This window comes from Streptomyces sp. ADMS (assembly GCF_033441795.1).
Lineage (GTDB): Bacteria > Actinomycetota > Actinomycetes > Streptomycetales > Streptomycetaceae > Streptomyces.
Map to the genome: position 1 here is coordinate 1 of NZ_JAVFVX010000032.1, position 56,290 is coordinate 56,290.

Annotated in this window: 54 protein-coding genes and 1 pseudogene (1 of these 55 cut by a window edge); 20 read left to right on the forward strand and 35 right to left on the reverse strand. The window is 70.8% G+C overall.

The window, feature by feature from the left end:
• The first annotated feature begins 111 nt into the window (after window positions 1-111).
• The 5 genes from RB628_RS16270 to RB628_RS16290 all read left to right on the forward strand — a co-directional run bounded on the left by RB628_RS16270 (window position 112) and on the right by RB628_RS16290 (window position 4,572).
• Window positions 112-699, forward strand: a complete 588-nt coding sequence (locus tag RB628_RS16270; RefSeq protein ID WP_318321147.1) for a pyridoxamine 5'-phosphate oxidase family protein — start codon at window positions 112-114, stop codon at window positions 697-699.
• Window positions 700-702: 3 nt separating this feature from the next.
• Window positions 703-1,407, forward strand: coding sequence for a L,D-transpeptidase family protein (locus RB628_RS16275; protein WP_318321148.1), 705 nt, complete (start codon window positions 703-705; stop codon window positions 1,405-1,407).
• Between the two features lie 139 nt (window positions 1,408-1,546).
• Window positions 1,547-2,929 (forward strand): ferredoxin reductase family protein, encoded by a 1,383-nt coding sequence (locus RB628_RS16280; protein WP_318321149.1) that lies wholly within the window; start codon window positions 1,547-1,549, stop codon window positions 2,927-2,929.
• 19 nt (window positions 2,930-2,948) lie between these two features.
• Window positions 2,949-3,791 carry an FMN-binding protein gene (locus tag RB628_RS16285; RefSeq protein WP_318321150.1) on the forward strand — a complete coding sequence of 281 codons (843 nt, stop codon included), beginning with the start codon at window positions 2,949-2,951 and terminating at the stop codon, window positions 3,789-3,791.
• Between the two features lie 43 nt (window positions 3,792-3,834).
• Window positions 3,835-4,572, forward strand: coding sequence for an FAD:protein FMN transferase (locus RB628_RS16290; RefSeq protein ID WP_318321151.1), 738 nt, complete (start codon window positions 3,835-3,837; stop codon window positions 4,570-4,572).
• Between the two features lie 60 nt (window positions 4,573-4,632).
• Here RB628_RS16290 and RB628_RS16295 read toward each other — a convergent pair whose 3' ends face one another.
• From RB628_RS16295 to argC, 6 genes are all read right to left on the reverse strand, one after another.
• The gene (locus RB628_RS16295) at window positions 4,633-5,169 is read right to left on the reverse strand and encodes an arginine repressor (protein WP_318321152.1); all 537 of its coding nucleotides are present in this window, start codon (window positions 5,167-5,169) and stop codon (window positions 4,633-4,635) included.
• Between the two features lie 21 nt (window positions 5,170-5,190).
• A complete protein-coding gene (locus RB628_RS16300; RefSeq protein WP_318321153.1) occupies window positions 5,191-6,408 on the reverse strand; it encodes an acetylornithine transaminase in 1,218 nt (405 codons plus the stop codon).
• Window positions 6,405-7,343 (reverse strand): acetylglutamate kinase, encoded by a 939-nt coding sequence (gene argB / locus RB628_RS16305; RefSeq protein WP_318321154.1) that lies wholly within the window; start codon window positions 7,341-7,343, stop codon window positions 6,405-6,407. Before argB ends, RB628_RS16300 begins: the two co-directional genes overlap by 4 nt.
• 162 nt (window positions 7,344-7,505) lie before the next feature.
• Entirely contained in the window at window positions 7,506-8,684 is a 1,179-nt protein-coding gene (gene argJ, locus RB628_RS16310) for a bifunctional glutamate N-acetyltransferase/amino-acid acetyltransferase ArgJ (RefSeq protein WP_318321155.1), read from the reverse strand.
• Window positions 8,681-8,833 carry a hypothetical protein gene (locus RB628_RS16315; RefSeq protein ID WP_318321156.1) on the reverse strand — a complete coding sequence of 51 codons (153 nt, stop codon included), beginning with the start codon at window positions 8,831-8,833 and terminating at the stop codon, window positions 8,681-8,683. The genes argJ and RB628_RS16315 overlap by 4 nt, the downstream gene beginning before the upstream one ends.
• The gene (gene argC / locus RB628_RS16320; RefSeq protein WP_318321157.1) at window positions 8,830-9,858 is read right to left on the reverse strand and encodes an N-acetyl-gamma-glutamyl-phosphate reductase; all 1,029 of its coding nucleotides are present in this window, start codon (window positions 9,856-9,858) and stop codon (window positions 8,830-8,832) included. Before argC ends, RB628_RS16315 begins: the two co-directional genes overlap by 4 nt.
• A 67-nt stretch (window positions 9,859-9,925) precedes the next feature.
• Between argC and RB628_RS42625 the strand changes: the two genes are divergently transcribed.
• Both RB628_RS42625 and RB628_RS42630 read left to right on the forward strand, forming a co-directional pair.
• Window positions 9,926-10,450, forward strand: coding sequence for a hypothetical protein (locus RB628_RS42625; protein WP_412180667.1), 525 nt, complete (start codon window positions 9,926-9,928; stop codon window positions 10,448-10,450).
• Entirely contained in the window at window positions 10,447-10,746 is a 300-nt protein-coding gene (locus RB628_RS42630) for a hypothetical protein (protein WP_412180668.1), read from the forward strand. Before RB628_RS42625 ends, RB628_RS42630 begins: the two co-directional genes overlap by 4 nt.
• A gap of 88 nt (window positions 10,747-10,834) precedes the next feature.
• Here RB628_RS42630 and RB628_RS16330 read toward each other — a convergent pair whose 3' ends face one another.
• Window positions 10,835-13,309 carry an alpha-L-arabinofuranosidase C-terminal domain-containing protein gene (locus RB628_RS16330; protein WP_318321159.1) on the reverse strand — a complete coding sequence of 825 codons (2,475 nt, stop codon included), beginning with the start codon at window positions 13,307-13,309 and terminating at the stop codon, window positions 10,835-10,837.
• 134 nt (window positions 13,310-13,443) lie between these two features.
• Between RB628_RS16330 and RB628_RS16335 the strand changes: the two genes are divergently transcribed.
• Window positions 13,444-13,899 carry a DUF6314 family protein gene (locus tag RB628_RS16335; protein WP_318321160.1) on the forward strand — a complete coding sequence of 152 codons (456 nt, stop codon included), beginning with the start codon at window positions 13,444-13,446 and terminating at the stop codon, window positions 13,897-13,899.
• Here the strand turns inward: RB628_RS16335 and RB628_RS16340 are convergent.
• From RB628_RS16340 to RB628_RS16350, 3 genes are all read right to left on the reverse strand, one after another.
• The gene (locus RB628_RS16340; protein WP_318321161.1) at window positions 13,869-14,474 is read right to left on the reverse strand and encodes a histidine phosphatase family protein; all 606 of its coding nucleotides are present in this window, start codon (window positions 14,472-14,474) and stop codon (window positions 13,869-13,871) included. The genes RB628_RS16335 and RB628_RS16340 overlap by 31 nt on opposite strands.
• Window positions 14,475-14,592: 118 nt before the next feature.
• Window positions 14,593-14,748: a hypothetical protein gene (locus RB628_RS16345; protein ID WP_318321162.1), complete on the reverse strand. Its 156-nt coding sequence runs from the start codon at window positions 14,746-14,748 to the stop codon at window positions 14,593-14,595.
• 139 nt (window positions 14,749-14,887) lie between these two features.
• Window positions 14,888-16,321: a PLP-dependent aminotransferase family protein gene (locus RB628_RS16350; RefSeq protein ID WP_318321163.1), complete on the reverse strand. Its 1,434-nt coding sequence runs from the start codon at window positions 16,319-16,321 to the stop codon at window positions 14,888-14,890.
• Between RB628_RS16350 and RB628_RS16355 the strand changes: the two genes are divergently transcribed.
• Complete coding sequence (locus tag RB628_RS16355; RefSeq protein WP_318321164.1) at window positions 16,320-17,279, forward strand: DMT family transporter; 960 nt, start codon at window positions 16,320-16,322, stop codon at window positions 17,277-17,279. The genes RB628_RS16350 and RB628_RS16355 overlap by 2 nt on opposite strands.
• Before the next feature lie 21 nt (window positions 17,280-17,300).
• Window positions 17,301-17,495, forward strand: a complete 195-nt coding sequence (locus RB628_RS16360) for a DUF1918 domain-containing protein (RefSeq protein WP_318321165.1) — start codon at window positions 17,301-17,303, stop codon at window positions 17,493-17,495.
• Window positions 17,496-17,633: 138 nt separating this feature from the next.
• Here RB628_RS16360 and RB628_RS16365 read toward each other — a convergent pair whose 3' ends face one another.
• The gene (locus RB628_RS16365) at window positions 17,634-18,881 is read right to left on the reverse strand and encodes a glycoside hydrolase family 10 protein (RefSeq protein WP_318321206.1); all 1,248 of its coding nucleotides are present in this window, start codon (window positions 18,879-18,881) and stop codon (window positions 17,634-17,636) included.
• 240 nt (window positions 18,882-19,121) lie between these two features.
• Here RB628_RS16365 and RB628_RS16370 point away from each other — a divergent pair, with 240 nt between their 5' ends.
• Window positions 19,122-19,982, forward strand: a complete 861-nt coding sequence (locus RB628_RS16370) for a 3-hydroxybutyryl-CoA dehydrogenase (protein ID WP_318321166.1) — start codon at window positions 19,122-19,124, stop codon at window positions 19,980-19,982.
• Between the two features lie 191 nt (window positions 19,983-20,173).
• Window positions 20,174-20,431, forward strand: coding sequence for a hypothetical protein (locus RB628_RS16375; protein ID WP_318321167.1), 258 nt, complete (start codon window positions 20,174-20,176; stop codon window positions 20,429-20,431).
• A 7-nt stretch (window positions 20,432-20,438) separates the two neighbouring features.
• On the opposite strand, the gene RB628_RS16380 is transcribed toward RB628_RS16375, so the two are convergent.
• The 10 genes from RB628_RS16380 to infC all read right to left on the reverse strand — a co-directional run bounded on the left by RB628_RS16380 (window position 20,439) and on the right by infC (window position 31,829).
• Window positions 20,439-20,978 carry an NUDIX hydrolase gene (locus RB628_RS16380; protein WP_318321168.1) on the reverse strand — a complete coding sequence of 180 codons (540 nt, stop codon included), beginning with the start codon at window positions 20,976-20,978 and terminating at the stop codon, window positions 20,439-20,441.
• 131 nt (window positions 20,979-21,109) lie between these two features.
• Entirely contained in the window at window positions 21,110-22,459 is a 1,350-nt protein-coding gene (locus tag RB628_RS16385) for a transcriptional regulator (protein WP_318321169.1), read from the reverse strand.
• Window positions 22,460-22,778: 319 nt separating this feature from the next.
• Window positions 22,779-23,912, reverse strand: coding sequence for a PP2C family protein-serine/threonine phosphatase (locus RB628_RS16390; RefSeq protein ID WP_412180669.1), 1,134 nt, complete (start codon window positions 23,910-23,912; stop codon window positions 22,779-22,781).
• 237 nt (window positions 23,913-24,149) lie between these two features.
• Window positions 24,150-26,654 carry a phenylalanine--tRNA ligase subunit beta gene (pheT, locus tag RB628_RS16395; protein WP_318321171.1) on the reverse strand — a complete coding sequence of 835 codons (2,505 nt, stop codon included), beginning with the start codon at window positions 26,652-26,654 and terminating at the stop codon, window positions 24,150-24,152.
• Window positions 26,654-27,781, reverse strand: a complete 1,128-nt coding sequence (gene pheS / locus RB628_RS16400) for a phenylalanine--tRNA ligase subunit alpha (RefSeq protein WP_318321172.1) — start codon at window positions 27,779-27,781, stop codon at window positions 26,654-26,656. Before pheS ends, pheT begins: the two co-directional genes overlap by 1 nt.
• A 146-nt stretch (window positions 27,782-27,927) precedes the next feature.
• Window positions 27,928-29,109 (reverse strand): ATP-binding protein, encoded by a 1,182-nt coding sequence (locus RB628_RS16405; RefSeq protein WP_318321173.1) that lies wholly within the window; start codon window positions 29,107-29,109, stop codon window positions 27,928-27,930.
• Between the two features lie 54 nt (window positions 29,110-29,163).
• On the reverse strand, window positions 29,164-30,009 hold the full coding sequence (locus RB628_RS16410; protein WP_318321174.1) for an RNA methyltransferase: 846 nt from the start codon (window positions 30,007-30,009) through the stop codon (window positions 29,164-29,166).
• Window positions 30,010-30,326: 317 nt separating this feature from the next.
• Window positions 30,327-30,710, reverse strand: coding sequence for a 50S ribosomal protein L20 (rplT, locus tag RB628_RS16415; RefSeq protein ID WP_019065472.1), 384 nt, complete (start codon window positions 30,708-30,710; stop codon window positions 30,327-30,329).
• Between the two features lie 102 nt (window positions 30,711-30,812).
• Window positions 30,813-31,007 (reverse strand): 50S ribosomal protein L35, encoded by a 195-nt coding sequence (gene rpmI, locus RB628_RS16420; RefSeq protein ID WP_003947156.1) that lies wholly within the window; start codon window positions 31,005-31,007, stop codon window positions 30,813-30,815.
• A gap of 105 nt (window positions 31,008-31,112) precedes the next feature.
• A complete protein-coding gene (infC, locus tag RB628_RS16425; protein ID WP_318321207.1) occupies window positions 31,113-31,829 on the reverse strand; it encodes a translation initiation factor IF-3 in 717 nt (238 codons plus the stop codon).
• Window positions 31,830-32,197: 368 nt separating this feature from the next.
• Here infC and RB628_RS16430 point away from each other — a divergent pair, with 368 nt between their 5' ends.
• Complete coding sequence (locus RB628_RS16430) at window positions 32,198-32,566, forward strand: DUF1844 domain-containing protein (RefSeq protein WP_318321175.1); 369 nt, start codon at window positions 32,198-32,200, stop codon at window positions 32,564-32,566.
• On the opposite strand, the gene RB628_RS16435 is transcribed toward RB628_RS16430, so the two are convergent.
• Window positions 32,563-33,306 carry an SseB family protein gene (locus tag RB628_RS16435; protein WP_318321176.1) on the reverse strand — a complete coding sequence of 248 codons (744 nt, stop codon included), beginning with the start codon at window positions 33,304-33,306 and terminating at the stop codon, window positions 32,563-32,565. The two genes, RB628_RS16430 and RB628_RS16435, sit on opposite strands and share 4 nt — an antisense overlap.
• A gap of 149 nt (window positions 33,307-33,455) precedes the next feature.
• On the opposite strand from RB628_RS16435, the gene RB628_RS16440 reads away from it, so the two are divergent.
• Entirely contained in the window at window positions 33,456-34,475 is a 1,020-nt protein-coding gene (locus tag RB628_RS16440; RefSeq protein WP_318321177.1) for a serine hydrolase, read from the forward strand.
• A 24-nt stretch (window positions 34,476-34,499) separates the two neighbouring features.
• Here the strand turns inward: RB628_RS16440 and mycP are convergent, their stop codons facing one another.
• Both mycP and RB628_RS16450 read right to left on the reverse strand, forming a co-directional pair.
• On the reverse strand, window positions 34,500-35,705 hold the full coding sequence (gene mycP / locus RB628_RS16445; RefSeq protein WP_318321178.1) for a type VII secretion-associated serine protease mycosin: 1,206 nt from the start codon (window positions 35,703-35,705) through the stop codon (window positions 34,500-34,502).
• Complete coding sequence (locus tag RB628_RS16450) at window positions 35,702-36,580, reverse strand: hypothetical protein (protein WP_318321179.1); 879 nt, start codon at window positions 36,578-36,580, stop codon at window positions 35,702-35,704. Before RB628_RS16450 ends, mycP begins: the two co-directional genes overlap by 4 nt.
• 1,630 nt (window positions 36,581-38,210) lie before the next feature.
• On the opposite strand from RB628_RS16450, the gene RB628_RS16455 reads away from it, so the two are divergent.
• On the forward strand, window positions 38,211-39,413 hold the full coding sequence (locus RB628_RS16455) for an amino acid deaminase/aldolase (RefSeq protein ID WP_318321180.1): 1,203 nt from the start codon (window positions 38,211-38,213) through the stop codon (window positions 39,411-39,413).
• Between the two features lie 157 nt (window positions 39,414-39,570).
• Here the strand turns inward: RB628_RS16455 and RB628_RS42635 are convergent.
• From RB628_RS42635 to RB628_RS16470, 4 genes and pseudogenes are all read right to left on the reverse strand, one after another.
• Window positions 39,571-39,627: pseudogene (locus RB628_RS42635) on the reverse strand (DUF2510 domain-containing protein); the annotation flags it as partial.
• 126 nt (window positions 39,628-39,753) lie between these two features.
• Window positions 39,754-40,563, reverse strand: coding sequence for a 3-oxoacyl-ACP reductase (locus RB628_RS16460; protein WP_318321181.1), 810 nt, complete (start codon window positions 40,561-40,563; stop codon window positions 39,754-39,756).
• Entirely contained in the window at window positions 40,560-41,939 is a 1,380-nt protein-coding gene (locus RB628_RS16465; protein WP_318321182.1) for an aldehyde dehydrogenase family protein, read from the reverse strand. Before RB628_RS16465 ends, RB628_RS16460 begins: the two co-directional genes overlap by 4 nt.
• Window positions 41,940-41,950: 11 nt before the next feature.
• Window positions 41,951-43,321, reverse strand: coding sequence for a glutamine synthetase family protein (locus RB628_RS16470; RefSeq protein ID WP_318321183.1), 1,371 nt, complete (start codon window positions 43,319-43,321; stop codon window positions 41,951-41,953).
• Window positions 43,322-43,416: 95 nt separating this feature from the next.
• Here RB628_RS16470 and RB628_RS16475 point away from each other — a divergent pair, with 95 nt between their 5' ends.
• Both RB628_RS16475 and RB628_RS16480 read left to right on the forward strand, forming a co-directional pair.
• Window positions 43,417-44,157, forward strand: coding sequence for a FadR/GntR family transcriptional regulator (locus RB628_RS16475; protein WP_318321184.1), 741 nt, complete (start codon window positions 43,417-43,419; stop codon window positions 44,155-44,157).
• A 128-nt stretch (window positions 44,158-44,285) separates the two neighbouring features.
• Window positions 44,286-44,999 carry a gamma-glutamyl-gamma-aminobutyrate hydrolase family protein gene (locus RB628_RS16480; RefSeq protein WP_318321185.1) on the forward strand — a complete coding sequence of 238 codons (714 nt, stop codon included), beginning with the start codon at window positions 44,286-44,288 and terminating at the stop codon, window positions 44,997-44,999.
• A gap of 225 nt (window positions 45,000-45,224) precedes the next feature.
• On the opposite strand, the gene RB628_RS16485 is transcribed toward RB628_RS16480, so the two are convergent.
• From RB628_RS16485 to RB628_RS16510, 6 genes are all read right to left on the reverse strand, one after another.
• Window positions 45,225-46,148, reverse strand: a complete 924-nt coding sequence (locus RB628_RS16485) for a LysR family transcriptional regulator (protein ID WP_318321186.1) — start codon at window positions 46,146-46,148, stop codon at window positions 45,225-45,227.
• Between the two features lie 206 nt (window positions 46,149-46,354).
• Window positions 46,355-47,098, reverse strand: a complete 744-nt coding sequence (locus tag RB628_RS16490; protein ID WP_318321187.1) for a helical backbone metal receptor — start codon at window positions 47,096-47,098, stop codon at window positions 46,355-46,357.
• Window positions 47,095-47,286 (reverse strand): hypothetical protein, encoded by a 192-nt coding sequence (locus RB628_RS16495; RefSeq protein ID WP_318321188.1) that lies wholly within the window; start codon window positions 47,284-47,286, stop codon window positions 47,095-47,097. Before RB628_RS16495 ends, RB628_RS16490 begins: the two co-directional genes overlap by 4 nt.
• A gap of 107 nt (window positions 47,287-47,393) precedes the next feature.
• Window positions 47,394-47,963 carry an XRE family transcriptional regulator gene (locus tag RB628_RS16500; RefSeq protein ID WP_318321189.1) on the reverse strand — a complete coding sequence of 190 codons (570 nt, stop codon included), beginning with the start codon at window positions 47,961-47,963 and terminating at the stop codon, window positions 47,394-47,396.
• Between the two features lie 467 nt (window positions 47,964-48,430).
• Window positions 48,431-50,269 carry an ABC transporter permease/substrate binding protein gene (locus RB628_RS16505; RefSeq protein ID WP_318321190.1) on the reverse strand — a complete coding sequence of 613 codons (1,839 nt, stop codon included), beginning with the start codon at window positions 50,267-50,269 and terminating at the stop codon, window positions 48,431-48,433.
• Window positions 50,262-51,347: a glycine betaine/L-proline ABC transporter ATP-binding protein gene (locus RB628_RS16510; RefSeq protein ID WP_318321191.1), complete on the reverse strand. Its 1,086-nt coding sequence runs from the start codon at window positions 51,345-51,347 to the stop codon at window positions 50,262-50,264. Before RB628_RS16510 ends, RB628_RS16505 begins: the two co-directional genes overlap by 8 nt.
• A gap of 247 nt (window positions 51,348-51,594) precedes the next feature.
• Between RB628_RS16510 and RB628_RS16515 the strand changes: the two genes are divergently transcribed.
• From RB628_RS16515 to RB628_RS16525, 3 genes are all read left to right on the forward strand, one after another.
• The gene (locus RB628_RS16515) at window positions 51,595-52,524 is read left to right on the forward strand and encodes a 5'-3' exonuclease (RefSeq protein ID WP_318321208.1); all 930 of its coding nucleotides are present in this window, start codon (window positions 51,595-51,597) and stop codon (window positions 52,522-52,524) included.
• Window positions 52,525-52,732: 208 nt separating this feature from the next.
• On the forward strand, window positions 52,733-53,581 hold the full coding sequence (locus tag RB628_RS16520) for a siderophore-interacting protein (protein ID WP_318321192.1): 849 nt from the start codon (window positions 52,733-52,735) through the stop codon (window positions 53,579-53,581).
• 432 nt (window positions 53,582-54,013) lie between these two features.
• The gene (locus RB628_RS16525; protein ID WP_318321193.1) at window positions 54,014-55,537 is read left to right on the forward strand and encodes an amino acid permease; all 1,524 of its coding nucleotides are present in this window, start codon (window positions 54,014-54,016) and stop codon (window positions 55,535-55,537) included.
• A gap of 610 nt (window positions 55,538-56,147) precedes the next feature.
• Here RB628_RS16525 and RB628_RS16530 read toward each other — a convergent pair.
• A protein-coding gene (locus tag RB628_RS16530) for a hypothetical protein (RefSeq protein ID WP_318321194.1) crosses the window boundary here: on the reverse strand, window positions 56,148-56,290 show its 3' portion. It continues 1,549 nt past the right edge of the window; 143 of the gene's 1,692 nt are visible here — the last part of the coding sequence; the start codon falls outside the window, past its right edge; the stop codon is at window positions 56,148-56,150.

Consider the following 56,290-nt stretch of genomic DNA (forward strand, 5'->3'; position numbering starts at 1 on the left):
GCCCCGGGCCGACGCTTGCGTCGGCCCGGGGCGGCCACGGTCCCGTGCGGTCACGGACAGGACGGTAAAAACCTTAGACACGTGAACGACTTTCCCCGACAATACTTAGTCATGGGAAAGACTTACGAACGCATCGACGGCCGCCTGCGTACGTTCATCGAGGCGCAGCCCCTCTTCTTCACCGCGACGGCTCCGCTGTCCGGCGACGGCACGGTCAACCTCTCCCCCAAGGGCCTCAAGGGCTCCTTCGTGATCCTCGACGAGCTGACCGTGGCCTACCTCGACTTCGCGGGCAGCAACGCCGAGACGGTCGCCCATCTGCGCGAGAACGGCCGGATCACCCTCATGTGGTGCGCCTTCGACGGCCCGCCGAACATCGTCCGGGTGCACGGCCGCGGTGAGCCGGTCTTCCGTGACGACCCGCGCTTCCCCGGGCTCCTCGCCCGCTTCCCGGACATCGACGCCACCGCCCACGGCCTGCGCGCGGTCATCGTCGTACGGGCCGAACTCGTCCGGGACAGCTGCGGATACTCGGTGCCCCTCATGTCGTACGACGGCGACCGCGACCTGCACGGCAGGCGCTTCGCACGCGAGGACGACGCCTCGCTCAGCGCCTACTTCGAGAAGAAGGACCACATCGCGACAAGCCTGGACGGACTACCCGGGCTGCCGTTGCCGCTCCCGCCCAGTAGCGTCTGAGCCATGCGTCCCGGAGCCGCCGTCGTCCTCGCGTCCGCGTCCCTTCTCGTGCTCGCCCCCGGTGCTCCGCCCACGCCCGCGCCGCCGCTGCCCGCCCGGATGGCCGACACCGGCGGCGGCTCCCAGCTGATCACGGCTCAGGCGCCGCGCGCCCGGGCGACCTCGGGCACGGTCACCTGGTGGGATCTGCGCGACGGGCGGTGGACGAAGGCCGGTTCCGCGTCCGCCCGCTTCGGTGCGAACGGGCTCGTCGAGGGCGGCCTGCGCGGACAGGGCACGAACACCACTCCCACCGGGCTGTACGACCTCCCCTACGCCTTCGGCATCAAGGAGGCGCCGGCCGGCACCGAGGTCACGTACCGGCCCGTGCGGCAGAACTCCTGGTGGTGCCAGGACAACGACTCGCGCTCCTACAACCGCTGGACCGAACCCCGCCCCGCCGACTGCCGGGCAGGTGAGTCCGAGCACCTGATCTCGTACACCACGCAGTACGCGCACGCGTACGTCATCGGTTTCAACTACGCCGAGCCCGTACGGAAGCGCGGCGCGGGCATCTTCCTGCACGTCAACGGGCGTGGGGCAACGGCCGGTTGCGTGTCGGTCCCGGCGGAGGCGATGCGGGCGATCCTGGCGTGGGCCGATCCGGCCCGCCGCCCGCACATCGCGATCGGCACGGCGAGCGGGCCGACGGCCATCACCCGCTACTGAGCACCGCCGAGCGGGTGTTACCGGTCGTCACTCCCGGTCCTGTGGACTGAACAGGCCGCTGAACACTCAGCGGTCGTGGCACGTATGTGTGGGTCAAGGGGCCAAGCCTCTCGTCTCGACCCCGTCCCACGGAGGAACCGTGACCACCACGATCGCAGGCGGACGTGCCGCGCGGCGCCAGACGATGCGCCGCATCCGACCTCGCCGCTCCCCCGCCGTCCCGTTGCTGCTCGCCGTGGCGGCGGGCGCGGCCGGCGTGATCTGGCTGTGGTGGAGCAACACCCCGTCCCTGGCCGACACCACCGCCCAGGTCATCGCGGCGGGCCGGATCACCGGTCTGCTCGGCGGCTACCTGATGGCGCTGGTGGTGCTCCAGATGGCCCGGGTGCCCGCGCTGGAGCGCCGGGTCGGGTCGGACCGGGTGGCGCGCTGGCACGCGATGAGCGGCCGGTACACGCTCTGTCTGGTCGTGGCACACGTCGTGCTGATCATGTACGGATACGCCCTCCAGGCCGGGCTCACGTTCGCCGACATCGTCCAGCAGACGGTCGACTCGGTCAACCAGTTGCCCGACATGGGCAAGGCGGCGATCGGCACGGGCCTGCTGGTGTTCATCGGGCTCATCTCCATCGGCCCGGTCCGGCGCGTGATCCCGTACGACCTCTGGTACCACGTGCACCTGCTGACGTACGCGGCCACGTTCCTGACGTTCTGGCACCAGCTCTCCACGGGCAACGAATTCGTCGTGGAGCCGGCCGCGAAGACCGTCTGGTACGCGCTGTACGGCTCGGTGACCGCGCTGGTCCTCTGGTACCGCGTCTTCACACCGATCCGGCTGAACATGCGGCACCGGCTGCGCGTCGAGGCGGTCATCGAGGAGACCCCGGGCATCGTGTCCGTGCTGATGAGCGGCCGGAAGCTGCACCGGATGGGCGCGGAGGCGGGCCAGTTCTTCCGCTGGCGCTTCCTGGCCCCCGGTATGCGGTTCAGCTCGCACCCGTACTCGCTGTCGGCGGCCCCGCGCCCCAACATGCTGCGCATCACCGTGAAGGCGATCGGCGACCACAGCTCGGCCCTGCGCGACCTGGAGCCCGGCACCCGCGTGTGGGCCGAGGGCCCGTACGGCGCCCTGACCGCCGCCAAGCGCAGCCGCGGCAAGGTCCTGCTGGTGGCGGGCGGCGTCGGCATCACCCCGATGCGCGCCCTGTTCGAGACCCTGCCCGGCGCGGCGGGCGACCTGACCCTTCTCTACCGGGCCAACAGCACCCAGGACCTGGCCCTCTGGGACGAGCTGGCGGCCATCGCCAACGAGCGCGGCGCCCGCCTGATGTACGCGGTGAACAGCCCCGACGGAGAGCGCCCGGACATCTCGCCGGAGTCGCTGCGCCGGAAGCTGCCGGACATCGACGACCACGACGTCTTCCTGTGCGGGCCCCCCGGCTTCGCGCAGGGGGTGTACGAGGCATTGCGCGGCGCGGGTGTTCCGGCGCGCCGTATCCACCACGAGTCGTTCGAGATGTGAGCGACGGGAGTCAGGAGCGATGAAGAAGAGTCACCCCTTTCGGCGCGTCATGCTGGCGAGCGCCGCCACAGTCTCCGGAATCGTCCTGCTGCTGACGCTGAAGCCGACGTCGGACCCCGGGTCCGCGCAGGCGGCCGGCGCCCTGCCGCAGCAGACGGCGGCGGCCCAGGAAGCGGCCCAGGGCGGCGCGTCCGCCAAGGACGGCACCTTCACCGGCGACGCGGTCGACACGCAGTACGGTCCGGTCCAGGTCCGCATCACGGTCAGCGGCGGCAAGATCACCAAAGCGGAGGCCGTCCAAACCCCCAGCGGCGGCCAGAGCACCCAGATCTCCGGCAACGCCGTACCCAAGCTCAACCAGGCAGCCGTCGCCGCCGGCACCGCCGACATCGACGCCGTCTCCGGCGCCACCTACACCAGCGCGGGCTACAAGGAGTCCCTCCAGTCCGCCCTGGACAAGGTTCCCGCCGAGTCGGGCACGGGCACAGGGGCGGGTGCGGCGGACTCGGCAGCGGGTTCGGCGGACGCCTCGGCCGGCGCGGGGGCGGCGGACAGCGGGGCGGCGGAAGGCGGGGCGACCTCCGACGGGGGCGGCACGTTCACCGGGAGCGTCGTCCAGACGGAGTACGGCCCGGTGCAGGTCCGCATCAGGCTGACCGACGGCAGGATCACGTCGGCGTCCGCGGTCCAGGCGCCCAGCGGCGGCCGGAGCGACCAGATCTCCGGCGACGCGATCCCCAAGCTCAACCAGGAGGCGGTGACGGCGGGCGACGGTGACATCGACGCGGTGTCCGGCGCCAGCTACACGAGCGCGGGCTACAAGGAGTCCCTCCAGTCGGCCCTGGACCAGGCCGGTGGTTGATCCCGCCGAAGCTCCCGTCGCGGTGCGTCATGCTGAGGAGGTCATGGGGACCGTCTTCTCTTTTGACGTCCGCGGCGGGGACCCACGTGCGGTCGAGGCGGCGCTGGCATCAGCGGTCGCCGGACTGCACAGGGCCAACGAAGTGTTCAGCACCTACCGGGAGAACAGCCAGATCTCCCGCCTCGCCCGCGGTGAGATCACCGTCGCCGACTGCGACCCGGAGGTCGCCGAGGTACTCGGCCTGTGCGCCGAGGCGGAGCAGCTGAGCGAGGGGTGGTTCAGCCACACCTACCAGGGGCAGATCGATCCGACGGGCCTGGTCAAGGGCTGGGCGGTGGAGCGCGCGGCGAGAACACTGAGCGCGGCCGGCGTGAGCGGGGTCAGCGTGAACGGTGGCGGAGACGTGCAGCTGTGCGGTGCGCCCGGGCCGCAGCGCCCTTGGCGGGTGGGTGTCTCCGACCCCCTCCGCCCGGGCGGCCTGGCGGCCGTGGTCTCGGCGGCGGGCACCGACGAGTTGGCGGTGGCGACGTCCGGCACGGCGGAACGCGGCACCCACATCGTCGACCCCCGCACCGGCAGGTCTGCGGTGACGGACCTGGTCGCGGTGACGGTGGTGGCCCCGAAACTGATCTGGGCGGACGCGTGGGCGACGGCGGCGTTCGCGATGGGGTCGAGGCAGGCGCTGCGGTGGCTGGAGTCGCTGCCGGACGTAGAGGCACTACTGATCACGGCGGGCGACGAGGTGCGATGCACCGGGGGACTTGCGAGAAGGCTCGGCTGAGGTTTCGGGGGCGGGAACTGCGCGACAAGCCCTGACCGGCCCGCGCCCGACAGACAACCGTCAATGGTTCTTCTGAGCCAGCCCCAACAAATGATCAGCCAACGCCTGTCCCCCCACGGGATCCCGACTGATCAGCATCAGCGTGTCGTCCCCCGCGATGGTCCCCAGAATGTCGTGCAGTTCGGCCTGGTCAATGGCCGAGGCCAAGAACTGCGCGGCCCCCGGAGGGGTACGCAGGACCACGAGATTCGCGGAAGCCTCCGCGGAGATCAGCAACTCCGCGGACAGCCGCCGCATCCGCTCCTCCTTCGCCGACTCCCCCAACGGCGCCCGGGGCGTACGGAATCCGCCCTCGCTGGGCACCGCGTAGATGAGATCACCGTCGGTGTTGCGGATCTTCACCGCGTTCAGTTCGTCCAGGTCCCTGGACAGCGTCGCCTGCGTGACGGTCAGCCCGTCATCCGCGAGCAGCTTCGCCAACTGACTCTGCGACCGCACCGGTTGCCGGTTGAGGATGTCCACAATCCGGCGGTGGCGTGCGGTGCGGGTCTGCGGTACCGCAGGCCCCGCGTGATCGTGATCCTGCGCCTGCGTCATCGTCGTCGTCTCATTCCCCGGTCAGTCCTTCCCGTCAACCGCGTCGAGAACTCCGGGAAGTGCCTGGAGAAACGCGTCCACTTCGGCGTCACCGATGTTCAACGGCGGCATGAGCCGTACGACATCGGGAGCGGGCGCGTTCACCAGGAACCCGGCGTCCTGAGCCGCCTGCTGCACCTGGGGCGCGAGGGGCTCCTTGAGCACGATACCCAGGAGAAGTCCCGCGCCCCGGACGTGGTCGATCAGCGGGTGGCACGAACTGCCGTCGGTGCCCTCGATTCCCACGCGCAGCTTCTCGCTCTGCCGCTTGACGTTCTCCAGCAGCCCCTCGGCCTGGATGGTCTCCAGTACGGCCAGTCCGGCGGCGCAGGCGATCGGGTTGCCGCCGAACGTCGTGCCGTGCTGGCCGGGCCTGAGCAGGTCTGCGGCGCGGCCGAAGGCGACGGTCGCGCCGAGGGGCAGTCCGCCGCCGAGGCCCTTGGCAAGGGTGACGACGTCGGGCAGGACGCCCTCGTGGGCCTGGTACTCGAACCAGTGCCCGGTACGGCCGACGCCGGTCTGCACCTCGTCGAGGACGAGCAGGGCGCCGGTGGCGGCGGTGATGGCACGCGCGGCCTTCAGATAGCCGGCGGGCGGGACCACGACGCCGTTCTCCCCCTGGACCGGCTCGATGATGACGAGGGCGGTCTCGTCGGTGACGGCGGCGGCCAGCGCCTGCGCGTCGCCGTACGGGACGTACGTGACGTCACCGGGCAGCGGCACGAAGGGCTCCCGCTTCGCGGGCTGGCCGGTGAGCGCGAGGGCGCCCATGGTCCGCCCGTGGAAGCCGCCCTCGGTGGCGACCATGTGCCCCCGTCCGGTCAGCCGGCCGATCTTGAAGGCACCCTCGTTGGCCTCTGCGCCCGAGTTGCAGAAGAACACCTTGCCGTCCCGGCCGAAGCGCTGGAGCAGCTGTTCGGCGAGCGCGACGGGCGGTTCGGCGACGAAGAGGTTGGAGACATGGCCGAGCGACGCGATCTGGGTGGAGACCGCCTCGACGATCGCCGGGTGGGCGTGGCCGAGCGCGTTGACGGCGATGCCGCCCACGAAGTCGACGTACATCTTGCCGTCGGCGTCCCACACCGTGCTGCCCGCGCCGCGGACGAGGGGCAGCCGGGGGGTGCCGTAGTTGTTCATGAGCGCGCCCTGCCAGCGCTGCGTCAGCTCCTGGTTGGCGCTCAGGTCCTGGCCGGCGTTCATACGGCGTCCCCCTCTTCTTCCGCGTCGGCCACGACCATCGTGCCGATGCCCTCGTCCGTGAAGATCTCCAGCAGGATCGAGTGCTGGACCCGGCCGTCGATGACACGGGCGGTGGTGACGCCGTTGCGCACTGCGTGCAGGCAGCCCTCCATCTTCGGCACCATGCCGGAGCTCAACTCCGGGAGCAGCTTCTCCAGTTGGGAAGCGGTGAGGCGACTGATCACCTCGTCGGAGTTGGGCCAGTCCTCGTAGAGGCCCTCGACGTCCGTGAGGACCATGAGTGTTTCGGCGCCAAGAGCAGCAGCGAGTGCCGCAGCCGCCGTATCAGCATTGACGTTGTAGACATGTCCGTCGTCCTGGCTACGGGCGATCGACGAGACGACCGGGATACGGCCGTCGGCGAGCAGTGCCTCGATCGCGCCCGTGTCGATCGCGGTGATCTCGCCCACCCGCCCGATGTCGACCAACTCCCCGTCGATCTCGGGCTGGTGCTTGATGGCGGTGATGGTGTGCGCGTCCTCGCCGGTCAACCCGACGGCGAGCGGCCCGTGCTGGTTGAGCAGCCCGACCAGTTCCCGCTGGACCTGTCCGGCCAGCACCATGCGTACGACGTCCATTGCGTCCTCGGTGGTGACCCTGAGGCCTGCCTTGAACTCGCTGACGATGCCGTGTCTGTCGAGCGCGGCGCTGATCTGCGGCCCGCCGCCGTGCACGACGACGGGCTTGAGGCCGGCCTGACGAAGGAAGACGACGTCCTGGGCGAAGGCGTCCTTCAACTCCTCGTTCACCATGGCGTTTCCGCCGAACTTGATGACGACGACCTTGCCGTTGTGGCGGGTCAGCCAGGGGAGCGCTTCGATGAGGATCCTGGCCTTGGGCAGCGCGGTGTGCTTACGAGTCGAAGACTTTCGCTCTTCTGGGTGATTTACCGTCATAGCCGACTTTCGGAAAGATCTCGGATCAGCCGCCGGGCGGGCGGTGTTGGCCTGCGGAGGTGGCGTAAGACTCATCCCGGACTCGTCCGGGGCGAGCTGCTGCCGATGAACCAGGAACCCTCGTCGGCGACGACGAGGACCCGCGACAACCAAGCGGGCACGTCAAGACGAGTACGCGCTGTTCTCGTGGACATAGTCGGCCGTCAGGTCGTTGGTCCAGATGACCGCAGACTCATTGCCTGCCGCGAGGTCCGCCGTGATGTGGACCTCGCGGTAGCGCATGTCGACCTTGCCCCGGTCCTCGCCGACGCCGCCGTTCTTGCAGACCCAGACGCCGTTGATGGCTACGTTCAACCGGTCCGGCTCGAAGGCGGCCTGCGTTGTGCCAATGGCGGAGAGGACTCGGCCCCAGTTGGGGTCCTCGCCGTGGATGGCGCACTTGAGGAGGTTGTTGCGGGCGATGGAGCGGCCGACCTCGACAGCGTCGTCCTCGCTGGCCGCGTTCACCACCTCGACCTTGATGTCCTTGCTGGCGCCCTCGGCGTCCCGGATCAGCTGCTGCCCGAGGTCGTCACAGACTGCGCGTACGGCCTCCGCGAACTCGGCCTGGTCCGGAGTGACCTCTGAGGCACCGGAGGCGAGCAGCAGCACGGTGTCGTTGGTGGACATGCAGCCGTCGGAGTCGACGCGGTCGAAGGTGGTGCGGGTGGCGGCGCGGAGGGCCTTGTCGAGGTGCTCGCTGTCGACGTCCGCGTCCGTCGTGAGGACGACGAGCATGGTGGCGAGGCCCGGGGCGAGCATGCCCGCGCCCTTGGCCATGCCGCCCACGGTCCAGCCGTCCTTGCTGACGACGGCCGTCTTGTGGACGGAGTCGGTGGTCTTGATGGCGATGGCGGCCTTCTCGCCGCCGTGCGGGCCGAGTTGGGCGACGGCCTTGTCGACGCCCCGCAGCAGCTTGTCCATCGGCAGGAGCAGTCCGATGAGGCCCGTGGAGCAGACGGCGATCATGCCCGGGGCATGACCGCCCGTCTCGTCGAGCCCGGCGCTGTTGAGGGACTCGGCCACCTTCTCCGCGGTGGCGTGGGTGTCCTGGAAGCCCTTCGGACCCGTACAGGCGTTTGCCCCACCGGAGTTGAGGACGACGGCGGTCAACTCGCCGCCCCTCAGGACCTGTTCCGACCAGAGCACGGGTGCGGCCTTGACACGGTTGGAGGTGAAGACGCCTGCGGCGGCGAGGCGGGGTCCGTTGTTGACCACCAGGGCAAGGTCCGGGTTGCCGTTCTCCTTGATCCCGGCCGCGATACCCGCGGCCGTGAACCCCTTTGCTGCCGTGACACTCACTGCGTCTCCTTGTTCGCTCCGCCGCGGTAGCGGCTCATGTCACCGTCGCCCGTGCAGCGCAGAAGTGCGGGTTTCTCCCCCAGTGCCTCAAGAGCCCGGGAGGTGCCCCCGGTTGCCTGCGGTCCGGTGGCTGCACGTGCGTCGCTCACGGTGCGACTCCGATCGTGGAAAGCCCGGTGGTCTCGTCGAGCCCGAGGGCGATGTTCATGCTCTGGACGGCACCGCCCGCGGTGCCCTTGGTCAGGTTGTCGATGGCACTGATCGCGATGATGCGGCGCACGGACTCGTCGTACGCGACCTGTACCTGAACGGCGTTGGAACCGTAGACGGACGCCGTGGCCGGCCACTGCCCCTCCGGAAGGAGGTGCACGAACGGCTCGTCGGCGAACGCCTTCTCGTAGGCGGCGCGCACGGACTCGGCGGTGACGCCGGAACGGGCGGCGGCGGTGCAGGTGGCGAGGATGCCGCGGGACATGGGGGCGAGGGTGGGCGTGAAGGAGACGGCGACGGGCGAGCCCGCGGCGCCGCTGAGGTTCTGGACGATCTCGGGCGTGTGCCGGTGACCGCCGCCGACCCCGTACGGCGACATGGACCCCATGACCTCACTGCCCAGCAGGTGTGTCCTGGCCGCCTTGCCGGCGCCGGAGGTCCCGGAGGCGGCGACGATCACGGCCTCGGGCTCGGCGATCCCGGCGGCGTAGGCAGGGAAGAGGGCGAGCGAGACGGCGGTCGGATAGCAACCGGGCACCGCGACACGCTTGGACCCCTCCAGCGCGGCGCGGGCACCCGGCAGTTCGGGGAGGCCGTAGGGCCAGGTCCCGGCGTGCGCGGAACCGTAGAACTTCTCCCAGTCGGCCGCGTCGTGGAGCCGGAAGTCGGCGCCCATGTCGACGACGAGGACATCCGGCCCGAGCTGCTCGGCGACGGCGGCGGACTGTCCGTGCGGCAGCGCGAGGAAGACGACATCGTGCCCGGCGAGCACGTCGGGTGTGGTCTCCTGGAGCACACGGTCGGCCAGCGGCAGCAGATGCGGCTGCAGGGCGCCGAGCAGCTGTCCGGCGTTGGAGTTGCCGGTCAGGGCGCCGATCTCCACCTCGGGGTGGACGAGGAGCAGGCGCAGCAGTTCCCCGCCCGCGTACCCACTCGCTCCGGCCACCGCCACACGTACCGCCATGGAACCCTCCTCCTAGATGGCATGACTATACGTTTCGCTGCACGTTTATGCAATCTCATGGATCGATATGCGGAGCCCGGCGGACCGGTACGGGCAGCACGTCGAGCATGCCCATGGCACGATCATCGGTATGCGTGAGGACTGTCTCCAGTCCGGGTACGGGGGCCGCTTGGAGTGGGGGCCGACGGGTGCGCAACACCTCGCCCGCGAGGTGTCCTGCCTGGTCGTCGTCGATGTGCTGTCGTTCACGACGTCGGTCTCGGTCGCGGTCGAGGCCGGTGCCCGCGTCTTCCCCTATCCGTGGCACGACGGCACGGCCACGGCCTTCGCCGAGCAGAAGGACGCCGGCTGGCCGTCGGTCGGTGAGCCCCGGCCCACCCTGGTCGCTTTCCCCGGCGGCGCTGCGCCGGGCGCCCTTCGCCGCCCGGCTGGTGCTGCTGTCCCCCAACGGCTCGGCCATCTCGGCGGCGGCCGGCGACACGACCAGGGTAGTGGCCGCCTGCCTGCGCAACGCCACCACCGTGGGCGCATGGCTCGCCGAGCGGGGGTACGGAACCGCCGAGCGGCCGGTCTGCGTGATCGCCGCCGGTGAGCGCCGGCCCGACGGCAGCCTGCGGCCGGCCCTGGAGGACCTGCTGGGGGCGGGCGCCGTCGTCGCCTCGCTGGACATCCACGGCAGCGGTCGTACGGCTCTCTCCCGAGGCCGCCACGGTCTCCACCGCCTTCACCGCCTCCCCGGACGTCGCCGCCGACGTCTTCGCGAGCGCCTCGGGGCGGGAACTGATCGACGGCGGCTTCCCCGAGGACGTGGCGATCGCGACGGAGGTTGATGCGAGCGCGGTGGTGCCGGTCCTCGTGGACGGAGCGTTCGTCGCGGCGACCGTCTGATCGGCCGAACCGGGTACGGGCGACCCGGGTACCCTTCGGCACCCGAGCCGCCCGTCCGGTCAGCTGTTTCCCCCGTCGGCCCTCACCGTCACCCCTTCCTGATCCGCAGGAAGGTGACGGAGTTCGCCGGGAACGTGTACGTGAACCTGCTCGCGACGCTCTCGAAGGTCGACTTCACCGGCGCCACCGGCGTCGCCGTCTCGCTGTTCACCGCGTCCGGCGCGGCGGCCAGCGTCGTCACCGCGGCCTTGGACCTGACCTTCGCCCCGCCGAGGTCGATCGTCGTACGGGCCTGCGCCGCCTGGGCGTTGACGACCTTGACGATCAGGTCACCGGTCTTCGCGTCCCTGGTGACGATCTGACGGAACGGCTCGGCCGGCTTGTCGTCGGTGAAGCCGCCCCACTCCTGGCCGTCGAGGTAGAGGGTGACCTGACGGCCCCGTACCTTGACGTCGATGTCGTAGGCGCGGCCCGTGTCGATCGAGCCCGCCTTCGACACGAGCGTCGACTTGCCGCCGTCCGAGGCCTGCTCGACAGCGTTCAGGGTGTTGTTCCAGCCGCCCAGGTTCCACCAGTAGTAGTTGCCGGTGTCCTTGACGCCGAAGGCGACGAGGAAGCCCTCCTTGCCGGACTTCTTGGTGGCCTTCACATGCAGGTCGTAGTCGTGCCAGGCGGGGTCCCCCGCGGAGACCATGGTGTTCTCGGCGGCGACGTCCGTCTGGACGTACTGTCCGTCCTGGACCGTCCAGCTCCCGCCCCCGGTATGAGTCCACCGGGAGGCGTCACCCGAGAAGTCGTCGCTCAGCAGTGCCGTGCCGTCCGCGCCGGTGACCTTCACATCGTCGTACGCCGCCGTGGTCGCCCATGTCGACAGACCGACGGCTCCCGAGATCGGGCCGCTCACCGACGGCGTGCCGGTGGCGGTGGTGGGCACCACGCGGTCGCCGACGTTGGTCATGAACAGCTTCTGCACCTCGTACGAGGACGAACCCCAGGACGCGTGGTTGTTGAACCAGATCATGTCCGGGCGCCACTGCACGGCGTCCTCGTTGGCGAGCAGCGGGGCGTACGAGGCGAGCTTGACGACGTCCGCGTTGCGCTCCAGGCCCGTCATGAACGCGGCCTCGGAGAGGGCGTTCTTGAAGGTGTTGCCGCCGGAGGCGTACTCGCCGAGGAAGACCTTGGGGCCGTTCCTGTCGTACGAGTCGTAGCGGTCGTTGTTCTGGAGGAACCAGTTCGTGCTGTTGTAGTAGTGCTCGTCGACCATGTCGACGTTCGCGTCCCGGTTGAGCTGCCAGGCGGTGTCGAAGGTCGAACCGCTGTCGTCCGGGCCGGAGTTGGAGATGATCGTGATGTCCGGGTACTTGGCCTCGATGGCGGTCCGGAACTCCGTGAAACGGGCGAAGAACTCGTTCGGCAGGTTCTCCTCGTTGCCCACCTCGATGTGGGTGAGGCGGAAGGGCTTGGGGTGGCCCATCTGCGCCCGCTTGCGGCCCCACTCGCTCGTCACGGACCCGTTGGCGAACTCGATGAGGTCGAGGGTGTCCTGGATGTGCCGCTTGAGCAGCGCCTCGTCGACAACGGCCTGGTTCTGCCCGCAGCCGGTGACCAGGGCCGGGACGACGGGCAGCGGCATCGCGCCCACGTCCTCCGAGAACTGGAAGTACTCGTAGTAGCCGATCCCGTAACTCTGGTTGTAGCCCCAGAAGTTGGAGTTGGTCGCGCGCTGCTCGACCGGCCCGATGGTGTCCTTCCACTGGTACGAGCGCTTGCGCTCCCAGTTCGAGGCCTCGCTGTAGTCCTGCATGGACCCGGTGTTGACCAGGCAGCCGCCCGGGAATCGTACGAAACCGGGATCGAGCGCGGCGATCTTCTCGGCGAGGTCCTCGCGCAGCCCGTGACCCTTGTACGTGTCCCGGGGCAGCAGCGAAACCATGTCGAGGGCAACGGAGCTGTCCGTCGCGACCGTGAGCCGCCCGTCGGTGCTGGAGCGGGTCGCGGTGAACCGCGCCCGGTACTTGGCCCAGCCGTCCTGCACCGCGACCTGGCGGGCCTCGGCGAGGGTGCCCTCGGCGTCGGCGAGGGACACGGTGATCGCAGTGGCCTGGTCGGCGCGTGCCCAGACGGAGAAGTCGTACTTCCTGCCGCTCTCGACCCTGACCCCGGTGTTGTAGCCGGAGTTGGTGACGGACGAGCCGGCGCCCAGGGAGAGGTAGGTGCGGTTGCGGGCGTTCAGACGCCCGTCGTCGTTCAGGGCCGTCGCCGTACCGCTGACGGCCCAGGAGGTGAGGGGCGTGTACGAGCGGTTGTCGGCGGTGGAGTACTCAAAGGATCGGTTCTGCACGAGTTCGGCGTACAGACCGCCGTCGGCGGCGCGGTTGATGTCCTCGAAGAAGACGCCGTACATGGTGTCGTCGATCTCGGCACCCTTGGCGGCGGGGTCCACGGTGATGACGTAGTCGGTGATGTCCTCGGCGTTGGCCGGGGCGGGGACGACCGCCGAGACCACCAGGAGTGCGGTGGCCGTGAGACCTAGTCTCCAGCGGGTGCGTGTGCTTGTCATGGATACTCCGCGGCTCTGTCGATGCAGTTCGGTATACCGGACGACGATCAGCACTTCGAACGGCAAGATAGGTATGTGACCCAAGTGCGTCAATGGGGCGTGCGGCAGCTCGAATGTTTCGGAAGGGCGGCGGCATGGGCGAGTTCCGGCCAGTCGCCGCTGTACTGCTGTATCTGGCGGGGAGTTGGCGGGTGGAGCCAACGGTCCGGGATCTCGGGAGCACGGACGAGGGGTCCTTCACCGGCACCACTATGTTCAGCCCGTTGTACGGCGGAGGCTTGCTGCACCACGAGTCGGGCACGTTCGTGGTGCAGGGCGTCGCCCGCCCCGCCGAGCGGACACTCCGCTTCCTCCCTGACGCCACCCCCGGCACGGCGGACGTGCGTTTCGCGGACGGCCGCCCGTTCCACGATCTGGACCTGACGTCGGGCCGATGGGTCACCCGCCATCCCTGTGCGGCCGATCTCTACCGCGGCGAGTTCACGGTCCTGGACACGGACCGCCGGCGGACGGTGTGGCGAGTGGCGGGCCCGGCCAACAACCTCGTCCTCACCACGGACTACGCCCGCGACTGGCCGCGCACCGCCTGAGGGAACACGCCTTCGAAACGGAGGTTCCAGCGGCCCGCACGGCCCGTGACGACGGTCGTGGACAAGGGGCGGACGTCGAGGTTCCAGTAGGTCGAGGGCGGTGCCTTCAGAGTATGGACGAGGGCCGCGCGGATGACCGAGGGCTCGGCCACGGCGACGACCCGGCCGCCGTCGTCGACGGGCCGGGTGTCGAGCCAGCCGCCGACGCGCGAGATGAAGTCCAGCAGTGACTCGCCGCCATGAGGTGTGGCGCGCGGGTCGGCGAGCCAGGTGTCCACGGCCCCGGGGTCCCGGGCCATGGCCTCGCCGAGGGTGAGCCCGCGCCAGCGGCCCATGTCGCAGTCGCGCAGGGCCAGCTGGAGGAGCGGTCCGTAGCCGAGGGCGTCCCCGGTGGCACGGCTGCGCGCTGTCGGCGAGCAGTAGCGCAGCTCGGCCGCTGCCAGCGGCGCCAGATCGTGGGCGGCGCGCTGTACCTCGTCCCAGCCGGCCTGGTCCAGCGGCCGGTCGTCGTCGAAGCGCTCGGCGAGCTGCGGGGAGCTGCGCGCGGCGGCGACGAAGGTGACCCGAAGTTGCATGCGGCGATGGTGGGCCGGGAAAGTACGCAGGTCAAGGGGCGTTACTCAGTGGTTATCGAGGTACGCGCCGCTCCCTGCGCGATCGCCACAGAGGCTTTACGCCGACTCCACGAGGGCTTCACTCGAAGTGGGGCGCCATCCACTGGACGGGCTTGTCGAGCGGCCGGAAACCGGCCTCCTCGTAGACGCCGTGTGCGCACCGTGCGTGGCTGAGCGGAATGCGGCGCACCCCGGGCGCCGCGAGGAGAACACGCACCTCGCGCACCGTCGCCATACCGATGCACGCACCCCGCGCATCCGCCACCGTAGTTCCCGGGGAAGGCCGGTACGCCGTCGCTCCATGCCGGGAGGTTCCCCGTCCCCGCCCGCCCTGTCGAACGTCTTCGGCGGCTCGCCGCGCGTCGGGCACCTCGTCAGAGCACCTCGTCACAGGCCGTACGCAACCTCCGTACCCCCTCCCCGATCTCCCCCACCCCCGCGACGGCCGCGAAGCTCAACCGCACGTGCGCCGCTGGCGGTTCGGCGCTGAAGTAGGGACGGCCCGGGGTGATCGCGACGCCGGCACGCAGTGCGGCCGCGACGAGAGCCGCATCGTCCGGCCCGTCGGGGAGACGCAGCCAGAGGTGGTAACCGCCCGACGGGATGTGGGGCAGCGCCAGTTGGGGGAGAGAGACCAGCAGCGCGGACGTCATCGCGTCCCGACGGACCTTCAACTCCGTGGACACCGCGCGCAGATGGCGGGGCCAGGCCGGTGAGCCGACGAGTTCGAGGGCCGCCTCCTGCAGGGGTCGCGGGACGAAGAGGGTGTCGACGATCTGGATGGCGCGCAGCCGTTCCAGCACCGGGCCCCTGGCCGCGAGCGCGCTCACCCGGAAACTCGGCGAGGTCGCCTTGGTGAGCGACCCGACGTGGACGACCACACCGTCGGGGTCCTCCGCCGCGAGCGGACGCGGCAGCGGCGCCGCGTCCTCGTGCACCAGTCGCCGTACGAAGTCGTCCTCGATCACGAAGGCCCCGGCCTCGCGGGCGATCCGCAGCACCTCCGCGCGCCGTTCGGGCGCGAGCACGGCCCCGGTCGGGTTCTGGAACAGGGGCTGGCACACGAACACCCGGGCGCCGGTCGCCCGGAACGCGTCGGCCAGCAGCGGTGGGCGTACACCGTCCACGTCCACCGGGACCGGCACCGGGCGCAGGCCGGCCGCGCGGGCGATGGCCAGCATGCCGGGGTAGGTGGGCGACTCGACCAGTACCGGAGCTCCGGGCGGGGCGAGGGCCCGCAGGGCTGTCGTCAGAGCCGCCTGACCGCCCGCCGTGATCAGCACCTCGGCTGCCGTGACGGCACCGCCGATGCCCCGTGCGAACCACTCGCGCAGCTCCGGGAGCCCGTCCAGGGGCGGCCGTCCCCACGCCCCGGGACGGCGTCCGGCACGCGAGAGAGCCGCCGCCATGGCCCGCTCGGGCTGGAGGGAGGGGTGCAGATATCCGCCGTTGAACTCGATCACCCCGGGCGGCGGCGCGGCGAGCGAGACGACGACACCGGAGGCGTTCACCGTGCGCGGCACGAGGTCGGCGGCACCGTCCGCGCTCAGAGCGACCTCCTGCCAGGAGGTGTCCCCGGCGGGGGTGGCCGTGGGCCGGGGCTCGGCGCGGTACGCGCCGGCGCCCGGACGGGTCACGACCAGTCCCTCGGCGGCCAATTGCGCGAGCGCCCGGGAGACGGTCACCGGGCTCACCCGGAAGCGCTCCACCAGCACCCGGCTCGACGGCAGCTTTCCACCAGGAGAGTAGCGGTTCAACTCCTGCCGCAGTCGATTGGCCAGCTCGTCGACGCTGCTACGCTCTTGCATGAGAGCACATGATAGCGCTACCGCCTCAACTCGGATAGCGGTCAACGCCCCCGCTCCAGCGCGGACCCCCGGCGCGGGCCCCGTTCGCGAGAACTCCACGGCCCGTCGCACCGGCACCCTTCAGGCAGCCCTCGGCGTCATCGCCTTCTCACTCACCTTCCCGGCCACCGCCTGGGGCCTGGAGGGCTTCGGCCCCTGGTCTCTGGTGGCCGTAAGGACCGTCCTCGCGGCGGTCGTCGCGGGTGGCTGTCTGCTGGCGCTGCGTGTGCCACTGCCCGCCCGCCACCACTGGGCGGGGCTCGCGGTCGTCGCCGCGGGAGTCGTCCTCGGCTTTCCGCTTCTCACCACGCTCGCTCTCCGGACCTCGACCACCTCGCACGCCGCCGTGGTGGTCGGCCTGCTGCCTCTGACGACAGCCCTCTTCTCGGCGCTGCGCACGGGCTCCCGGCCCTCGCGCACCTACTGGGCGGCGGCCCTGGCGGGCGCGGCGGCCGTGCTCGCGTTCACCATCCAGCAGAGCGGCGGCGCCCTGACCAGCGCCGACGCCTACCTCTTCGGCGCCCTGGTGGTCTGCGCGGCCGGCTACACCGAGGGCGGCAGGCTGGCCCGGGTCATGCCGGGCCGGCAGGTCATCGGCTGGGCACTGGTGCTGTGTCTGCCGCTCACCGCGCCCGCCGCCGCGCTGGCACTGTCGTACGAGCCCGTGCGGTTCACCGCCCACAGCGTGATCGGGCTGTTGTGGGTGGCGGTGGGGTCGCAGTTCCTCGGCCTGGTCGTCTGGTACCGGGGCATGGCCGCGATCGGTGTTCCGAAGGCCAGCCAGTTGCAGTTGGCGCAGCCCCTGCTCACACTGGTGTGGTCGGTCCTGCTGCTGGGTGAGCAGTTGACGCCGGCCGCTCCCCTGACGGCGGCGGCCGTGCTCGTCTGTATCGCCGTCACCCAGCGGGCACGCGGCTGAGAGCCGAGAGGAGACCAGCAGATGCGCGCAACCGTGGGCGACCAGCTTGTCCAGCACGGCAGGGTGGTCGGCCAGCACGATCAGGTCACGGAAGTCGTCGAGGTCCTCGGCCAGGAGGGCACTCCCCCGTACCGCGTCCGATTCCCGGACGGGCACGAGGCAGTGATGTCACCCGGTCCCGACTGCGAGGTCCGCCACAAGGACAAGGACCACTAGCGGTTCTCGCGAGGCCCGGGTGCGGTCAGCCACGCGCCCCGGAGGGGCGCGGGGCTGTCTCGATCCGCGGCTCCGCCGCGCGGGAGCGACCAGCCACGACGGACCCGCAGCCCGGGTACCGCACTGCCCGCTGAGCGCTCAGCGCGGTGGCATCGCCGGCTGCTGGTAGTGGTCGGCGACCACCCGCTCCATGGCCCCGATCCTGTCGGTGCCCACTTCCTTGGCGGAGAAGAAGACGTGCCCGCGCGCCTCGGGGTGGTCACGGGCGAGCGTCAGGTGCCGGGACAGCTCGGCCGGGTCCTGCCAGGCCGCGGGCTGCGCCGGGTCGCCGGCCTTGTACAGCGCCTCACCGACGTACAGCTTCGTCCCCGTGCCCCTGGCGGCCTCCGCCCACCACGGCAGCAGCTTGGCGTAGTCGGCCGCGGCGAAGCCGATATTCCAGTAGATCTGTGGGCAGATGTAGTCGATCCAGTTCCGCCGCACCCATTTCCTGGTGTCCGCGTACAGGTCGTCGTAGGTCTGCACACCCGCCCGGGTGTCCGAGCCGAGCGGGTCGGTCGCCACGTTGCGCCACACGCCGAAGGGGCTGATCCCGAAGTCGGCATCGGGACGTACGGCCTTGATGCGGGCGGCCGTCTCCAGTACCAGTTTGTCGATGTTGTCGCGCCGCCAGGAGGCCCGGTCGGGGAAGGTGCCGCCGTACTTCGCGTACTGGGCGTCGTCGGCGAAGGTCTGGCCGGCGACCGGGTACGGGTAGAAGTAGTCGTCCCAGTGGACACCGTCGACCTCGTACTTCGCCACCGCGTCGAGCATCGCGTCCTGGACGAAGCGACGGACCTCGGGCAGACCCGGGTTGTAGTACAGCTTCCCGCCGTACGGAACCACCCAGTCGGGGTGCCTGCGGGCCGGGTGGGAGGCGACGAGCCTGGTGGGGTCGGTGTGGTTGGCGACGCGGTACGGGTTGAACCAGGCGTGCAGTTCGAGGCCGCGTGCGTGCGCCTCCTCGACCGCCGTGCCCAGCGGGTCCCAGCCGGGGTCCTTGCCCTGGGTTCCGGTGAGGACCTGCGTCCAGGGCTCGTAGGGCGAAGGCCACAGGGCGTCGGCGGTCGGTCGGACCTGGAAGAACACCGCGTTGAGTCGCCGGTTCACCGCCGTGTCGAGATGGGCGATCAGTTCGGCGCGCTGCTGGCCGGCGGTCAGCCCCTGCTTCGACGGCCAGTCCCGGTTGGCGACCGTCGCCAGCCACATCCCCCGCAACTCGCGCGTCGCCCTCCTACGGCCGCCGTTCGCCCCGCTCGGCTCCGCACCGGCCAGCGCGGCCCCCGCCACCGCCCCGCCCGCCACGAGCGTCGACAGGGCGGTCGCCGCGAACGCCCGCCGTGACATGCGCGCGTGCCGCGCCTTCCCGCTCATTTCCGTACCTCCGGTATGCGTCGTGTAGGACAAGTCACAGACCGTCCTCACCCGTCCCGGGCCACACTCCCATGTGAGGCCCGGAAGATTGAGCAATGGCCGCCGAAGGTAACGTGCAGGTTTGGCGCAGGCTCCGGACAGACGGAAGACACCGGACAACCGCGGGCCCGCAGGCCGGACGGCCAGCGAAGATGATCAGTGAAAGAGGACGATGTGACCGACATCGAACGCGTCGGAGTCGTGGGCTGCGGCCAGATGGGAGCAGGCATCGCCGAGGTGTGCGCCCGCTCCGGGCTGGACGTGAAGGTCGCCGAGACCACCGGCGAGGCCCTGGAGTTCGGCCGCACCCGGCTGTTCAACTCCCTCTCCAAGGCGGCCGAGCGCGGCAAGATCTCCGAGGAGGAGCGGGACGCGACGATGGCGCGGCTCAGCTTCACCACCGACCTCGGCGAGTTCGCCGACCGCGACCTGGTGGTCGAGGCCGTCGTCGAGAACGAGCAGGTGAAGACCGAGATCTTCCAGGTGCTCGACCAGGTGGTGACCCGCCCGGACGCGATCCTCGCCTCCAACACCTCCTCTATCCCTCTGGTGAAGCTGGCCGTCGCCACCTCCCGGCCCGACCAGGTCGTCGGCATCCACTTCTTCAACCCGGCCCCGGTGCAGAAGCTCGTCGAGCTGATCCCGGCGCTCACCACCTCCGAGGGCACCCTGGGCCGCGCCCAGCTGTTCGCCGAGAAGGCCCTCGGCAAGCACGCGATCCGCGCCCAGGACCGCTCGGGCTTCGTGGTGAACGCCCTGCTGATCCCGTACCTGCTCTCCGCGATCCGGATGTTCGAGTCGGGCATGGCCAGCCGTGAGGACATCGACAACGGCATGGAGATGGGCTGCGCCCACCCGATGGGCCCGCTGAAGCTGTCCGACCTGATCGGCCTGGACACGGTCGCCTCGGTCGCCTTCTCGATGTACGAGGAGTACAAGGAGCCGCTGTACGCCGCTCCCCCGCTGCTCCAGCGCATGGTCGACGCGGGCCGGCTGGGCCGGAAGTCGGGTTCGGGTTTCTACACCTACGGCTAGAAATCACCCAGCGTAACACCGGGGCGTACGCGGGCCCGGCACTCTTCGGAGTGCCGGGCCCGCGGCATTCACACACCGTGTGCACGCCGGACACGCATATGCCGGGCGCACACTCTCCCCACACGCCCACCAGGCGGGTTGACTCATCATGCGCATGCAAGGGATGTGACGACTACGGAAAGGAGCGGAACGTGACCGCCGACCCCGAACATCCCGTGGCCCATGGAGAACTCGCAGAGTTACGCCGCCGCCTCGATGTCGCGTACGCGCGTGTCGAGGGAGGTCTGGCCCTGCTCAGTCATCGCACGAAGGAGACGGACAAGGAACTCGACGACCTGAGCACACGCGTCGTCCACCTGGAACACGGCCGATGGCCCCTGCCCGCCGTCGCGGCCCTCACCGCCCTCGGGGCGCTGGCCGTGACGGTCTGGTACGCCATCGGACGCTGAGCGCGCCCTAGGTGTCCTGGCCGAGTCTGAGATGGTGCAACAACAGTAGTGCGGCCGCCATGTTGGCGGCCGGGACCTCCCCGCGGACGACCATGTCGGGGACGAGCTTGAGGGGGATCCACTCCCGGCGGTCCGACTCGAAGTCGTCCACGGGGTGTCCGATGTACTCACCCTCCTCCGCCCAGTAGATGTGGTGCCGGGCGTCGGTGAGTCCGTTGGACGGCTCGACGCTCATGAGATGCCGCAGGGGTCCCGGTCGCCAGCCCGTCTCCTCCTCCAGTTCCCTTGCGGCAGCGAAGGCGATGTCCTCACCGTCCTCCACGACCCCTGCCGCGAGTTCCCACCCCCAGCTGTCGGTGATGAAGCGGTGCCGCCACAGCAGGAGTACCTCGTTGGCCTCGTTCACCACGGTGGCCACGGCCACGGGCCTCAGCCGTATCAGGAAGTGGTCGAGATGCCGCCCGTCCGGCAGCTCGACATCCGCGAGATTGACCCTGAACCAGCGATTTGCGTACACGGTATGTTCGTTCTGTTTCGTCCACTGCACGGTTCTGCCACCTTCCGCCGAGTAGATGGCAATATGGCAGCAGGAGTGTTCTGACAGCAGGCACACAGAACGCGACTCACCACGTGAGTACCCGAGAAGCCGCCCGCCAAAGACGTCCCGCGGAAGGGTGTCTAGAGCGGTACGCGCAGTGCCCCGTCGATCAGTTCGGCCGCCTCGGCCGTGCCCGCGCAGCCGTTGCGCACCAGGTGTTCGCGTACGGCACGCAGTCTGTCACGCAGCCGCTGGGACTCCATTCCGCGCGCCTGCTCGGCCATCTGCACCGCGGTGGCCACCGCCTTGTCGGCGTTGCCCCGGCGCAGTTCGATCTGACTGAGCATCGCGAGCCGGTGCACCCTGCCCCGGTCGTGCGCCGGATTGTCCACCGCCGCCACCGCGTGCTCCCCCGCCGCCGCCAGATCACCAAGGCTCAGCAGCGCCTCCGCCACCTGGACGTTGACCAACCCCGGCTGGACATAGCCGGTTTCGTCGGGTTCGTAACCGCGACGGATGCGATCGGCGGCCTGTTCGGCCAGCCGGATGCAGGACAGGGCGCTGCTGCCGTCACCCAGGTGCGCGTACGCCTTGGCCTGCATCGCGTAGAGGTCGGAGGCGAGCGCCGGCGTGATGTGCCTGCCCGCGGCGCGCAGCGCGGCCTCCGCGAAGGCGACGGCCTGACGGTACTCCCGCATGAACAGCGCCTGGTTGACGAGCAGCCCGATGACATACGCCCCGAGCCCCCGGTCCCCGCTTGCCTTTGCCAGCCGCAGCGCCTGATGGAAATAGCGCTGGGCGAGGCCATGGGCATCCGAGTCGTACGCGCAGATGCCGGCGATCGCCACCAACCCGCCTGTGGCCCGGTGCAGTTGGCGGCCGGTGGCATCGGTGTAGCTGCCGCGCAGCAGGGGCGCGGTCTCGGCGTTCAGGAAGCCGACGATCCTGGTACGGATCGCGACGCCGCCGGCCTTGCGGTACATCTGCTCGTAGTGGGCACGGGCCGAGCGGAGCATCCCGATGTCGGCCATGCTGACCCGGTGCCGGCCGCCGCGCGAGACGTCGACGTCCTCGGGCGGGTTCTCCCACTCCCACACCGGCATCACGGCGGGCGTGCCGGTGACTGCGGGGGCGCCGAGGATGTGCGGGCGCTGCTGTTCGTCGGAGCGCCACAGTGCGGTCGCCCGCTCGACGAAGCCGGACAGTGAGATACCGGCCGAGCCGGGCGGACCGGCGCTGTCACCCGCCACTCCGAGGCCGATGTCGTCCAGTGTGACCGGGCGGTGCAGCCGGGCGGCGAGCACCTCGCAGATCAGGTCGGGCACCTGGCCCCGCGGGCGCTGGCCTTTCAACCACCGTGCCACGGCGGTGTGTTCGTACCTCAGGGCGAGGCCACGCGCCCGGCCCGCCTGATTGACATGGGCGGCGAGTCCCGCATGGGATACGCCCGCCTCGTCGAGGATCGCGTCGAGCAGGGTGTTGGGCTGCATGGATGCCCTCCGGTGGCCGGTGCCGACGTGCGCCTGCCGTGTCCGTCAGCGTAGTGTGTCCGCCTTCACACGGGGTGTGATCGGAGTGCGCCAATCCGTAGCGTGCGCACGCTGTTGCGGAGAGTGCCCGTCCGGTTGACTGAAATGCCTCGCAAGAGGCCGCCGGGCCGCCGGCTCCCCCTCGTACAGTGCGCGGCGGCTCGGCCCGCCGAGCGGGGGTGACTTCGGTCGCGGGTTGCCTGTGCACAGTTCGTGGCTTGTCGCGCCCAGGCGGCGGAGCCGCAAGTCGATACAGCCCGCGCCCCTGAAAGACTGCGGCTCACGTGACTTGATGGGCCACCGGGGGTTCCTGTTGCTGTGGGATGTGGTGGCGGTCGTTCCGCAGTACCAGCAGGGCTACGTCGTCCGTCGGAGAGCCGCCCGCATGTCGCGACAAACGGGAGAGGACCGCCCCTAGCACCGCCTGCGGCGAAACCGGTTGGGTACGGACGGCGTCCGCCAGCACAGTCGGCAGGGAAAAGAACCGGCCATGAGCGTCCCGGGCGTCCTCGACGCCGTCCGTGTGGAGCAACAGGGACTCGCCGGGGAGCAGTTGGCCGCAGTGTTCGGCGGACAGCTCGGCCGGCAAGGGGAACGGACCCAGTGGAGGCAGGGGTTCACCGGCAGTCAGTACCTCGACGCGGCCGCCGCTGAGCAGATACGGCGACGGATGCCCGCAGTTGAAGGCCCTCATCTCTCCGTCCCCGCGGATCTCCAGGAGCAGTACGGTGACGAACTCCTCGGCGACCGGGCTGTCGGGGTCCAGCACGGCCGAGAGCCCAGCCGAGGGGTGTCCGGCCCGTGCCCGCTCGCCCAGATGGCGGCCCAGGGCCCGCTCCAACCGCCGCAGCACGCTGCCGAGTTCGGCCTCGTCGTGCACGGCCTCGCGGAAGCTGCCGAGAACGGCGGCGACGGTCCCGAGGGCTGCGATGCCGTGCCCACGCACATCGCCCATCACGACCCGTACGCCGTGCTCGGTCGCGATGACCTCGTACAGATCCCCGCCGACCGTGGCACCCCGGTCGGCGGACAGTTGGGCGGCGGCGACCCGAAGACCGTCGATGCGCTGCGGCAGCGGCCGGAGCAGCACACTCTGCGCGGCCCAGGCGACCTCCCGGGCGACCCGCAGCTCGCGTTGGAGTGCCCGGCGGACGTGGAGCATGAGCCCGGTCCCGACGGCGAAGAAGACGGCGCTGGTGACGATCCGCGCCCCCAGCCCGTTCTGCTGAGCGAGTGGACAGACCAGCTTGTACGTGATCGCCGTGGCACCCCACGCCGTGGGCAGCGCGAGCGACAGCACCCGGCGCAGAGGCTGCCGCCCAGCCAACCGACGCCGACGTCTGTACCCCGACCCGCACCGCCGCCGCACGAGCGCGGCCCGCCCACAGGAAACCCCAGCCTTGATACGGATCATGCCGATAGCCCCCCGGTCAGGCCCTGACAGCGTAGATCGGACCGGCCCCGAAAGGCCGGTCCGATTCTGTCGACCACATGCCCCGAAGGGACCAGATCACCCCAACTTGTCACCCGAAGGAGCGACGTGACCTATGGGGGGTGTGGGGGGGGCAAACCCTCCGCACCAGGGGCGCGCAGAACTGCGCGACGAGCGACAGAGCGCCCGCAGCCGAAACTGATACCCAGCCCAGGCGCGCTAACTCCGCAACACCGCTCCCGTACGCTCCCCCGCGAGAGCAACAGCCGCGTCCCGGGCCGCAGACGCCTCGTCGACGGTCAGCGTCCGGTCAGCAGCCCGGAACCGCAACGCGTAGGCCAGCGACTTCCGCCCCTCCCCCAGCTGCTCGCCGCTCTCGTACACGTCGAACAACCGAATGGACTCCAGAAGCACCCCGGCGCCCTCGCGCAGCGCCGCCTCGACGTCCGAGTGCGGAACCTCGCGTGCGACGACCAGGGCGACATCCTGCGTGGCGACCGGGAACGTCGAGATCTTCGGCCCCTTGGGCACACCCGAACCCGCCGCTTCCAGCTCGTCCAGGTTCAGCTCCATCGCGCAGGTGCGCGCCGGCAGACCCAGAGCCTTCAGCACCCGGGGGTGCAGCTCACCGGCGTACCCGATGACCTCCTCGGCGCCGTCGGCCACGACAACCAGCTCGGCACAGCGGCCGGGGTGCCACGGGCCGTACTGCCCAGCGCGGACGAGGAGTTCGGTGCCCGCCTCGTGGGCCAGGCTCCGTGCCGCCTCGATCGCGTCGGCCCAGTCGGCCGGGCGGCCCCTGCCCCACCAGCCGGCCTGCTCGCGGGCGCCCGTGAGGACGACGGCGGCGTGCCGGGGCTGGACGGGGAGCGCGGCCGTGAGGGACGCGGTCTCCTCGTCCGTGGGACGCCGGTCGACCGGGAGACGCCCGGCGATCAGCAGTTCGTCCTGCGGATGGAAGACCAGCCCCGTCTCGAACAGGGCCAGGTCGTGGCTGCCCCGCCCGTCGTTGCGGCGCAGCGCGCCGAGCAGGCCCGGCAGCAGCGTCGTACGGAGTGCGGGCTCCTCGTCGGAGAGCGGGTTGGCCAGTTTGACGACCTTGCGCTTGGGGTCGTCGGAGTCCAGGCCGAGCTGGTCGAAGACGTGCTCGCCGATGAAGGGGTAGTTCAGTGCCTCGACGTAGCCGGCCCCGGCCAGTGCCCGGCCGACGCGGCGGTGCAGGCGCTGCCGGTCGGTCAGGCCGCGGCCCGCGGGGGGCTTGGGCAGGGTGGAGGGCAGGTTCTCGTAGCCCTCCAGACGGATGACCTCTTCGGCGAGGTCGTTGGGGTCCGTCAGGTCGGGGCGCCAGGACGGGACGGTGACGATCAGCTCGTCCTGCCCGTACACGTCGCAGCCGACCTGCTGGAGACGGCGTACGACGGTCTCGCGGCCGTAGTCGACGCCCGCGACCCTGTGCGGGTGGTTCGCCGGGATGGAGATCGTGCGCGGCGCGGACGGCGAGATGACCTCGGTGACGCCCGCGTCGGCGGTGCCGCCCGCGAGGAGGACCAGGAGGTCCACCGTGCGCTGGGCGGCGGCGGAGGCGGCCTGCGGGTCGACGCCGCGCTCGAAGCGCTTGGACGCCTCGGAGGCCAGCTTGTGGCGGCGGGCCGTGCGGGCGATGGTGATCGCGTCGAAGTGGGCGGCCTCGATGACGACCTCGGTGGTGGTGCCCTCGGTGTCGTCGATCTCGGTGTTGGCGCCGCCCATGACGCCCGCCAGGCCGATGGCGCCGCGGTCGTCGACGATGAGCAGGTCCTCGGCGTCCAGCGTGCGTGTCACGCCGTCGAGGGTGGTGAGCTTCTCGCCCGGCTCGGCCCGGCGCACACCGATCGCACCCTGGACGCGGGAGCGGTCGTACGCGTGCAGGGGCTGGCCCAGCTCCAGCATCACGTAGTTGGTGATGTCGACGGCGAGCGAGATCGGACGCATGCCCGCCTTCTGGAGGCGGCGCCTGAGCCAGATCGGGGACTGCGCGTCGGGGTCGAGCCCGGTCACCGTGCGGGCGGTGAAGCGGTCGCAGGCGAACGGGTCGGCGACCTCGACCGGGTAGCCGTACGCGTTCGGGGCCGGTACGTCGAGCAGCGCCGGGTCGCGCAGCGGCAGACCGTAGGCGATGGCGGTCTCGCGGGCGATGCCGCGCAGCGAGAGGGCGTACCCGCGGTCGGGTGTGACGGCGATGTCGAGGACCTCGTCGACGAGCTGGAGCAGCTCGATGGCGTCGGTGCCGACCTCGTGCTCGGGCGACAGGACGATGATGCCGCCGCTCCCGTCGTCGCCCATGTCCAGCTCGTCGCCGGAGCAGATCATGCCGTGCGAGGTGTGGCCGTACGTCTTGCGCGCGGCGATCGCGAAGTCGCCGGGCAGGACGGCGCCCGGGAGGACCACGACGACCTTGTCGCCGACGGCGAAGTTGCGCGCGCCACAGACGATCTCCTGGGGCTCACCGGTGCCGTTGGCGGTGCCGACGTCGACCGTGCAGAAGCGGATCGGCTTCTTGAAGCCCTCCAGCTCCTCGATGGTCAGCACCTGGCCGACGACCAGAGGGCCCTTGAGACCGGCGCCGACCTGCTCGACGGTCTCGACCTCCAGGCCGACCGAGATGAGCTTCTCCTGGACGTCTCGGCCGGTCTGAGTCGCCGGCAGGTCGACGTACTCCCGCAGCCAAGAAAGCGGGACCCGCATCAGATCTCCATCCCGAACGGCCGGGTGAACCGGACGTCACCCTCGACCATGTCTCGCATGTCTTCGACGTTGTGGCGGAACATCAGCATCCGCTCGATGCCGAACCCGAAGGCGAATCCGCTGTACTTCTCGGGGTCGACGCCGCACGCGACGAGCACGCGCGGGTTGACCATGCCGCAGCCGCCCAGCTCGATCCAGCCCTCGCTGGAGCAGGTCCGGCAGGGGCGGTCGGGGTTGCCGACGGACGCGCCCTTGCAGACGTAGCAGAGCATGTCCATCTCGGCGGACGGCTCGGTGAAGGGGAAGTAGTTGGGCCTCAGCCGCGTCTTCATGTCCGAGCCGAAGAGCGACTGGACCATGTGGTCCATGGTGCCCTTGAGGTCGGCCATGGTCAGGCCCTCGTCGATCGCCAGCAGCTCGATCTGGTGGAAGACCGGGGTGTGCGTGGCGTCGAGTTCGTCCGTGCGGTACACGCGGCCGGGGCACACGATGTAGACGGGCGGCTCACGGTCGAGCATGGAGCGGGCCTGCACGGGCGAGGTGTGCGTCCGCAGCACGACACCGGACTCGTCGCCGACGGTCCCCTTGGGGCCCTCGACGAAGAAGGTGTCCTGCATCTGCCGGGCCGGGTGGTCCGGGGTGAAGTTCAGGGCGTCGAAGTTGAACCACTCCGCCTCGGCCTCGGGGCCCTCGGCGACCTCGTACCCCATGGAGACGAAGACGTCCGCGACGCGCTCCATGAACGTGGTCAGCGGGTGGCGGGCGCCGGCCTGCCCGCGGTCGTACGGCAGTGTGACGTCCACCGCCTCCTCGACCAGCACCCGGGCGTCCCGCTCGGCCTCCAGCTCGGTCTGGCGGGCGGCGAGCGCCTTGCTGACGGCGCCCCGGGCCTGGCCGACGAGCTTGCCGGCGGCGGCCTTGGCCTGCGGGGGCAGCGCGCCGATCTCGCGGTTGGCGAGGGCCAGCGGCGAGGTGCCGCCGGTGTGGGCGACCTTGGCCTCCTGAAGTGCGTCGAGGGAGTCCGCGGCGGCGAAGGCGGCGAGCGCCTCGTCCCGCATGCGCTCGATCTCTTCCGGTTTCAGGGCCTCGACCTCTACAGGGTCGTACGACTTGTTCGGTGCCGACATCTCTTCCCGTGCTTCCGGTTGGCTTGGCGGATGGTCCCCGTCTACGGCTCGGAGACGAATGGTCCACAGAGAGGGACGCAAAGGTGCCAAAGGCCGAGTCTAACGGGGGTGAGGTGGAGGAACGCGCCCGCGGGGCCTCGTCGGCGTTACTGAAGGTACGCCGGGGTGCTCACGGGCAGCATAAATCGGAACTCGGCGCCGCCGCCGGGAGCGCGGCCGACCGTGATGGAGCCGCCGTGGGCCTCGACGATGCCCTTGACGATGTAGAGCCCTAGGCCCGTGCCACCACGCTTGCTGCCCCGCCAGAAGCGGGTGAAGACGCGGTTCATGGACTCCTCCGGGATGCCGGGCCCCTCGTCGCTCACCGTGACCGACGTGGCCGTGTTCTGGTCGGCGTCCCCCTCACGCGGGGACAGCGCGGCCGTGACGTCGATGGTGACGGTTCCCTCGCCGTGGCGCACCGCATTTTCCAGCAGGTTGCTGAGCACCTGGTCGACCTTGTCGGGGTCCGCCCAGAGGGCCGGCAAGGGCTGTTCCATCCGGAGCAGGAACCGGTCGGCGGGCTGCCCCGAGGCCACGTACGCCTGGATGTGCCGTCCGACGGCGGCGCCCATGTCGACGGGCTGGCGGCGCACTTCGAGCCGACCGGAGTCGATGCGCGAGATGTCGAGCAGTTCGGCGATGAGCCGGGTGACGCGGTCGGCGTCGGCGTCGACGGTCTCCAGCATCAGTTTCTTCTGGTCGTCGGTGAACCGCTCCCACTTCGCGAGCAGGGTCGCGGTGAAGCCCTTGACGGAGGTGAGCGGCGAGCGCAGCTCGTGGGCGACGATGGCGATCAGCTCGGCGTGGCTGCGCTCGGTGCGGCGGCGGGCCTCGGTGTCACGGAGCGAGACGACGACCCGGCGGACCGGTCCGGTGGGGCGCGTACGGAGGTAGCGCGCCGAGACGAGCACTTCGCGTCCGCCGGGCAGCAGCAGGTTCCGCTCCGGCTGGCCGTTCCGGATCGCGAGACCGCCGTACGGGTCGGTCAGCCCCCACCAGCGGCGCCCTTCCAGGTCCTCTAACGGAAGGGCCCGTTCGAGCCGCAGGCCCAGGGCGTCGGCGGCGGGGACTGCGGTGATGCGCTGGGCGGCGGCGTTGAAGCAGATCACCCGGCCGTGCTCGTCGGCGACGACGAGGCCGTCGGGCAGGTCGTCGGGGTCGATGCCGAGCCCGGCTCCGAATCCGGCTCCGGCTCCGGCTCCGGGCCCAGCGGGATCACCGTGCCGGGAGGCGGGTTCACTCCGCAATTCCCGTGCCCCCAGTGTTCCGCTCGTGCCGACAGTCATCCCCGTACCCCACCTCTCGGACTGGCGCAGTGGGCCCCCGAGCCCGTCACCCTACTAGCTCTCGGTGACGGAGCGGCACCCTCCGGAGGCGCGCTGTGCACGGGCGGACGCGTAGAGACATACGGCGGCGGCGGTCGCCAGGTTCAGGCTTTCCGCCTTTCCGTGGATCGGAACGCGCACGACGGCGTCGGCGAGCGCGCGCGTCTCCTCCGGAAGCCCCCAGGCCTCGTTCCCGAACACCCAGGCGGTGGGCCCGCCCATGGCCCCCTTGTCCAGCTCGTCGTCGAGGTCGTCCGTGCCTGCGCCGTCGGCGGCGAGAATCCGTACGCCGGCCTCCCTGAGTCCGGCCACGGCCTCTTCCACGGGCACCCCGACGGCCACCGGCAGATGGAACAGGGAGCCCACGGAGGCCCGTACGGCCTTGGGGTTGTACAGGTCCACGGAGGCGTCGGTGAGAACGACGGCCTCGGCTCCGGCGGCGTCCGCGCACCGCAGCACGGTGCCGGCGTTGCCGGGGTCGCGCACGTTCGCGAGGACGGCGACGAGCCGGGGCCGCGCCTTGAGGATGTCCTCGAACGGGGTGTCGAGGAACCGGCAGATCCCGACGAGCCCCTGCGGAGTGACGGTGGTGGAGATGCCGGCGATCACGTCCTCGGTGGCGAGGTGCACGCGGGCGCCGGCACCGCGCGCCTCCCCGATGATGTCGGCGTACCGCTCCGCGGCCTCGACCGTCGCGAACAGCTCGACCAGAGTGTCCACCTGCCCGGCCGCCTCCCGCACGGCCTGCGGCCCCTCCGCGAGGAACAGCCGGTCCTTCCCCCGGAAGTTCCGCTTCGCGAGCCGCCGCGCGGCGGAGACGCGGGCGGAGCGCGGGGAGATCAACTCGGGGGTGGCGGGCATGGGGCACCTTTGAGGTCGAGTGGGATGGATGACACCTGAGAACTCGGGTGCATCGGTTGACTGGCGGGTACGGGTCCGGCTGGGCTTCTCGCGCGGTTCCCCGCGCCCCTGAAAGACACGGCCCTGCGGGCCGAAGCGGGAGGCGCAGCCCCTGCTCTTCAGCGCGCGTGGCTGTGACATTCGCGGCTTTGCCGCGGGGCGCGAGCAGCCCCCACCCACCCGCACCCGACAACGCACCCGAAAAACGCCCGGACCCGCAGGCGGCGAACACCTGCGGGTCCGGGTCACATCACACGCGGTTCAGGCCGGCGCGAGCGTCACGCAGCCTTCGGCGCGTTGACGTCCGACGGCAGGGCCTTCTGCGCGACCTCGACGAGCGCGGCGAACGCGCCGGCGTCGTTGACGGCCAGCTCGGCCAGGATCTTGCGGTCGACCTCGATGTTCGCCGCGTTCAGACCCTGGATGAAGCGGTTGTAGGTGATGCCGTTGGCGCGGGCAGCGGCGTTGATGCGCTGGATCCACAGCCGGCGGAAGTCGCCCTTGCGCTTCTTGCGGTCGTTGTAGTTGTAGACCAGCGAGTGGGTGACCTGCTCCTTGGCCTTGCGGTACAGGCGCGAACGCTGACCGCGGTAGCCCTTGGCGGCCTCGAGGATCGCCCGGCGCTTCTTGTGGGCGTTTACTGCCCGCTTGACGCGTGCCACTTGTTAACTCCTTGCAGCGGGGCCGCGGTTGTTGTCACACGGCCCGGATTTCGACAGGGTCCCGGTCTTCGGACGTACGTACGGCGCTCGGGCGCCGGTATGTCACTTGCCGAGAAGCTTCTTGATCTTCTTGGCGTCGCCCGGGGCCATCTCGGCGTTGCCGGTGAGGCGACGCGTCAGACGGGACGACTTGTGCTCGAGCAGGTGGCGCTTGCCGGCACGCTCGCGGAGCACCTTGCCGGAGCCGGTGATCTTGAAGCGCTTGCTGGCACCGCTGTGCGACTTGTTCTTCGGCATAGCGCCGTTCTCTCCTCGTCAGTGGCGTCCCGGTGCCCGGTCGTGAAACCGGGCACGGTGAACGTCATGTGTATGGGTTGGCATCCCAGGGCGTGAGCCCCGGGATCAGACCTCGGCGGATGCCTCGGCCGGAGCCTCGGCGGCCTCCTCGGCAATGTCCACGTCGTCGTCGATGTCCTCGTCGACTCCGTCGCTCTCCGCGGCGTTCTGCGACTTGCCCGGGTTGGCCTTCGCTTCCGCCTTGCGGGCCGCCTGGGCCTCACGGGCCTCGGCCATCGCCTCGGTCTTCTTCTTGTGCGGACCGAGAACCATGATCATGTTTCGGCCGTCCTGCTTCGGGTTCGACTCGATGAACCCGAGGTCCTCGACGTCCGAGGCGAGCCGCTGCAGCAGTCGGTAGCCCAGTTCGGGCCGGGACTGCTCGCGACCACGGAACATGATCGTGATCTTGACCTTGTCGCCCTGCTTGAGGAACCGGACGACGTGACCCTTTTTGGTGTCGTAGTCGTGCGGATCGATCTTCGGCCGGAGCTTCATTTCCTTGATGACCGTGTGCGCCTGGTTCTTGCGCGCCTCACGGGCCTTCATGGCCGACTCGTACTTGAACTTCCCGTAGTCCATGAGCTTGCAGACCGGCGGGCGAGCGCTCGCCGCCACCTCGACCAGGTCGAGGTCGTACTCCTGCGCAAGCTCCAGGGCCTTGGCAAGCGGAACAATCCCGACCTGCTCGCCGCTGGGACCGACAAGTCGCACTTCGGGAACGCGAATCCGGTCGTTGATGCGGGGCTCGGTGCTGATGGATCCTCCTCGGTAGCACCACACGGCGGTCTGGCGGACCGTCGCGTATGTCTCTGATGACAGTGGGACCAACTACCGGGACACATGAAAAATGCCCCGACGGGACACAGGCGGGGCTCCAAAGCAATACCGGAGCACCGCCGCGGTCAACCGCGGGGCGCACATCGGGCGACTCCATCGTCCGTACGGAACGATGGTGGCCGCCTGACCGGGTGACCCGCCGTCCGTAAGGGCGGTCGGGTGGGAGTTCGGAGCCTCCACTTGTGGGCCGGGCACGCAAGTGTCCAGCCGGTCGTTACAAAAGGCTAGCACCAAGTAGGAGGTGGCGCGAACCGTCGGGTACACGGCGCCCGCACAAAGGGGCCGGGCCCTCGGGGCCTATCGTGTGGGTCATGAGTGAGACCCCTCCCCAGAGTGACTCCCCGGGTGCCGACTTCGACGCCATGACCCGCGACATCGCCGAGGTCCCGGCGGTCGAGGTGATCGTGACGGTCGCCGTGAACCTGATGAGCGCCGCCGCCGTGAAGCTCGGTCTGACCGACGAGGGCGACAAGTACAAGGACCTTGACGAGGCCCGCAAGCTGGTGCACGCCCTCGCCGGTCTGCTCGACGCGAGTACGACGGAGATCAGCTCCTTCCACGCGGCCCCGCTGCGCGACGGCCTGAAGTCGCTCCAGCTGGCCTTCCGCGAGGCGTCCCTCGTCCCGGACGACCCGGGCCAGGGGCCCGGCGAGAAGTACACGGGCCCGGTCTACGGCTAGGCGACGGGTCGGGAACGCACGTAAAGGGGCTCGCCGGGCGGCGTCGCTCCGGCCGGCAGCAGTGCCAGGTCGAGGCCGCGCACCAGGCGGGCCCTGAGCGTTTCGTCGGCGGCGAGGCGCCCGGCGACCGCACGGGCGGCGTCGGCCGGGAGCGCGGCCGGGTCCAGTACGAGGGCCAGGGTGCCGTCGGCCTGCCCCGGGCCCAGGTGTGCGCGGACCACGGCGGGCTCGGCGGCCACGACGGCCCGTACGGCGTCGACCACGGCGGGATCGGCGAGCGGATCCGCCGTCGTACGTCCCTCGGCCAGGGCGAGCAGCGCGGGCCCGGTCAGCTCGTAGGGCACGGGACCGGCCAGGTCGAGCACGATGGTGTCCGCCTTCTCGTGCGCGGCGGCCTGGATGGCCTGGCGCAGGGGTACGGCGACGGGGCGGGCGGCGGGGTCCCAGCGGGCCAGCGAGTCGGTGGACGTGAAGGCCGGGAGGGCGGTCCGGTCGCCGGCCTTCAGGGTCGGTACGGCCATGTCGCTGGTCTTCTCGTGGCGCAAGCCGTTCTCGTCCTCCTCGACCTCCCCGAGCACGGCGACGACGGGGACGAGCAGCCGGGCGCCCCTGAGCGCGGCCAGTACCGGTCCGACGGCGCCTCGGTCCTCGGCCCAGGCCGCCAGCGCGGCGCTCAGCCGGGGGTCGGCGCTGCCGTCGTCGTCGGGGAACGCGGAGTCGGGAATGTTCTTGTTCGCCACGGTGACCGACCCTATCGGGGGATCGCTCCTGGGCTTTCGCCGCCCCGGAAACCTGCCGTTCACCGGATTCACCGACTTCTCAGTCATCCCTGACACGCATCTAACATTCGTCTAATCAACCGCACAGCCGGGGCCACCAGCATCACGGCATGGCCTCTGAGAGAGCTCCCCGCCGCCGGTCGTTCGTCTACGTCGTTCTCGCCTCCGCGGTCGTCATGGGCGGCACGGGTGTGGGCACCGCGTATGTGAAGGCACAGGCTCACGCGGACGTGGGCCGCGTTTCGACGGCGGCGGCAGCGCCCGTGGCGGCCGGAACGAGCGAGGAGGCGTCGATGGAACCCGTCGCGGAGCCCACGGTGGAACCGGGCACGCTGCTGTCCGAGGTGATGAAGCCGGTGACGGCGGCGGCCGAGGACGGGGCCGAGGTGTCCGTGGCCGTGCTCGACCTCGAGTCGGGCGCCAGTGCCACCTACGGGGACGGGGCGTTCGACACGGCGAGCATCGTCAAGGTCGACATCCTGGCGGCGCTGCTGCTCCAGGCGCAGGACGAGGACCGGAGTCTCACGGCGCAGGAGAAGCGCTACGCCACCTCGATGATCGAGGTCAGCGACAACGCTTCGGCGTCGGCACTGTGGACGGCCATCGGGAAGGCGGAGGGGCTCGCCGCCGCCAACAAGCGCTTCGGACTGACGGACACCGAGGGCGGCACCGGCATGCTGTGGGGCCTGACCCAGACGACGGCGGCCGATCAACTCACCCTGCTCCAGCAGGTGTTCGCGAAGAACGGGGAGGCGTCGGAACTGAGCGGGGCGTCCCGGACGTATCTCCAGGGCCTGATGGGCTCCGTGGCCGACGACCAGGACTGGGGAGTGTCGGCCGCAAGTACCACGGGTGGTCACGTCGCCCTGAAGAACGGGTGGTTGCCGCGTACGGCGACCGGGCTGTGGGACATCAACAGCATCGGGCGGGTGACGGCGGCGGACGGGCGGGAGTTCCTCATCGCGGTGGTGTCGAACGGCAACACGACGAAGACGAAGGGGGTTTCGCTGGTGGAGTCGGCGGCGCGGGCGGCGGTTTCGGTGTTCGACAGCGCGTCCACGGACGCAGACACGGGCAGGGCCACGGCTGCTGCAGGTGCCACGGGGTCCGGTACCGCTGCCGGGTCCTGACGGGCCGTCAGATCACCGCCGGGCTCAGAAGTCGTCGTCGTACGAGTCGTGGACGGCGCGGTCACCCGCCCTGCGGCGACCGCGCCACAGTGGGACCGCCGCGACCAAAAGCACGACACCGAGGCCGCCGGCGACAGGACCCGCCCAGCCGACGCCGTCGTCCTCTTCGGGGGCCACGTCCGGGCCCGCGCCGAAGTACTCCTTGCCGTGGGCAGTCGACTTGAGCTCTTCCGGCTTGAGCTTGCCTGCCGCCTTGAGGGCCGCCGCGGGGTCGATGAAGCCGTGGCCGCGGGAGTCGTCCCGGCCGCCGGCCGGTTCGTTCCGGGCGGTGTCCTCCAAAAGCTTCTTGATCTGTGCCGGGCTCAGTCCGGGGTGGGCGGCCTTGATGAGGGCGACGGCGCCCGAGACGAAGGCGGCGGCGGCGCTCGTGCCCCAGCCCTCGTAGTAGCGCTGGTCGGGGGCGGCGATGACGACGTCGACGCCGGGGGCACTGACCGTGGCGTACCAGCGGCGGGTGGAGAAGGAGGCGCGGGTGCCGTACTTGTCGACGGCCGTCGCGGCGATGACGCCCGGATAGGCGGCCGGGTAGGAGATGTGGTCGCCCTTCTCGCCGCCGTTGCCGGCCGAGGCGACGACGACGGCGCCCTTCTTCAGGGCGTACTGGACGGCCTCGTCCTCGGCGGGCTCGGGATGCGCGGACTTGGAGTCGTCGCCGAGGGAGAGGTTGATGACGTCGGCGCCCTGGTCGGCGGCCCAGCGGATGCCTTCGGCAAGGGCGTTGCCGCGGGTGTTGCGGGCCTTGCCACGGGCGGAGTCGCCGTCTTCGAGGATCACACGGATGGGCAGGATCTTCGCCTGGGGGGCGATGCCCATCACACCGTCGGCGTTGCCGTAGCCGTGTCCGTGACCGGCGATGATGCCGGCCATGGCGGTGCCGTGCTTGGCCCAGAACTCGTTTCCCCTGCTCGCCCCGAAGCCGACCATGTCCCTGCCTTCGAGGACGTTGCCGACGAGATCGGGGTGGTCGGCCTCGACGCCGGTGTCGAGCACGGCGACCGTGATGCCCTTGCCCTTGGTGATTCGCCACGCCTCCTGTGCGTGCATGGCGTCCAGGGCCCACTGCTGGGCCCGGATGCCGTCGGCGTACGCGGTGGTGGTGGGCAGGAGGGCGAGGGAGCCTGCGAGAAGGAGGACGAGGAGCCCACCGCGGGCTGTGCGGGCCCGGGTCATGACGGCTGCTTCGTGGGCGAGCTGACGGTCTTGCGGAGGGCCCGCTCGACGCGGTCGGCCAGACCCTTCGCCTCGTGGCCGAGGCCCGCCTGGGCGACGGCCGTGGTGGTGCCGGACGCCATGGCGTCCTCGGCGGGCTGCGGGGCGTCGACGCCGCGGCCGTCGGACCAGCCGGAGACGGCGTAGGTGACGACGGGTGCGTCGGTGAGGACGGAGATGGTCCAGGAGGCGCGCTGGGCGTCCGTGAAATCGTCGGCGACGGTGTTCTTCGCGGCGTAGGGGCGGGGCATCAGGTCGGTACGGCGGTCGAGGTTCTCGTCGCCGAAGCGGGTGCGCAGGGCGCGCATCGCGGTGTCGTCCGCCTTGGTGAAGAGCAGTCCGACGGTGGTGACGTAACTCTGGGTCTCGTCGGTGTAGGTGGCGCGCAGGAGGCGCTGGCAGCCGACGGGCGCGAGAGCCTTGCGCAGCAGCGGGTCGAAGGCGTCGGCGCAGCCGGTGTCCGGGGCGACGGCGATCCGGATCCAGGTCCGGTCGGCGCCGCCGGGGCCGGCTCCGTCGCCCTCGACGGTGGGCGGGAAGAGCTGGTCCACGGGGACGCTGTGCCAGAGGGTCCCGGCCGCGGTGAACGCGGTGCGCGCACCGGCATCCGCCGAACCGTCCCCGGTCAGCCAACTCCCTGTCAGCGCACCGCCGATGAGCCCGAGCCCGAGCACGGCACAGGCTGCGGCCAGCACCGCCCGCCCGCTGAAGGGCCGGAACCGCGTCTCACCGCCGTACACGTCGGGCTGCGCGAGCGAGACGACGGGCCGCCCGGGACCGACGGCGCTGGTGTCGCCGTAGGAGGCGGAGCTCCAGGACAGGGCGGGGTCGGGCACGCCGGAGCCCGGTGGCGCGTTCGGGGGGCGCGGGGGGTCGGCGGGCGCCGGGGGCATCCCGGCGGTATCGGGACCGCCGCTCGACGTCCGGGGCGGGTCCGGGGGGTACGGACGGCCGACGGGAGCGGAGGACGCGTTCGCGGGGCGAGAAAAGCCGGCGGGCGCTGGGGGCATGTCGGGGGCGACGGGACGGCTGCCCGAAGTCCGGGGCGGGTCGGCCACAGACGGCTCGGGGAGATACGGACGGCCAACCGGGGCAGAGGCCGCCGAAGACACGTCGGCAACGCTTGGACGGCCGCCCGACACCCGGGGCGCCTCCGCCACAGACGGGTCCACGAGATACGGACGGCCGACCGGGGTGGAGGGTCCTGTGTCGGCGCGCGGAGGGTCAGGGGGCTGTGAGGGCATCTCGGTGGTGCCCCGGCCGCTGCCCGACGGGCGGGACGGGTCCGGGAAGTATGGGCGTCCGGCGGGGGGCTGGGCCGGCGCGTGCGGGCCGCCGGTCCTGGGTTCGGCCTGAGACACGTCGGTGGAGCGGGCCTGGTGACCGGCGCTCGGTCGGGCGTTCGGGGCGGGGGGCGTGTCGCCGGTGTGCGCCCGGTCGACCGGGCGGGGAGGGGCGGCCGACGGGGTCTTGCGGAGGCGCCTGGTCGTCTCCGACTCGGTGTCGGCGGGGACGGTCGGGCGCCAGGGCGCCACGGGCGGCTGGTGGGTCGGGAGCGGCGGCAGGTCGGGCCGGGGGCGCGGCGGCGCCGGGGTGCGGCTGACCGGTGGCGCGTCGGGAAGCCGGGCCGAGGAGGGCGGCGGGGGCGGGGCTATGGGGTCGGTGGCGTCACGGAAGGGGGCGCGCAGGTGCGGGTAGGGGGGCGGCGCCCCGTCTCCCGCGGCGCGCGGCGTCGGTGCGGCGGCTCCCGGCGCACCGGGAGCCGTGGAGCGAGAATCCGTCACGCCGGGATCGGCCGCGCGCGAAGGCGACGAGCCGGAAGGCGCCGAGCCGGTAGCCGTACCAGGCGTACGGGCGCCGTCGAGGTCCGAAGCGAACGACGGCGCACGGAACGTACGAGGCGCACCGGGCGTACTCGCACCGTCGGAGTCCGACGAGGGCGACGGCACACGGGGCGTGCCGGGCGTTTGCCCGGGCGTGCTCGACGCGCCGCCGGTCGTGCCGGGGCGGTCGCCCGTGCTTCCCGTGCCGTTCCCTGCAGCCCCCGGCGGGTCTCCCGCCGTTCGCAGTCCGCCGTCCCCGGAGTCCGCCGTACTCCGCGCGCCGTCTGCCGCACCCGGGGCCTCCCCGGCCGTCTCGCCCGTCGCCTCCGTGACGGGCGGAGTGGCCGGGCGCGGGGGAATGGAGCCGCGGCGCGCTTCCGTGCTCATGGCCCTCCCCGTTTCCTCGTACCGGCAGCAGGGCCGGCGGAGTCCGTGCGGCGCGGGACGCGGCCGTCCCGGCACGCATACCCGCGCGGGCGGGGCTCTCATCCGGGCGCGTACCTCCGCGCGCGGTGGCTCCTCCCTGCGTGAGGCGTCACTCTACGGGTTGACACCCACCGAACGGGAACCAGTCCGCAGCACCGCGGCTTCTGCCCGGATCGTCCCCCTACCCTGCGGTAATCGTGTCTGACAGGCTTCGTTCATGACTGTCCGCGCCGCTGACCGGGCCCGCTTCGACCGGGCCACCGCTCACCTCGACGCACCTCTCGCGATCGTGGACCTGGAGGCCTTCGACGCCAACGCCGACGATCTCGTGCGGCGGGCCGCGGGCAAGCCGATCCGGGTCGCCAGCAAGTCCGTACGCTGCCGGGCCCTGCTCGAACGCGTACTGGCCCGGCAGGGCTTCGCGGGCATCATGTCGTTCACCCTCGGCGAGTCCCTCTGGCTCGCCCGGTCGGGCTTCGACGACATCCTGCTCGCCTACCCGTCGGCGGACCGCAAGGCCTTCGCCGAGCTGACCTCCGATCCGAAACTCGCCACCGCCGTGACCGTCATGGTCGACGATCCGGCCCAGCTCGTGTTCATCGACGACGCACGTGACGGCGGACGCGAAGTCGTGCGCGTCTGCCTGGAGTTGGACACCTCCCTGCGGCTCCTCGGCGGGCGGGTGCGTGTCGGGGCCCGGCGGTCGCCGCTGCGCTCCCCCGCCCAACTCGCCGAACTGGCCCGGACGATCGCCCGGCGCCCCGGCTTCAGACTCGTGGGGATCATGGCGTACGAGGGTCACATCGCCGGGGTCGGGGACTCGGTCGCCGGACGGCCGGTGCGTTCGCGGGCGATCCGGCTGATGCAGGCCAAGGCCCGGCGGGAGCTGGCCGAGCGGCGCGCGGTGGTCGTGCGCGCGGTGCGGGCCGTCGCGCCGGACCTGGAGTTCGTCAACGGCGGCGGTACGGGCAGCGTGCAGACCACGGCCGCCGAGGACGCGGTCACCGAGATCGGCGCCGGGTCCGGGCTCTACGTGCCGCACCTCTTCGACAACTACACGTCGTTCAGGGGGCGTCCGGCCGCGCTGTTCGCCCAGCCCGTCGTGCGGCGGCCGGGCGTCGGGGTCGTCACGGTGCTGGGCGGCGGTTATCCGGCCTCCGGCGCCGCGGGGGCGGACCGGCTGCCGGTGCCGTATCTGCCGGAGGGGCTGCGGTACGACGCACAGGAAGGCCCGGGTGAGGTGCAGACGCCGTTGCTCGGCTCGCCGGCCGACGACCTGCTCGTCGGCGACAAGGTGTGGTTCCGGCATGCCAAGGCCGGTGAGCTGTGCGAGCGGTTCGAGGCGCTGCATCTGGTGGCGGGCGACACGGTGACGGCGACCGTCCCGACGTACCGGGGCGAGGGGCACACCTTCCTGTAGCCCGGCCGGCTCGGTCGGACGGGCCCCGCGATGCTGCTGCCCACTCCCCCGCCGGTGTCGGCGACGAGCGCTTCTGCCGCCGCCGAGAGGGCGGTGCTTCTGGCGCGGCCTCCGCCTCCGCCGGGCTGCGGCGGGGCGGAGGCGTGGGCATGGGCGCTCCGGGTGCGCGCCGGTGCTCGGTCCAGGCCGTGCCGTCCCACCAGCGCTCCATGTGCGGGTCGGTCGGGGCGCGTTACCAGCCGGGCGGCGGCGTGCTCGTTCCGGCACTTCTGGGCGCGCCCCGAGCGGTTCCGTACGTGTTCCGAGGTGTTCCGAAACCCGGCAGACGTACGGCTGTTGCCTACATCGGCGTGACGTAGGCGCCCGCGATGCCACCGTCGACCAGGAAGTCGGTGGCGTTGACGAACGAGGAGTCGTCGCTGGCCAGGAAGGCGACGGCGGCGGCGATCTCGTCGGCCTCGGCGAACCGTCCGACGGGGATGTGGACGAGCCGGCGGGCGGCGCGCTCGGGGTCCTTGGCGAACAGTTCCTGGAGGAGCGGGGTGTTGACCGGCCCCGGGCAGAGGGCGTTGACACGGATCCCCTCCCGTGCGAACTGCACGCCCAGTTCACGGGTCATGGCGAGGACGCCGCCCTTGGACGCGGTGTACGAGATCTGGGACGTGGCCGCGCCCATCCTGGCCACGAACGAGGCCGTGTTGATGATCGAGCCCTTGCCCTGGCGCCGCATGTAGGGGATCGCGGCCTTGCAGCACAGGAAGACGGAGGTCAGGTTGACCTCCTGGACGCGCTTCCAGGCCTCCAGGCCGGTCTCCAGGATGGAGTCGTCGTCGGGCGGCGAGATACCGGCGTTGTTGAACGCGATGTCGACGCTGCCGTAGGTGTCGTACGCCGTCCCGAAGAGCGCCTCGACCTGCTCGGGGTCGGTGACGTCGACCTTGACGAAGATCCCGCCCACCTCGTCGGCGGCGGCCTTGCCGCGTGTCTCGTCGACGTCGCCGCAGACGACATGGGCGCCCTCGGAGGCGAGCCTGCGCGCGGTGGCGAGGCCGATGCCGCTGCCGGCACCGGTGATGACGGCGGTACGGCCGACGAGGCGTCGGCAGACGGCGGCTTCGCCTGGGGAGGTCGTTGTCGTCGATTCGGTCACTGTGCGGGGCCTTCCGTGCTGATGAAGACGTTCTTCGTCTCGGTGAAGGCGGTGAGGGCGTCCGGGCCGAGCTCGCGGCCGATCCCGGACTGCTTGAAGCCGCCGAAGGGGGTCCAGTAGCGCACGCTGGAGTGCGAGTTGACGGACAGGTTGCCTGCCCGGACGGCCTGCGAGACGCGCAGGGCGCGGCCGACGTCCCGGGTCCAGATGGAGCCGGAGAGGCCGTAGTCGGTGCCGTTGGCGAGCGCCACGGCGTCCGCCTCGTCGTCGAAGGGCAGGACGACGGCGACGGGCCCGAAGACCTCCTCGACCGCCACGCGCGCGTGCGGGTCGACGTCGGTGAGGACGGTGGGCGGGAACCAGAAGCCGGGGCCCGCGGGCGCCTCGCCCCGGATACCGGCCAGGTCGTCGCTGACGTAGGCGCGTACGCGGTCCACTTGGGCCCTGGAGATCAGCGGGCCCATCTGGGTCTTCTCGTCCGCCGGGTCGCCGACGAGGACGGATTCGACGGCTGGGGCGAGGAGGCCGAGGAAGCGGTCGTACACGGAGCGCTGGACGAGGATGCGGGTACGGGCGCAGCAGTCCTGGCCGGAGTTGTCGAGGAAGGACATGGGCGCTGCCGCCGCGGCGGCCTCGATGTCCGAGTCGGCGAACACGATGTTGGGGCTCTTGCCGCCGAGTTCGAGGGTGACGCGCTTGAGGAGCGCCGACCCCTTCGCCAGCACCTGCTTGCCCACACCCGTCGACCCGGTGAAGACGATCTTCGCGACGCCCGGGTGTTCGACGAGTGCGTTGCCCGCGACGGGCCCGTGGCCGGGCAGCACCTGGAACAGGCCCTCCGGCAGGCCTGCCTCCAGGGCGAGTTCGGCCAGGCGGAGTGCGGTCAGCGGGGTCGTCTCGGCGGGCTTGAGGATGACCGCGTTGCCTGCGGCGAGCGCCGGGGCCGTCCCCCAGGCAGCGATCGGCATGGGGAAGTTCCAGGGCGCGATGACGCCGACTACGCCGAGCGGTTCGAGGATGGTGATGTCGAGGCCGCCTGCGACAGGGATCTGGCGTCCGGTCAGCCGCTCGACGCCACCGGCCGCGTAGTCGAGCAGGTCACGGACGTTGCCGGCCTCCCAGCGTGCGTTGCCGATGACGTGCCCGGCCTCCCGCACCTCCAACTGGGCCAGCTCTTCGAGGTGTTCGTCGACGGTGGCCGCGAAGCGGCGCAGGAGACGGGCGCGGTCGGCGGGCGCAAGGACCGCCCAGCGCGCCTGTGCGCGCGTGGCCCGTACGACGGCCGCGTCCACGTCCTCGCGGGTGGCGGCGGGGACGGTCGCCACGACGTCCTCGGTGGCGGGATCGAGTACGCGGAGCTCATGCTCGTACGACAAGAAAGGACCTCTCACATGCGTTCGAAGGAGCGGCGCAGCTCCCAGTCGGTCACCGCGGCGTCGAAGGCGTCGAGTTCGACGCGGGCCATGTTGCGGTAGTGGGCGACCACCTCGTCGCCGAAGGCGGCCTTGGCGATGGGGCTGTTCTCCCACAGTTCGGCGGCCTCGCGCATGGTGGTGGGGACGTGGGCGTAGTCGGCGGCGTACGCGTTGCCCGCGCATGCCTCGGGCAGTTCCAGCTTCTGCTCGATGCCGTACAGCCCTGCGGCGACCAGCCCGGCGACGGCGAGGTGGGGGTTGACGTCACCGCCGGGCAGCCGGTTCTCGAACCGCATGGACCGGCCGTGGCCGACGACCCGGAGCGCGCACGTGCGGTTGTCGTAGCCCCAGGCGACAGCGGTCGGCGCGAACGAGCCCGGCTGGAACCTCTTGTAGGAGTTGATGTTGGGCGCGTAGAGGAGCGAGAAGTCCCGGAGCGCGGCGAGCTGCCCGGCGAGGAAGTACCGCATGACCTCGGACATGCCGCCGGGATCGGCCTGGGCACCGGCCATGACGTTGGTGCCGTCCGCGTCGGCCAGCGAGAGGTGGATGTGGCAGGAGTTGCCCTCTCGCTCGTTGTACTTGGCCATGAAGGTGAGCGAGACGCCCTCCTGGCTGGCAATCTCCTTGGCGCCGGTCTTGTAGACGGCGTGCTGGTCGCAGGTGACGAGGGCGTCGTCGTACTTGAAGGTGATCTCGTGCTGGCCCGGATTGCACTCTCCCTTGGCGGACTCGACGATCAGCCCGGCGGCCGTCATCTCGTTCCGGATGCGGCGCAGCAGTGGCTCGATGCGGCCGGTGCCGAGTACCGAGTAGTCGATGTTGTACTGGTTGGCGGGGGTCAGCCCGCGGTAGTCGGCGTCCCATGCCTGCTCGTAGGTGTCCTTGAAGACGATGAACTCGAGTTCCGTACCGACCTTGGCGCCGAACCCGTGCTCGGCGAGCCGTTCCAGCTGGCGGCGGAGGATCTGGCGGGGTGCGGCGACGACCGGGGACCCGTCGTTCCAGGCGAGGTCGGCGACGAGCATGGCCGTACCGGCGTTCCAGGGCAGCCGGCGGAGCGTGGAGAGGTCGGGGTGCATGGCGAAGTCGCCGTACCCCCGCTCCCAGGAGGACATCTCGTAGCCGTCGACGGTGTTCATCTCGGTGTCTACGGCGAGGAGGTAGTTGCAGCCTTCGGTGCCGTGCTCCAGGACGTCGTCGAGGAAGAAGCGCGCGGCGAACCGCTTGCCCTGGAGCCGCCCTTGCATGTCGGGGAAGGCCAGGACAACAGTGTCGATCTCACCGCTCGCGACGAGGGCGTGCAACTCCTCGACGCTGAGCGGGGGTGTGCGGTCTGCCACGGGAAAGCTCCTTCGGCTTCTGCGCGTTTTTTCGGCCGGGCCGGAAGCCATAAGGTATTGCGGAGAACCATTGCTTGGGAAGGGGGCACGGCCAGATGTCGCTGGACGCTGAAGGCGGCTTGGAGGACCGGTTGACGCCGGTGCTGCGGCCCGTGCGTGCGGGCAACGGCTTCGAGGAGGCGCTGGAACAGATTCTGCAGGTCGTACGGCTGGGCCTGGTACCGGGCGGCGAGCGGCTGCCGGCCGAGCGCGAACTCGCGGAGCGGCTCGGGATCAGCCGGGTGACGCTGCGCGAGGTACTGAAGGTGCTCCAGGACCAGGGGCTCGTGGAGTCGCGGCGCGGCCGGTACGGCGGCACGTTCGTGCTGCCGCGCGGCGACGCGGGCGCGGGCGGCGAGAACGAGTTGCGGCGGCGGATCAGCGCGGTCGACATCGAGGACGTCCTTCGCTTCCGGGAGGTACTGGAGGTGGGCGCGGCGGGCCTGTGCGCGCAGCACGGGCTGTCGGCCGAGCAGGCGGGGAGACTGCGGGAAGCCCTGGTCCGCACCCAGGACGCCCCGCTCTCGGACTACCGCCGCCTGGACACGCTGCTCCATCTCACAGTGGCCGAGCTGTGCGGCTCGCCGACGCTGACCTCGCAGTACGCGGCGGTACGGGCGACGGTGAACGACCTGCTGGACTGCATCCCGCTGCTGGTACGCAACCTTGAGCACTCGCAGCGGCAGCACGCGGCGCTGGTGGACGCGGTCCTCGTCGGGGACGCGGACGGGGCACGGGAGATGATGCGGGAGCACTGCTCGGGGACGGCGGCGCTGCTGCGGGGTTTCTTGGCGTGACGTGTGGGGGACGTGGGTTGCCGGACGGGGCGAGGGTCGGCAAAGGTATGGCCGTACGCCATTGAAAGCCCCGCTGATCACCGGCTGATCGCCCGCCGGACACCCCTTTGGACACCAGGGAGACCCTCGTGACGACGACCGGACGACGACCACTCATCGGCGTCAGCACGTACCTGGAGTCCAGCACGCGCTGGGGCGCGTGGGACCTGCCTGCGGCGCTGCTGCCGACCGGGTATCCGCGGCTGGTGCAGCGGGCCGGGGGTATCGCCGCGATGCTCCCGCCGGACGACCCGGCACACGCCGCCGCCGCGGTCGCCCGGCTCGACGGCGTCGTGATCGCGGGCGGCCCCGACGTCGATCCGGCCCGGTACGGCGCGGAACGCGACCCGCGTACGGGGCCGCCCGCCGAGGCGCGGGACGCCTGGGAACTGGCACTGATCGACGCGGCGTTGGCGACCGGAACGCCGCTGCTGGGCATCTGCCGGGGCATGCAGCTGCTGAACGTCGCCCTGGGCGGCACGCTGCTCCAGCACATCGACGGTCACGCGACGACCCCGGGGGCCTTCGGCCACCACGGCGTGAAGCCGGTACCGGGGACAAGGTACGAGGAGGCGGCACCGGAGGAGACGTCGGTGCCGACGTTCCATCATCAGGCCGTGGACCGCCTGGGGAAGGGGCTGGTGGCATCGGCGTACGCGGCGGACGGGACGGTGGAAGCGGTGGAACCCGGGGGTTTTGGTGCCGGATGGGTGCTGGGGGTGCAGTGGCATCCGGAGATGGGGGAGGACTCGCGGGTGATGGGAGCGTTGGTGAGGGCGGCGTCCGCCTCGGCCGGCGTTTGACGGGGCACGTTCCGGCAGCGCAGCCCGTGGTTTCCCACCCACCCGTTCACCGCATCTGTCCAGCCCCAGGCGGCACCCCTTCAGCGCCGACCCGCACCCCGGCCCGTCCGGCGTTTGAGGACGAGCGCGTTCGGCGCGACAAGGGGGGGCTGGGGCGCAGCCCCCAGGAACCGGACGGAACAGGTAGGGACGGCGAGGGCGAAACAACGGGCCGTCCCTCCGTCCTCACCCCCGCGTCAGCCCCAACAACTCCCGTGCCGGCCCCACCGGCCGGTGCCCCACCGGCCACACAGCCCGCAGCTCGCGGTCCAACCGCACCCCGTCCAACGGCACACACACCAACCGCCGCGTGGACAACTCCTCCCCCACCGCCAGTTCACTCAGCACCGCTGGCCCCGCCCCGCCCACCGCCGAAGCCTTCACCGCAGTCGTCGACGACAGCTCGATCAGCGGACGCGCCAACCCGCCCAGCGCCGTGTCCAGCACCTGCCGCGTCCCCGACCCCTCCTCCCGGAGAATCAACGGTGTCGCAGCCAACTCCGCCGCGCCCACCGGCTTCCGCCGCCGCGCCCACGGGTGCCCCGGCGCCGTCACCACGATCAGCCGGTCCTTCGCGACGACCGCCGAGTCCAGCCCGCCGGGTACGCCCGTCCCCTCCACGAAACCGAGGTCCGCCTCGTCCGACAGAACCCGTTCGGCCACCGTCGCCGAGTTCCCGGCGAGCAGCGACACCGCTGTCTCGGGCCGCAGCACGCGCAGCGCGAGCAGCCAGCCCGGCAGCAGATACTCGGCGATCGTCATGCTCGCCGCCACCCGCAGCCGGGAGTCACGCCGCGTCCGCAGTGCCTGCGCCCCGGCGTCGAACGCCTCCGCCGCCTCGACGACCCGCCGCGCCCAGTCGGTGACGAGCACACCGGCGTCCGTGAGCCGGGAGCCGCGCGGCGAGCGGTCCAGGAGGGCCACTCCCAGTTGGCGTTCCATCGACCGGATGCGGCTGCTGGCGGCCGGCTGTGTGACGCCCAGCTCCTGCGCGGCCCGCCCCAGGCTCCCCAGCCGGGCCACCGCGAGCAGCAGCTCCATCGCTCCGAGGTCCGGGACCCGGTGCGCAACCCCCGACGACCGCGCGGCCCTGCCCTCCACATCACCCATAGATCCAGCTTATGCCCTCATGCCCCCGAACCCCCTGGTCACCGCCCATGGCGCGCGCCCCTGGGACGGGGCACCTGTGTCGCCGGCGCGGAGAGCCTCGGCCGGCACACCGGGCTCGCCGCCTTCGGTGTCCTCGCCGTCGCCCCTGTGCGTCCTGCTCGTCGCCGCCTGGGCCGGCGCCGCCACCCGAACCGACCGGGGCCTGATCACCGGTGAGCTGCTCGCAGGGCCTCCCCCAGCACCCGTGGCGCCTCGGCCAGTGACGGCCCGTACCAGGTGAGGTGGCGCCCGCTGACGAGGGCGCGGGGAAGCCCCTCGAACGCCTCGGGCCCGTCCTCGGCCGTGAAGCGGTACGGCTCGTCCGGCAGCACGACCATCCCGGGCTGCGCGGCGGCCCGCAGCTCCTCGACCGGTACGCGCGGATAGCGTTCGGCGTGGGCCGCGTACGCGTTGTCGACCCCCAGCCGCGCCAGCACGTCACCCGCGAAGGTGTCCCGTCCGAGCACCATCCAGGGCCGCCGCCAGATCGGCACCACAGCGGTCGTACGACCGTCCCCGGCCGATCTCCACCATCGCTGCGGCGCCGACCACGCCGTCTCCGCCTCGTCCAGCCACCGGGGTCGCGTTCTCGCCCCGCACGCCGTCACCACCCGCTCCAGCTCCCCGAAGGCCTGCGGCACGTTCCGCACCTCGGTGAGCAGCACCTCGATGCCGGCCGCGCGCAGGGCGGCGAGGTCCGGTTCCCGGTTCTCCTCCTCGTTGGCGAGGACCAGGTCGGGGGCGAGCGCGACGATCCGCTCGACCCCGGGGTTCTTGGTGCCGCCGATGCGTACGACACCGGCGCCGAGGTCGGCGGGATGGCTGCACCAGTCCGTCGCCCCGACCAGCGCTCCGGGCACCGTGACCGCCACCGCCTCCGTCAGGGACGGCACCAGCGAGATCACCCTCATGGGAACGTCCCCCAACTGCTGATCAGCGGATACGAGTTGACGACGAGCGCCTGGTCGTCGGGCAGCCGGCCGCCCAGGTCCACGATTCGCGCGAACGTCACCGCGTCGTCACGGGTCCGGAGGGCGTCGAAACGGCCGCCCGCGGGTTCGGAGGCGTCGTCGAAGGCGTACACAGAGGTACCGGACATGTCGCCAGTATTGCGGCAGGGTCTGACATCGACAGCCGAGGCGATCCGCAAACCGCCCCGAAGTGGCTCACGCAGGGGTGTTCTCGGCGCCTCAGTGCCCGTGCCGCTCAGCGGCGCCCATCCTGCACCGCCTCGATGTGCTCGGCCACCGCCACCACGATCACCCGGGTGTCCGCCACGGTCGCCCGCCAGCGGTGGCGCACCCCGCCCGTCAGGTACAGCGTGTCGCCGCGGCCCAGCCGGTGTGCGCGGCCCTCCGCCTCGACCTCGACGGCACCGTCGGCGACGTACATCAACTCGTCGTTGCGGTGCTGGAATTCGCGGCCGGCGTCGTGGTCGCCGGTGAACTCCATGGCGTGCAGCTGCTGGTGACCGCGGACCAGGGAGCGCACCCGGGGCTCGTCGGGGGCGGGTTCGAGGGCGTCGGCGCGGACGACGTCGACACTGCACGCCGGGTCGGCCGCCGCGAGGAGTTCGACAGCGGTGGTGCGCAGGGCGTCGGCGACCTTCTCCAGGGAGCTTCGGCTCGGCCGTGCCCGCTCGTTCTCGACCTGGCTCAGGAAGGGCACCGACAGGCCGCTGCGTTCGGCCACGACGGCGAGGGTGAGCTCCAGCGCCCGGCGCCGCCGCCGAACGGCCGCGCCAACCCGAAGGGGCTGTTCTTTGTGGTCGCCCATCGCTCCGGCTCCCTCCTCGGCTCGTCGTCGCGCCCCGGTTGCGTACGGTCCCATCACAGCGCATCGCGCCGCGCGTTCGGCGGCCGTTCGCCAGAACGTCTCCGAACCGGGCACGACGCGTTCTCTGATGACTTCCCTGCACCCTACGCATGTTCGTCAAACCGTTTCGTGCGCCCGTCACATCGGAGTTGTTCCGCGTCGGGTACGACCCTCACGGTTCACGCCAGTGGACGGGCCGCCCGGACCTTCCCGACGCCACTTCGCGCGCGCGTGCGGCGGAGCTGACCAGCGGGACCGGCCGGAGGAACAGCCGGGTCCAGGTGATGGCATAGCGCTCCGTGGTTGTCCGGATCCTTTTCGTACGGGGAACGTGTCCGCCCGGGAACGCCGCGAGGGGTGGGCCTCACCGAGGACACCCGCACACGCGCGTGTCTCCAGGTTCGACCCACCCCTCCTGAGCGGCTCCCTCAGCTGTCCGATACCCCTTTCGCACCGCTCTTCCCCTCGGAACCCGCGACCGGTGCCCATCTTTCGGCCAGCCCGGGGTTCGCCTTCAGCCAGGCACGGACGGCGTCCTGTTCCCCGCCCTTGCCCGCCTGCTGGATCCGCGCCTCCAGGCCGGTGAGCTGTTCCTCCGTCATGGAGAAGTTCCTGAGCCAGTCGCCGGCCTCGGGGTTGTCGTCGGCAAAGCCCTTGCGCGCGAGGGTGTGCACGTCGTCGCCCTCGCCCCAGGCGACCTTGGGGTCCCTGAGTTTCTTCAGGTCGTAGTCGCTGTACGCCCAGTGCGGCGACCAGAGGGTGACGACGATGGGTTCCTTCTTGGCGTACGCGCGCTTGAGCTCGGCGAGCATGGCCGGGGTGGAGCCGTCGACGACCTCGTACTCGCCGTCGAGGCCGTACTCCTTGAGGACCTTGTCCTTGAGAAGACCCATCATTCCGGCGCTGGGTTCGATGCCGACGATCCGGCCCCTGAACTTCGACGACTGTCCCTTGAGGTCGGCGAGGGAGTCGACGCCCTTCACATACGAGGGGACGGCCAGCTCCAGGGAGGTGGGGCCGAACCACTTGCCCAGGTCGTCCAGCTGGTCGCCGTACTTCTTCCAGTACTCGGCGTGGGTGACGGGCAGCCAGGAATCCGTCTGGAAGTCGATCTGGCCGGTGGCCAGGCCCGTGTACAGCGGGCCGGCCGCGTACTGGGTGGTCGTGACGTCGAATCCGCGCTCCTCCAGGAGCTCCTTCCACAGGAACGTCGTCGCGATGCCCTCGTCCCAGGGGATGTACCCGATGGTGACCTTCTTGCCCCGGCCCACGTCCGTCGCGGTGGCCCGCGTGGTCGCCGGGGAGGAGCCGAAGATCCCGAGGCCGCCCGCGACAAGCGCCAGAACGACCACGCCGGCCAGCGCGATCGCCGGGCGGGGGCGGTGGTTCCAGAGCTTGGGAGTGCCCGCGGTACGGGCCTTGGCGGCGGCGCGGCGGCCCAGTGGGGAGATCTGGGCGCCGAGTGCGCCGGTCATGCGGTCGAGGTAGATGGCGAGGACGACGATGCCGAGGCCCGCCTCGAAGCCGAGTCCGATGTCGAGCTGGCCGATGGCCTCGTTGACGGCGCCGCCGAGGCCGCCGGTACCGACCATGCCGGCGATGACGACCATGGACAGGCCGAGCATGATGACCTGGTTGACGCCCGCCATGATCGTCGGCAGCGCGAGCGGCAGCTGCACGCGCAGCAGCGTGTCGCGGGGCGGGGTGCCGAACGCCTCGGCGGCCTCGACGAGTTCGGCGTCGACCTGGCGGATGCCGAGTTCGGTCATGCGTACGCCGGGGGCGAGGGCGAAGATCAGGGTCGCGACGACGCCCGCCGGGACGCCCATGCCGAAGAACAGGATCGCCGGGATCAGCAGCACCATCGAGGGCATCGTCTGGAGCAGGTCCAGGACAGGCCGTACGACGGCGCTGACCGTCCTGGAGCGGGCCGCCCAGATTCCCAGGGGGATGGAGACCACCAGGGCGATCAGCGTGGCGACGAGCACCAGGGAGAGCGTCGACATGGCCTTGTCCCACAGGGCCATGGAGTCGACGAGCGCGAATCCCGCGAAGGCGAGGACGCCCGCGACCAGTCCGCGCAGCCACCAGGCGGTCACCGCGAGGATGCCGGCCAGGATAAGCGGCTCCGGGGCGGTGAGCACCGCGTAGATGGCGTCGTACAAGCCCTCCACGACGGTCTTGATCGCGTCGAAGAGCCAGGACATGTGGTCGACGAGCCAGCTGACGCCGTCGTCGACCCAGTCGCCGAGACGGATCCTAGGCACGGGCGGTCACCTTCCCGTCGCGCGAGCCGTGCGAGCCGCAGGGCTCGGGGTCCCCGTGCTGGTCGCCGAGGAAGCCGAGGAGGCGCTGTCCGGGTACGACGCCGACCAGTTCGCGGTCCTCGGTGAGCACCGCGACCGGGTGGGGCAGGCGGGCACTGAGCGCGCACAGTTCGGTGAACGGGGTGTCGGGTGTCGCCGTCGCGCAGTCGCAGTCGGCCTCGTCGCCGCGGGTCTCCGGGTCCATGACGGCGCCGGCGGTGAGTACGCGGGAGCGGTCGACGTCCTTGGTGAAGGAGGCGACGTAGTCGTCGGTGGGGCGGACGAGGATGTCCTCCGCGGTGCCGGTCTGGACTATGCGGCCGTCGCGCATGACGGCGATACGGTCGCCCAGGCGCATGGCCTCGTTGAGGTCGTGGGTGATGAACACGATGGTCTTCTTGAGAGTCTTCTGGAGTTCCAGGAGCTGGTCCTGCATGTCCCGGCGGATCAGCGGGTCGAGCGCGCTGAACGACTCGTCCATGAGCAGCAGATCGGCGTCGGTGGCGAGCGCCCGGGCCAGGCCCACGCGCTGTTGCATGCCGCCGGACAGCTCGTCGGGCCATGAGTCCTCCCAGCCGGCCAGACCGCACAGGGCGAGCGCCTCGTCGGCGCGACGCTCGCGCTCGGCGCGGGGCACGCCCTGCACGGACAGGCCGTAGGCGGCGTTCTCGCGGACGCTGCGGTGCGGGAAGAGCGCGAAGTGCTGGAAGACCATGCTGATCTTGTTCGCCCGCAGCGCGCGCAGTGCGCGGTCGCCGAGCGCGGTCAGGTCCTGACCGTCGAAGCGGACGTGTCCGGCCGTGGGTTCCAGCAGGCCGTTGAGCATGCGCAGCAGCGTCGACTTGCCGGAGCCGGACAAGCCCATGACGACGAAGATCTCGCCGGGTTCCACGGCGAAGGACGCGTCGATGACGGCGGCGGTGTTGCCGTCGTCGCGCAGTTTTTCGCGGTCGGCTCCCTGTTCGAGCCGTGTCACCGCGTCGCCGGGTCGTCTGCCGAACACCTTGTACAGATGCTCGGCCTCAAGCCTGGATGACAAGGGTGCTCCTCGGTCGTGCTCTTCGGTCGTACTTTTCGGTCGTACTTTTCGGTCGTACTTTTCGGTTGCGACGGTTGCGCGAACAACCGGCGCTTGTCCGTGGCCGCGCCTTCCCACGCCCGACGTGGGCAAACGGAAGAGTGGGCCAGTTCACAAGGCCTTCGCAGAGGCAATACAGGGCCCGACCGGGGGCCGCCGGGACGGCGGAAGGCGGTGCACGGGGTGACTGTCAGTGGCGTACGGCATGATGCGAGGCGTGACCGGACGACTGATGCTTCTCGACACCGCCTCGCTCTACTTCCGCGCCTATTTCGGCGTCCCGGAGTCCGTGAAGGCTCCGGACGGCACGCCGGTGAACGCCGTGCGCGGGCTGCTCGAATTCATCGACCGGCTGGTCAAGGACCATGGGCCGGACCACCTGGTGGCATGCATGGACGCCGACTGGCGTCCACAGTGGCGGGTCGACCTGATCCCCTCGTACAAGGCTCACCGCGTCGCCGAGGAGCACGAGACGGGCCCGGACGAGGAGCAGGTGCCGGACACCCTGTCGCCGCAGGTGCCGGTCATCGAGGCAGTGCTGGACGCGGTCGGCATCGCGCGCGTGGGCGTCGCGGGATACGAGGCGGACGATGTGATCGGCACCTTCACCGCCCGCGCCGAGGGACCGGTCGACATCGTCACCGGCGACCGGGATCTGTACCAGCTGGTCGACGACACGCGCGGTGTGCGCGTGCTCTACCCGCTCAAGGGCGTGGGCACCCTGCAGCTGACCGACGAGGCGTGGCTGCGCGAGAAGTATGGGGTGGACGGGAAGGGGTACGCGGATCTCGCGCTACTGCACGGCGACCCGAGCGACGGGCTGCCGGGCGTGCCCGGCATCGGCGAGAAGACGGCCGCGAAACTGCTGGCCGAGTTCGGCGACCTGGCAGGGATCATGGCCGCGGTCGACGACGCGAAGGCGAAGCTGACGCCGTCGCAGCGCAAGCGGCTCGACGAGTCACGGCCGTACGTCGAGGTCGCGCCCAAGGTCGTCCTGGTGGCCGGCGACGTCCCGCTGCCGGACGTCAACACCGCGGTGCCGCATACCCCTCGCGACCCGGCGGCGCTCGACGCGCTCGCGGCCCGTTGGGGACTTGGAGGTTCGTTGGAGAGATTGCTCACGACACTCGGAAGCTGAGGTCCCGCTTCCCCGGCGCGAGGCACCATGTACTCGTGCCGCACCACAGGCACGACACCTTTACCGACGAGAACGGCATCCTCACACAAGAGAACGCCACTCTCATTTTGAGGCATCATCACGAAAACAATTGCCTCGGGTAACAGGGTTTTTCAAGGGAGAGATGCTAACTTAGGTAAGCCTAAGCAAAGGCAACAGGGAGGCCGTCATGGCAGAGCGCCCGGAGCGCAGGGCCCCGAAGACCCACTCCGCACAGGTCGTCCGCACCGAGCGGCTGACCCCACACATGCAGCGCGTGGTCCTCGGCGGCGGCGGCCTCGCCGAGTTCACGGTTGGCACCCGCACCGACCACTACGTGAAACTGCTGTTCCCGGCCGAGGGCGTCACCTATCCGCAGCCGTTCGACATGCAGCGCATCCGCGAGGAGTTCCCGCGCGAGCAGTGGCCGGTGACCCGCACCTACACGGTGCGCGCCTGGGACCCCGAACTGCGTGAGCTGACCCTCGACTTCGTCCTGCACGGCGACGAGGGCCTGGCCGGCCCCTGGGCGATGCGCGTCCAGCCGGGCGAGACGGTGGCCTTCGGCGGCCCCGGCGGCGCGTACGCCCCCGACCCGACCGCCGACTGGCACCTGCTCGTCGGGGACGAGAGTGCGCTGCCCGCCATCGCCTGCGCCCTGGAGGCGCTGCCCGACGGCGCCAAGGCGTACGCCTTCGTGGAGATCGCAGGCCCCGAGGAAGAGCAGAAGATCGACTCCGACGCGGAGGTCCGCTGGCTGCACCGCGGCGAGCGGCCCCTGGGCCAGGCACTCGTCGAGGCCGTACGCGCCCTGGAGTTCCCCGCGGGCCGGGTACACGCGTTCGTGCACGGCGAGGCGGCGTTCGTGAAGGAGCTGCGCCGGCTGTTGCGGGTGGAGCACGCGATCCCGCGCGAGAGCCTCTCGATCTCCGGCTACTGGCGCCTCGGCCACAACGAGGACGGCTGGCAGGCGTCCAAGCGGGAGTGGAACGCGCAGGTGGAGGCGGAGCAGGAGACGGCCGAACCGACGGCCTCCTGACTTTCCATCAACTTCCGGGGCGCGGCGATCCGGGCCCCCTTCCAGCCCCTCGCTGCCCGCTCAGCAGAGCCGGCAGCGCACCGCCCGACTGACCGGGCCCCTGGTCGGGCGGTCGGACACCGCCGGTCGGCGTGACAGGACACCCCCGGCCCGTCGGCCACGCGGCCTCGAACTCCTCACCCCCATCGCCCAGTTGCTCGCCCGTCGGCGGGATCGAGATCGGGCGTGCGCCGCACGCCACGCCCTGAAGACGCCGGGCGAAAACGACCTTCGGGCCAGTACCGTCCCGCCCGGTCCCGCCAGGCTGTCCCGTCGCCGACGGGACGTGAGGACTTGGGCCCCACCTCGACACGGCCGCGACATCCCTGCGAAACAGCGCCTCCCTAATTTCTGTCACCCGACAGGAATACCGCGCCGAAGGCAGGTCCCGCCGTGACCACGACCGCTTCCTCCGGCGTACGCCCCGACCCGCCGGAGGCGTCCGCCGACCGATCCCTCGCCGAGTTCGGATACCGCCAGGAACTGCACCGCAGCCTGGGCCGGTACGCCTCGTTCGCTGCCGGGTTCTCCTTCATCTCCGTCCTGACGACCGTCTTCCAGTTCTTCGCCATCGGGTACACGTTCGGCGGCCCCGTCTTCTTCTGGGCCTGGCCGGCCGTACTGATCGGCCAGCTGCTGGTCGCCGCGTGCTTCGCGGAACTGGCCGCGCGCTACCCGATCTCCGGCGCGATCTACCAGTGGTCGTCCCGGCTCTCCAACCTCGCCTTCGGCTGGTTCGCCGGCTGGATCATGGTGATCGGGCAGATCGTGGTGGTCTCGGCGGCAGCGCTCGCGCTCCAGGTCGTCATGCCCGCCATCTGGTCCGGCTTTCAGCTGGTCGGCGACGACCCGGCCCCCACGTCGGCGAGCGGCGCGGCCAACGCGGCGATCCTCGGCGTCGTCCTCCTGGCCCTGACGACCTTCGTGAACGTCATCGACAACCGCGTGATGTCCCTGATCAACCGGGTCGGCGTGACAGCCGAGATCATCGGCGCCGTCCTGATCATCGTGCTCCTGTTCACCCACTCCGAGCGCGCTCCCGGCATCACCTTCCACACCGGTACGGCACTGGAGTCCGGCCTGTTCGGGGCACTGCTGGTGGGCTCGTTCACAGCGGCGTACGTGATGATCGGGTTCGACAGCGCGGGCGAGATGAGCGAGGAGACGCACAATCCCCGGCGCACCGCACCCCGCACGATCCTCGCCGCGCTCGCCTCGGCGGGCCTGCTGGGCGGACTGATCATCCTCGCCGGCCTGCTCGCCGCCCCGAGCCTCACCGACGGCCGGCTGGGCGTCGAGGGCCTGAGCTACGTCCTGACGAGCAGCCTCGGCGACGGAGTGGGGCGTGCCCTGCTGGTAGACGTCGTGGCCGCGATCGCGGTGGCGACCCTCGCGATCCAGACGTCGGCCTGCCGGATGCTGTTCTCGATGGCCCGTGACGGCCAGCTGCCGTTCTCGGCCGGCCTGGCCAAGGTCAACCAGCGCACGGGCATGCCGAGCGCCCCCGCCCTGGTCGTCGGTGTCCTGGCGGCGGCCCTGCTTCTCCTCAACTTCGCTTCTCCGGAGGCCTTCCTGGCCATCGGCACCACCTGCATCGTGATGCTGTACCTGGCGTACGCAATGGTCACGGGCCCCCTGCTGGTCCAGCGCCTGAAGGGCACCTTCACCGCCGACGGCACGGACGAGACCGGCAGGCCTCTCTTCTCCCTCGGCCGCTGGGGCATCCCCGTCAACGCCCTCGCCCTGCTCTACGGCCTCTTCATGACGGTCAACCTGGCCTGGCCGCGGGCAGCGGTGTACGACCCGGCGGGCGGGCACTGGTACTTCCAGTGGTTCACTGTGCTGTTCCTGGGGGTCACGGTGGGGGGCGGGGTGTTGTACCGGGCTGTGAGGGCGCGCCAAGGCCATTCGGTCTGAACCCGGCCCCTGCGGATCCCCTGCCAGAACCGACGGCAATGTGAACCATGGCTGAGCTTGAGGGGCCCGGGTCAGTTCGGGCACCTCCGCTCTGTGCGGTCAGTGGTGGTCAGAGGACTCGGTGCGTCCAGGTCTTCTCGGGGCCTTCAGGCGCCGCATGATGGGGTGCGCGGACCGCGGGTTCGGGCAAGTCCAGTGCGAGAAGGCAATCGACCTGTGGCGGGACTACAAGACGGCTCGGACCGAACGCGCGTGAGACCCCTCACCTGGAGGTGCGCGTGCGCACGCACGGTCCGAGCGGACGCCGCAAACTCGTCCGGCCACCGCCAGGAGATGTAGGCCTTCGCCACGACGACCAACTCCTTGTTTGAATTGCAAGACTGGTTGGTCGCCAGAATGTCACCCTGGTGGTCACGGAAAGCCACCGGTGACTACGTGCGACGTAAAGGCGCACAACGGAGCCCGCCCTGCGCTCCGAAAGCTGGTGCGAAGGAATTTTAGTGGTGGCAAATACCGGTGAGTTGACGAGCCGTACGCGAGCTACGACGCAGTAGCGGATCTGCCAGGGGGCGATCAGTGTGCTTCCTCAGCTCACGAGCCGCCCTGAGCATCACCCCCGGCCCTGCTGCCGGGAGACGATGTTTGCGGTGTGCGAGCCGAATGTCAGAGTGATGTGAGGGTGCGCCGCGGTTGAGTACATGTAGATGTCGAGGGTGAGTTCTTCTGGTCGGTCGAAAGCGGGCAGGACGCGCC

Coding starts and splice junctions, on each gene's coding strand:
- RB628_RS16455 (WP_318321180.1), top strand. CDS start 38,211: ATGACTGTCCGCGCCGCTGACCGGGCCCGCTTCGACCGGGCCACCGCT.
- RB628_RS16385 (WP_318321169.1), bottom strand. CDS start 22,459: ATGCAGCCCAACACCCTGCTCGACGCGATCCTCGACGAGGCGGGCGTA.
- RB628_RS16475 (WP_318321184.1), top strand. CDS start 43,417: ATGTCGCTGGACGCTGAAGGCGGCTTGGAGGACCGGTTGACGCCGGTG.
- RB628_RS16340 (WP_318321161.1), bottom strand. CDS start 14,474: ATGCAACTTCGGGTCACCTTCGTCGCCGCCGCGCGCAGCTCCCCGCAG.
- mycP (WP_318321178.1), bottom strand. CDS start 35,705: ATGACCCGGGCCCGCACAGCCCGCGGTGGGCTCCTCGTCCTCCTTCTC.
- RB628_RS16520 (WP_318321192.1), top strand. CDS start 52,733: ATGGCAGAGCGCCCGGAGCGCAGGGCCCCGAAGACCCACTCCGCACAG.
- RB628_RS16290 (WP_318321151.1), top strand. CDS start 3,835: ATGGGGACCGTCTTCTCTTTTGACGTCCGCGGCGGGGACCCACGTGCG.
- RB628_RS16350 (WP_318321163.1), bottom strand. CDS start 16,321: ATGCAAGAGCGTAGCAGCGTCGACGAGCTGGCCAATCGACTGCGGCAG.
- argC (WP_318321157.1), bottom strand. CDS start 9,858: ATGGCGGTACGTGTGGCGGTGGCCGGAGCGAGTGGGTACGCGGGCGGG.
- RB628_RS16515 (WP_318321208.1), top strand. CDS start 51,595: ATGCGAGGCGTGACCGGACGACTGATGCTTCTCGACACCGCCTCGCTC.
- pheS (WP_318321172.1), bottom strand. CDS start 27,781: ATGTCGGCACCGAACAAGTCGTACGACCCTGTAGAGGTCGAGGCCCTG.
- RB628_RS16440 (WP_318321177.1), top strand. CDS start 33,456: ATGGCCTCTGAGAGAGCTCCCCGCCGCCGGTCGTTCGTCTACGTCGTT.
- rpmI (WP_003947156.1), bottom strand. CDS start 31,007: ATGCCGAAGAACAAGTCGCACAGCGGTGCCAGCAAGCGCTTCAAGATC.
- RB628_RS16355 (WP_318321164.1), top strand. CDS start 16,320: ATGAGAGCACATGATAGCGCTACCGCCTCAACTCGGATAGCGGTCAAC.
- RB628_RS16410 (WP_318321174.1), bottom strand. CDS start 30,009: ATGCCCGCCACCCCCGAGTTGATCTCCCCGCGCTCCGCCCGCGTCTCC.
- argB (WP_318321154.1), bottom strand. CDS start 7,343: ATGACGGTAAATCACCCAGAAGAGCGAAAGTCTTCGACTCGTAAGCAC.
- RB628_RS16345 (WP_318321162.1), bottom strand. CDS start 14,748: ATGGCGACGGTGCGCGAGGTGCGTGTTCTCCTCGCGGCGCCCGGGGTG.
- RB628_RS16365 (WP_318321206.1), bottom strand. CDS start 18,881: ATGTCACGGCGGGCGTTCGCGGCGACCGCCCTGTCGACGCTCGTGGCG.
- RB628_RS16275 (WP_318321148.1), top strand. CDS start 703: ATGCGTCCCGGAGCCGCCGTCGTCCTCGCGTCCGCGTCCCTTCTCGTG.
- RB628_RS16490 (WP_318321187.1), bottom strand. CDS start 47,098: ATGAGGGTGATCTCGCTGGTGCCGTCCCTGACGGAGGCGGTGGCGGTC.
- RB628_RS16335 (WP_318321160.1), top strand. CDS start 13,444: ATGGGCGAGTTCCGGCCAGTCGCCGCTGTACTGCTGTATCTGGCGGGG.
- RB628_RS16430 (WP_318321175.1), top strand. CDS start 32,198: ATGAGTGAGACCCCTCCCCAGAGTGACTCCCCGGGTGCCGACTTCGAC.
- RB628_RS16270 (WP_318321147.1), top strand. CDS start 112: ATGGGAAAGACTTACGAACGCATCGACGGCCGCCTGCGTACGTTCATC.
- RB628_RS16500 (WP_318321189.1), bottom strand. CDS start 47,963: ATGGGCGACCACAAAGAACAGCCCCTTCGGGTTGGCGCGGCCGTTCGG.
- RB628_RS16330 (WP_318321159.1), bottom strand. CDS start 13,309: ATGACAAGCACACGCACCCGCTGGAGACTAGGTCTCACGGCCACCGCA.
- RB628_RS16495 (WP_318321188.1), bottom strand. CDS start 47,286: ATGTCCGGTACCTCTGTGTACGCCTTCGACGACGCCTCCGAACCCGCG.
- RB628_RS42625 (WP_412180667.1), top strand. CDS start 9,926: ATGCGGAGCCCGGCGGACCGGTACGGGCAGCACGTCGAGCATGCCCAT.
- RB628_RS16295 (WP_318321152.1), bottom strand. CDS start 5,169: ATGACGCAGGCGCAGGATCACGATCACGCGGGGCCTGCGGTACCGCAG.
- pheT (WP_318321171.1), bottom strand. CDS start 26,654: ATGCGGGTCCCGCTTTCTTGGCTGCGGGAGTACGTCGACCTGCCGGCG.
- RB628_RS16390 (WP_412180669.1), bottom strand. CDS start 23,912: ATGATCCGTATCAAGGCTGGGGTTTCCTGTGGGCGGGCCGCGCTCGTG.
- RB628_RS16405 (WP_318321173.1), bottom strand. CDS start 29,109: ATGACTGTCGGCACGAGCGGAACACTGGGGGCACGGGAATTGCGGAGT.
- RB628_RS16300 (WP_318321153.1), bottom strand. CDS start 6,408: ATGAACGCCGGCCAGGACCTGAGCGCCAACCAGGAGCTGACGCAGCGC.
- RB628_RS16285 (WP_318321150.1), top strand. CDS start 2,949: ATGAAGAAGAGTCACCCCTTTCGGCGCGTCATGCTGGCGAGCGCCGCC.
- RB628_RS16485 (WP_318321186.1), bottom strand. CDS start 46,148: ATGGGTGATGTGGAGGGCAGGGCCGCGCGGTCGTCGGGGGTTGCGCAC.
- RB628_RS16360 (WP_318321165.1), top strand. CDS start 17,301: ATGCGCGCAACCGTGGGCGACCAGCTTGTCCAGCACGGCAGGGTGGTC.